This window comes from Clostridium sp. M62/1, assembly GCF_020736365.1.
In the GTDB taxonomy this organism is placed as follows: Bacteria; Bacillota; Clostridia; order Lachnospirales; family Lachnospiraceae; genus Otoolea; species Otoolea saccharolyticum_A.
In genome coordinates this window covers 343,187-399,844 of record NZ_CP085988.1, presented here as the reverse complement: position 1 = coordinate 399,844, position 56,658 = coordinate 343,187, and the positions used below count along the sequence as shown (strand labels likewise).

58 protein-coding genes, 1 tRNA gene, 4 pseudogenes and 1 riboswitch (2 of these 64 only partly in view) are annotated in these 56,658 nt (G+C 48.5%); of the genes and pseudogenes, 61 read left to right on the top strand and 2 right to left on the bottom strand.

All coding sequences use genetic code 11. The features are described 5' to 3' along the window. From LK436_RS02165 to rsmG, 6 genes are all read left to right on the top strand, one after another. Nucleotides 1-928 carry the 3' portion of a YidC/Oxa1 family membrane protein insertase gene (locus LK436_RS02165; protein WP_008397174.1) on the top strand. The gene continues 317 nt to the left of window position 1, outside the view, so 928 of the gene's 1,245 nt are visible here — the last part of the coding sequence; its start codon lies beyond the left edge, outside the window; its stop codon occupies nucleotides 926-928. A 12-nt stretch (nucleotides 929-940) separates the two neighbouring features. Continuing rightward, nucleotides 941-1,594 carry an RNA-binding cell elongation regulator Jag/EloR gene (gene jag, locus LK436_RS02160; protein ID WP_008397175.1) on the top strand — a complete coding sequence of 218 codons (654 nt, stop codon included), beginning with the start codon at nucleotides 941-943 and terminating at the stop codon, nucleotides 1,592-1,594. Nucleotides 1,595-2,088: 494 nt separating this feature from the next. Beyond that, complete coding sequence (gene mnmE / locus LK436_RS02155; protein WP_008397178.1) at nucleotides 2,089-3,465, top strand: tRNA uridine-5-carboxymethylaminomethyl(34) synthesis GTPase MnmE; 1,377 nt, start codon at nucleotides 2,089-2,091, stop codon at nucleotides 3,463-3,465. 971 nt (nucleotides 3,466-4,436) lie between these two features. After that, nucleotides 4,437-4,841, top strand: coding sequence for a hypothetical protein (locus LK436_RS02150; protein WP_008397181.1), 405 nt, complete (start codon nucleotides 4,437-4,439; stop codon nucleotides 4,839-4,841). Nucleotides 4,842-5,223: 382 nt separating this feature from the next. Beyond that, the gene (mnmG, locus tag LK436_RS02145; protein WP_008397183.1) at nucleotides 5,224-7,149 is read left to right on the top strand and encodes a tRNA uridine-5-carboxymethylaminomethyl(34) synthesis enzyme MnmG; all 1,926 of its coding nucleotides are present in this window, start codon (nucleotides 5,224-5,226) and stop codon (nucleotides 7,147-7,149) included. After that, nucleotides 7,146-7,874 (top strand): 16S rRNA (guanine(527)-N(7))-methyltransferase RsmG, encoded by a 729-nt coding sequence (rsmG, locus tag LK436_RS02140; RefSeq protein WP_008397184.1) that lies wholly within the window; start codon nucleotides 7,146-7,148, stop codon nucleotides 7,872-7,874. Before mnmG ends, rsmG begins: the two co-directional genes overlap by 4 nt. Before the next feature lie 337 nt (nucleotides 7,875-8,211). On the opposite strand, the gene LK436_RS02135 is transcribed toward rsmG, so the two are convergent. Continuing rightward, nucleotides 8,212-9,162: an alpha/beta fold hydrolase gene (locus LK436_RS02135; protein WP_008397187.1), complete on the bottom strand. Its 951-nt coding sequence runs from the start codon at nucleotides 9,160-9,162 to the stop codon at nucleotides 8,212-8,214. A gap of 335 nt (nucleotides 9,163-9,497) precedes the next feature. Here LK436_RS02135 and LK436_RS02130 point away from each other — a divergent pair, with 335 nt between their 5' ends. The 26 genes and pseudogenes from LK436_RS02130 (at nucleotide 9,498) to LK436_RS02005 (ending at nucleotide 30,270) form a co-directional block, all read left to right on the top strand. Then, nucleotides 9,498-10,265 carry a ParA family protein gene (locus LK436_RS02130; protein ID WP_008397188.1) on the top strand — a complete coding sequence of 256 codons (768 nt, stop codon included), beginning with the start codon at nucleotides 9,498-9,500 and terminating at the stop codon, nucleotides 10,263-10,265. Nucleotides 10,266-10,267: 2 nt separating this feature from the next. Further along, nucleotides 10,268-11,362, top strand: coding sequence for a ParB/RepB/Spo0J family partition protein (locus tag LK436_RS02125; protein WP_008397189.1), 1,095 nt, complete (start codon nucleotides 10,268-10,270; stop codon nucleotides 11,360-11,362). A 30-nt stretch (nucleotides 11,363-11,392) separates the two neighbouring features. Next, on the top strand, nucleotides 11,393-11,893 hold the full coding sequence (locus LK436_RS02120; protein ID WP_008397190.1) for a DUF4446 family protein: 501 nt from the start codon (nucleotides 11,393-11,395) through the stop codon (nucleotides 11,891-11,893). A gap of 71 nt (nucleotides 11,894-11,964) precedes the next feature. Further along, on the top strand, nucleotides 11,965-12,846 hold the full coding sequence (locus LK436_RS02115; protein ID WP_008397191.1) for a DUF3881 family protein: 882 nt from the start codon (nucleotides 11,965-11,967) through the stop codon (nucleotides 12,844-12,846). Between the two features lie 523 nt (nucleotides 12,847-13,369). Then, a tRNA-Arg gene (locus LK436_RS02110) sits at nucleotides 13,370-13,446 on the top strand. Nucleotides 13,447-13,856: 410 nt separating this feature from the next. Next, complete coding sequence (locus LK436_RS02105) at nucleotides 13,857-14,678, top strand: ParA family protein (protein WP_044931053.1); 822 nt, start codon at nucleotides 13,857-13,859, stop codon at nucleotides 14,676-14,678. Continuing rightward, on the top strand, nucleotides 14,635-15,570 hold the full coding sequence (locus LK436_RS02100; RefSeq protein ID WP_008397194.1) for a ParB/RepB/Spo0J family partition protein: 936 nt from the start codon (nucleotides 14,635-14,637) through the stop codon (nucleotides 15,568-15,570). The genes LK436_RS02105 and LK436_RS02100 overlap by 44 nt, the downstream gene beginning before the upstream one ends. Nucleotides 15,571-15,582: 12 nt before the next feature. Continuing rightward, nucleotides 15,583-15,858, top strand: coding sequence for a DUF5720 family protein (locus tag LK436_RS02095; RefSeq protein ID WP_044931056.1), 276 nt, complete (start codon nucleotides 15,583-15,585; stop codon nucleotides 15,856-15,858). Between the two features lie 33 nt (nucleotides 15,859-15,891). Beyond that, entirely contained in the window at nucleotides 15,892-16,080 is a 189-nt protein-coding gene (locus LK436_RS02090; RefSeq protein ID WP_044931059.1) for a hypothetical protein, read from the top strand. 69 nt (nucleotides 16,081-16,149) lie between these two features. Then, the gene (locus LK436_RS02085) at nucleotides 16,150-17,055 is read left to right on the top strand and encodes a DUF6017 domain-containing protein (protein WP_008397196.1); all 906 of its coding nucleotides are present in this window, start codon (nucleotides 16,150-16,152) and stop codon (nucleotides 17,053-17,055) included. Nucleotides 17,056-17,088: 33 nt separating this feature from the next. Next, a complete protein-coding gene (locus LK436_RS02080) occupies nucleotides 17,089-17,835 on the top strand; it encodes a BRO family protein (protein ID WP_008397197.1) in 747 nt (248 codons plus the stop codon). An 89-nt stretch (nucleotides 17,836-17,924) separates the two neighbouring features. Further along, the gene (locus LK436_RS02075) at nucleotides 17,925-18,425 is read left to right on the top strand and encodes a PcfB family protein (protein ID WP_008397198.1); all 501 of its coding nucleotides are present in this window, start codon (nucleotides 17,925-17,927) and stop codon (nucleotides 18,423-18,425) included. After that, on the top strand, nucleotides 18,422-20,299 hold the full coding sequence (locus LK436_RS02070; protein WP_008397199.1) for a VirD4-like conjugal transfer protein, CD1115 family: 1,878 nt from the start codon (nucleotides 18,422-18,424) through the stop codon (nucleotides 20,297-20,299). Before LK436_RS02075 ends, LK436_RS02070 begins: the two co-directional genes overlap by 4 nt. A gap of 212 nt (nucleotides 20,300-20,511) precedes the next feature. After that, nucleotides 20,512-20,640 (top strand): annotated as a pseudogene (locus LK436_RS02065) (Maff2 family mobile element protein); the annotation flags it as partial. Between the two features lie 175 nt (nucleotides 20,641-20,815). After that, nucleotides 20,816-20,959 carry a hypothetical protein gene (locus LK436_RS02060; protein ID WP_008397202.1) on the top strand — a complete coding sequence of 48 codons (144 nt, stop codon included), beginning with the start codon at nucleotides 20,816-20,818 and terminating at the stop codon, nucleotides 20,957-20,959. A gap of 277 nt (nucleotides 20,960-21,236) precedes the next feature. Beyond that, the gene (locus LK436_RS02055; RefSeq protein WP_002569239.1) at nucleotides 21,237-21,725 is read left to right on the top strand and encodes a hypothetical protein; all 489 of its coding nucleotides are present in this window, start codon (nucleotides 21,237-21,239) and stop codon (nucleotides 21,723-21,725) included. 627 nt (nucleotides 21,726-22,352) lie between these two features. After that, complete coding sequence (locus LK436_RS02050) at nucleotides 22,353-22,748, top strand: plasmid mobilization protein (protein ID WP_044931062.1); 396 nt, start codon at nucleotides 22,353-22,355, stop codon at nucleotides 22,746-22,748. Then, nucleotides 22,711-24,345 carry a relaxase/mobilization nuclease domain-containing protein gene (locus LK436_RS02045; RefSeq protein ID WP_227910155.1) on the top strand — a complete coding sequence of 545 codons (1,635 nt, stop codon included), beginning with the start codon at nucleotides 22,711-22,713 and terminating at the stop codon, nucleotides 24,343-24,345. The genes LK436_RS02050 and LK436_RS02045 overlap by 38 nt, the downstream gene beginning before the upstream one ends. Continuing rightward, nucleotides 24,335-24,721 carry a cysteine-rich VLP domain-containing protein gene (locus tag LK436_RS02040; RefSeq protein ID WP_002594234.1) on the top strand — a complete coding sequence of 129 codons (387 nt, stop codon included), beginning with the start codon at nucleotides 24,335-24,337 and terminating at the stop codon, nucleotides 24,719-24,721. The genes LK436_RS02045 and LK436_RS02040 overlap by 11 nt, the downstream gene beginning before the upstream one ends. 130 nt (nucleotides 24,722-24,851) lie before the next feature. Continuing rightward, the gene (locus LK436_RS02035) at nucleotides 24,852-25,592 is read left to right on the top strand and encodes a replication initiator protein A (protein ID WP_002594233.1); all 741 of its coding nucleotides are present in this window, start codon (nucleotides 24,852-24,854) and stop codon (nucleotides 25,590-25,592) included. Next, nucleotides 25,589-26,443, top strand: a complete 855-nt coding sequence (locus tag LK436_RS02030) for an ATP-binding protein (protein ID WP_002594232.1) — start codon at nucleotides 25,589-25,591, stop codon at nucleotides 26,441-26,443. The genes LK436_RS02035 and LK436_RS02030 overlap by 4 nt, the downstream gene beginning before the upstream one ends. Continuing rightward, nucleotides 26,440-26,634 (top strand): transposon-encoded TnpW family protein, encoded by a 195-nt coding sequence (locus LK436_RS02025; protein ID WP_002594231.1) that lies wholly within the window; start codon nucleotides 26,440-26,442, stop codon nucleotides 26,632-26,634. The genes LK436_RS02030 and LK436_RS02025 overlap by 4 nt, the downstream gene beginning before the upstream one ends. Nucleotides 26,635-26,761: 127 nt before the next feature. Next, nucleotides 26,762-28,387, top strand: a complete 1,626-nt coding sequence (locus LK436_RS02020; RefSeq protein WP_002594230.1) for a recombinase family protein — start codon at nucleotides 26,762-26,764, stop codon at nucleotides 28,385-28,387. A 281-nt stretch (nucleotides 28,388-28,668) separates the two neighbouring features. Next, nucleotides 28,669-28,941: a helix-turn-helix domain-containing protein gene (locus tag LK436_RS02015; RefSeq protein WP_002593556.1), complete on the top strand. Its 273-nt coding sequence runs from the start codon at nucleotides 28,669-28,671 to the stop codon at nucleotides 28,939-28,941. Continuing rightward, a complete protein-coding gene (locus LK436_RS02010; protein ID WP_005927690.1) occupies nucleotides 28,901-29,278 on the top strand; it encodes a TnpV protein in 378 nt (125 codons plus the stop codon). The genes LK436_RS02015 and LK436_RS02010 overlap by 41 nt, the downstream gene beginning before the upstream one ends. A gap of 29 nt (nucleotides 29,279-29,307) precedes the next feature. Next, entirely contained in the window at nucleotides 29,308-30,270 is a 963-nt protein-coding gene (locus LK436_RS02005) for a DUF3658 domain-containing protein (RefSeq protein ID WP_005927687.1), read from the top strand. Nucleotides 30,271-30,331: 61 nt separating this feature from the next. Here the strand turns inward: LK436_RS02005 and LK436_RS02000 are convergent, their stop codons facing one another. Further along, the gene (locus LK436_RS02000; RefSeq protein WP_005924756.1) at nucleotides 30,332-31,138 is read right to left on the bottom strand and encodes a helix-turn-helix domain-containing protein; all 807 of its coding nucleotides are present in this window, start codon (nucleotides 31,136-31,138) and stop codon (nucleotides 30,332-30,334) included. A gap of 484 nt (nucleotides 31,139-31,622) precedes the next feature. Between LK436_RS02000 and LK436_RS01995 the strand changes: the two genes are divergently transcribed. The 29 genes and pseudogenes from LK436_RS01995 to LK436_RS01855 all read left to right on the top strand — a co-directional run. Then, nucleotides 31,623-31,811: a hypothetical protein gene (locus LK436_RS01995; protein WP_005927683.1), complete on the top strand. Its 189-nt coding sequence runs from the start codon at nucleotides 31,623-31,625 to the stop codon at nucleotides 31,809-31,811. Beyond that, a complete protein-coding gene (locus LK436_RS01990) occupies nucleotides 31,808-32,149 on the top strand; it encodes a DeoR family transcriptional regulator (protein WP_005927681.1) in 342 nt (113 codons plus the stop codon). Before LK436_RS01995 ends, LK436_RS01990 begins: the two co-directional genes overlap by 4 nt. Beyond that, nucleotides 32,142-32,438 (top strand): DUF3847 domain-containing protein, encoded by a 297-nt coding sequence (locus tag LK436_RS01985; protein ID WP_005927679.1) that lies wholly within the window; start codon nucleotides 32,142-32,144, stop codon nucleotides 32,436-32,438. The genes LK436_RS01990 and LK436_RS01985 overlap by 8 nt, the downstream gene beginning before the upstream one ends. A 525-nt stretch (nucleotides 32,439-32,963) precedes the next feature. Then, nucleotides 32,964-33,239, top strand: coding sequence for a helix-turn-helix transcriptional regulator (locus tag LK436_RS01980; protein ID WP_044930431.1), 276 nt, complete (start codon nucleotides 32,964-32,966; stop codon nucleotides 33,237-33,239). A 109-nt stretch (nucleotides 33,240-33,348) separates the two neighbouring features. Next, nucleotides 33,349-33,463, top strand: a riboswitch (FMN riboswitch). 136 nt (nucleotides 33,464-33,599) lie between these two features. Next, nucleotides 33,600-34,700: a bifunctional diaminohydroxyphosphoribosylaminopyrimidine deaminase/5-amino-6-(5-phosphoribosylamino)uracil reductase RibD gene (gene ribD, locus LK436_RS01975; protein ID WP_008690020.1), complete on the top strand. Its 1,101-nt coding sequence runs from the start codon at nucleotides 33,600-33,602 to the stop codon at nucleotides 34,698-34,700. Beyond that, entirely contained in the window at nucleotides 34,685-35,320 is a 636-nt protein-coding gene (gene ribE / locus LK436_RS01970) for a riboflavin synthase (protein WP_008394622.1), read from the top strand. Before ribD ends, ribE (LK436_RS01970) begins: the two co-directional genes overlap by 16 nt. 19 nt (nucleotides 35,321-35,339) lie before the next feature. Then, nucleotides 35,340-36,545, top strand: coding sequence for a bifunctional 3,4-dihydroxy-2-butanone-4-phosphate synthase/GTP cyclohydrolase II (locus tag LK436_RS01965; protein ID WP_008394621.1), 1,206 nt, complete (start codon nucleotides 35,340-35,342; stop codon nucleotides 36,543-36,545). Continuing rightward, complete coding sequence (gene ribE, locus LK436_RS01960) at nucleotides 36,546-37,013, top strand: 6,7-dimethyl-8-ribityllumazine synthase (protein WP_008394619.1); 468 nt, start codon at nucleotides 36,546-36,548, stop codon at nucleotides 37,011-37,013. It abuts the gene before it with no gap. 408 nt (nucleotides 37,014-37,421) lie between these two features. Beyond that, entirely contained in the window at nucleotides 37,422-38,636 is a 1,215-nt protein-coding gene (locus LK436_RS01955; protein ID WP_008394618.1) for a replication initiation factor domain-containing protein, read from the top strand. Nucleotides 38,637-39,420: 784 nt separating this feature from the next. After that, on the top strand, nucleotides 39,421-39,630 hold the full coding sequence (locus LK436_RS01950; protein WP_008394616.1) for a hypothetical protein: 210 nt from the start codon (nucleotides 39,421-39,423) through the stop codon (nucleotides 39,628-39,630). 111 nt (nucleotides 39,631-39,741) lie between these two features. Then, a complete protein-coding gene (locus LK436_RS01945) occupies nucleotides 39,742-41,355 on the top strand; it encodes a recombinase family protein (RefSeq protein ID WP_008394611.1) in 1,614 nt (537 codons plus the stop codon). A 28-nt stretch (nucleotides 41,356-41,383) separates the two neighbouring features. Further along, a pseudogene (locus tag LK436_RS01940) lies at nucleotides 41,384-41,479 on the top strand (XRE family transcriptional regulator); the annotation flags it as partial. A 186-nt stretch (nucleotides 41,480-41,665) separates the two neighbouring features. Next, a complete protein-coding gene (gene mobQ / locus LK436_RS01935; RefSeq protein WP_008394607.1) occupies nucleotides 41,666-43,240 on the top strand; it encodes a MobQ family relaxase in 1,575 nt (524 codons plus the stop codon). Between the two features lie 66 nt (nucleotides 43,241-43,306). Then, the gene (locus tag LK436_RS01930; RefSeq protein ID WP_025544160.1) at nucleotides 43,307-43,951 is read left to right on the top strand and encodes a CHC2 zinc finger domain-containing protein; all 645 of its coding nucleotides are present in this window, start codon (nucleotides 43,307-43,309) and stop codon (nucleotides 43,949-43,951) included. Then, on the top strand, nucleotides 43,920-45,257 hold the full coding sequence (locus LK436_RS01925; protein ID WP_008394605.1) for a virulence-associated E family protein: 1,338 nt from the start codon (nucleotides 43,920-43,922) through the stop codon (nucleotides 45,255-45,257). The genes LK436_RS01930 and LK436_RS01925 overlap by 32 nt, the downstream gene beginning before the upstream one ends. A gap of 242 nt (nucleotides 45,258-45,499) precedes the next feature. Continuing rightward, nucleotides 45,500-45,697 (top strand): hypothetical protein, encoded by a 198-nt coding sequence (locus LK436_RS01920; protein ID WP_002595176.1) that lies wholly within the window; start codon nucleotides 45,500-45,502, stop codon nucleotides 45,695-45,697. Beyond that, a complete protein-coding gene (locus LK436_RS01915; protein WP_008394601.1) occupies nucleotides 45,698-47,368 on the top strand; it encodes a recombinase family protein in 1,671 nt (556 codons plus the stop codon). It begins immediately after the preceding gene. Between the two features lie 90 nt (nucleotides 47,369-47,458). After that, nucleotides 47,459-47,545, top strand: a pseudogene (locus tag LK436_RS01910) (Maff2 family mobile element protein); the annotation flags it as partial. Nucleotides 47,546-47,611: 66 nt separating this feature from the next. Then, nucleotides 47,612-48,481: a VirB6/TrbL-like conjugal transfer protein, CD1112 family gene (locus LK436_RS01905; RefSeq protein ID WP_008394598.1), complete on the top strand. Its 870-nt coding sequence runs from the start codon at nucleotides 47,612-47,614 to the stop codon at nucleotides 48,479-48,481. Nucleotides 48,482-48,491: 10 nt separating this feature from the next. Then, a complete protein-coding gene (locus tag LK436_RS01900) occupies nucleotides 48,492-49,028 on the top strand; it encodes an MT-A70 family methyltransferase (protein WP_008394596.1) in 537 nt (178 codons plus the stop codon). A gap of 14 nt (nucleotides 49,029-49,042) precedes the next feature. Then, a pseudogene (locus LK436_RS01895) lies at nucleotides 49,043-49,444 on the top strand (PrgI family protein); the annotation flags it as partial. Beyond that, the gene (locus LK436_RS01890; protein ID WP_416207812.1) at nucleotides 49,347-51,875 is read left to right on the top strand and encodes a VirB4-like conjugal transfer ATPase, CD1110 family; all 2,529 of its coding nucleotides are present in this window, start codon (nucleotides 49,347-49,349) and stop codon (nucleotides 51,873-51,875) included. The pseudogene LK436_RS01895 and the gene LK436_RS01890, both read left to right, overlap by 98 nt. Further along, nucleotides 51,856-52,224 carry a hypothetical protein gene (locus tag LK436_RS01885; RefSeq protein ID WP_008394591.1) on the top strand — a complete coding sequence of 123 codons (369 nt, stop codon included), beginning with the start codon at nucleotides 51,856-51,858 and terminating at the stop codon, nucleotides 52,222-52,224. Before LK436_RS01890 ends, LK436_RS01885 begins: the two co-directional genes overlap by 20 nt. Continuing rightward, nucleotides 52,217-53,926 carry a CD1108 family mobile element protein gene (locus tag LK436_RS01880; protein ID WP_008394590.1) on the top strand — a complete coding sequence of 570 codons (1,710 nt, stop codon included), beginning with the start codon at nucleotides 52,217-52,219 and terminating at the stop codon, nucleotides 53,924-53,926. Before LK436_RS01885 ends, LK436_RS01880 begins: the two co-directional genes overlap by 8 nt. Nucleotides 53,927-53,959: 33 nt before the next feature. Further along, entirely contained in the window at nucleotides 53,960-54,205 is a 246-nt protein-coding gene (locus LK436_RS01875; protein WP_008394589.1) for a DUF4315 family protein, read from the top strand. Beyond that, nucleotides 54,195-54,956: a DUF4366 domain-containing protein gene (locus LK436_RS01870; protein ID WP_008394588.1), complete on the top strand. Its 762-nt coding sequence runs from the start codon at nucleotides 54,195-54,197 to the stop codon at nucleotides 54,954-54,956. Before LK436_RS01875 ends, LK436_RS01870 begins: the two co-directional genes overlap by 11 nt. Then, nucleotides 54,953-55,147 (top strand): hypothetical protein, encoded by a 195-nt coding sequence (locus tag LK436_RS01865; RefSeq protein ID WP_008394587.1) that lies wholly within the window; start codon nucleotides 54,953-54,955, stop codon nucleotides 55,145-55,147. The genes LK436_RS01870 and LK436_RS01865 overlap by 4 nt, the downstream gene beginning before the upstream one ends. Next, a complete protein-coding gene (locus LK436_RS01860) occupies nucleotides 55,144-55,836 on the top strand; it encodes a hypothetical protein (RefSeq protein WP_044930270.1) in 693 nt (230 codons plus the stop codon). Before LK436_RS01865 ends, LK436_RS01860 begins: the two co-directional genes overlap by 4 nt. Continuing rightward, nucleotides 55,817-56,658, top strand: partial view of a type IA DNA topoisomerase gene (locus tag LK436_RS01855; RefSeq protein ID WP_044930428.1) — the start only. The gene runs 1,258 nt beyond the window's last position; 842 of the gene's 2,100 nt are visible here — the first part of the coding sequence; the start codon lies at nucleotides 55,817-55,819; the stop codon falls past the right edge of the window. Before LK436_RS01860 ends, LK436_RS01855 begins: the two co-directional genes overlap by 20 nt.

Sequence of the window (56,658 nt, the reverse complement as noted above, 5' to 3'; positions counted from 1 at the left end):
CTCCTCCCCGACAGCAGGATGCCTTCCTCTGTTAATCCAGTTCCCGATTATTTTGGCACTGTACCGCGTTATCTACAATATCCCGGCCTACGTTCCGTCTGTTAGAGTGTTCTTTGAGAATGTAGTGGAACCTCTCCAGAATCAGCCGGATTTTGCCTCCAAGCTGATTGAGGTAGGCGGAAAGATGAGCAACGGCTTTACGGCTGAGGCTCTGGCAAATCCAAACAAGGTCATCGATCTGCTCTATAAGTTTACACCTGATAACTGGAAGGGACTTGAAAATGCATTTCCTTCTATTGCAGACGTAATCGCACAGAATGCGGACAAGATAGAGCAGATGAACTCCTTCCTGGGAATTAATCTGGCAACAGCGCCGTTTACCGGTTTTTCAAATATAACAGTTGCATGGATTATCCCGATTCTGGCAGGTATTACCCAGTGGCTCTCCACAAAGCTGATGAGCACCAATCAGACCATGGATAAGGATGCTCCGGGTGCACAGATGATGAACAGCATGATGATCACCATGCCTCTCATGTCTGTATTCTTCTGCTTTACCCTGCCGGCAGGTATTGGTATCTACTGGGTTGTCCAGGGTATCATCCTCATTTTCCAGCAGATGTTCGTCAACTCCTACATGAAGAAAGTGGATATGGACGAGCTTATCAGGAAGAATGTTGAGAAGATGAACAAAAAACGTGCGAAGAAGGGGCTTCCGCCAGCAAAGATCAATCAGAATGCAGCCGTGAATCTCAAGAGCATTCAGGCAAAGCAGGAGGAGGAAGAGGCTGAGAAGAACCGCAGGCTGGAAAGGAATGCAAAGCAGGTGAAGGATTCAACCGAGTTCTACAACAGCGATCCGAAGCCGGGAAGCCTTGCAGCCAAGGCCAGAATGGTTCAGAAGTATAACGAAAAGCACAACAAGTAGGAGGGGTGCAGTATGGATATGATTACAGTTTCCGCAAAAACCGTGGATGAAGCTGTTACAAAGGCACTGATCGAGCTTGAAACTACCAGCGACAAGCTGGAGTACGAGGTCGTTGAGCGGGGAAGCGCCGGATTTTTGGGGATTGGCGCCAAGCCTGCCGTAATCAGAGCAAAGAGAAAGGAACGCGTTGAAGACAGAGCCATTCATTTTCTGAATCAGGTATTTGATTCCATGAACATGGAGGTTTCCATCACAGCCGTGTATAATGCAGAAGAGAAGGAAATGAACATTAACATGGAAGGAACCGACATGGGAATCCTGATCGGAAAAAGAGGGCAGACCTTAGACTCCCTTCAGTACCTGGTAAGTCTTGTGGTAAACAAGAAGAAGGACGACTATATCCGTGTAAAGCTGGATACGGAGAACTACCGGGAGAGAAGAAAGGAAACTCTGGAAACCCTGGCAAAGAACATTGCCTACAAGGTAAAGAGGACCAAGCGCGCCGTTTCCCTTGAGCCCATGAACCCTTACGAAAGACGGATTATCCATGCGGCACTTCAGAACGATAAGTACGTTGTGACAAGAAGCGACGGCGAAGAACCATTCAGACACGTGATTATTTCTCTGAAGAAGGAAGGAAAAAAAGACCGTTCAGAACGGGAATAACCCCCACCTGACCGGACGATAAATAATAAAAAATGTTCAGGCAGGACAAACCAAAACTACCGGTCACCAAGTCCCTGTTTGAACATTTTTTATTAGCAATGAGAAGGGCGAAAATGAATGGGCAGTCTCCAGGGGGGAGCTTGCTCACCGCCTGGAGACTGCCCATTCATTTTCATGCGGCGAATGCCGCAAAGCGAGAAAACCCCAAAAGGGTTTTCTCGCGTGAGCCCTTCGGGGCCGAAGGCCAAGAGAAGGCGCCCTGGGGCGGCCGCAGAGCCAGGAAATCCCTTTAGGGGGGCGAGCGTGAGCCCTTTGGGGCAGAGGAAAAAGCAATCCCCCATAAGGGCGGGATCCCGCAAAATATAAAAGCAGGCGGGGAGCCATAATATTACTGTCTGCCTTATGAGGAAAGCCATTCCGCAGGAGGGCTGGTTTTCCTGATGAAGCAGAGAATATCAGAGAGAATCTGAACCACAGAGAGGAAGGAAAAAGCTATGTTCAGGAATGATACAATCGCGGCCATTTCAACAGGAATGACAAATTCGGGAATCGGCGTTGTGAGGATCAGCGGAGAAGATGCAGTAAAGGTGGCTGATCGAATCTTCAGAAAGCCAAATGGCAGGAAGCTTTCAGAAGAAAAGACGTTTACCATACATTACGGTCATATATATGATGAAAATGAGCTGATAGACGAGGTTCTGGTCATGCTGATGCGGGGGCCGAGAAGCTATACGGCAGAGGACACGGTAGAGATCGACTGCCACGGCGGCGTCCTTGTCATGCGGAAGATTCTGGAAACAGTGGTAAAAAACGGGGCGAGGCTAGCCGAGCCGGGAGAGTTCACAAAGCGGGCATTTTTGAATGGCAGAATCGATCTGTCCCAGGCAGAGGCGGTTATCGATGTGATCAATGCAAAAAACGATTACGCACTGAAAAGCTCTGTAAATCAGCTGAACGGGGCAATGTCCAGAAAGGTGAAGGAGCTGAGAGAAAAACTCATCTATGAAATCGCTTTTATAGAATCAGCTCTGGACGATCCGGAGCACATTTCTCTGGAGGGTTACCCTGAGATTCTTCACGAAAGGCTCATTCCGATTAAGCAGGAGATAGAGAAACTCCTTGCCACGGCAGATAACGGAAGAGTGGTCAGGGAGGGCGTAAAGACGGTTATTTTGGGAAAGCCCAATGCAGGAAAATCCTCTCTTATGAATGTGCTGGTAGGAGAGGAGAGGGCGATTGTGACGGATGTGGCAGGTACCACGAGAGATACGCTGGAAGAGAATATAAGGCTTCACGGCATCAGCCTCAACATTATCGACACAGCGGGAATCAGGGACACGGACGATATTGTGGAAAAAATCGGCGTGGATAAGGCGAGACAGATTGCAGATGACGCGGACTTGATTATCTACGTGGTGGATGGTTCCAGGCCTCTGGATGAAAATGATCGGGAGATTATGGAGCTTATCAGGGGAAGAAAAGCCATCGTGCTGTTAAATAAAACGGATCTGGAGATGCTTGTGACAGAAAAAGAGCTTGAGGAGAGGACCGGCCAGACGGTGATTCCTGTTTCGGCAAAGGAACAAAAGGGAATCGACGTCCTGGAGGAGCGGATCAGAGAATTGTTTTTCTCGGGAAAAATTGATTTTAATGATGAAGTGATGATTACCAATGTCCGGCACAAAACAGCCCTCAGAGAGGCGTATGACAGCCTGCTTCTGGTAGAAAAGAGCATTGAAGATCAGATGCCTGAGGACTTTTTCTCTATTGATCTCATGAACGCCTACGAGGAACTGGGAACGATCGTGGGAGAGGCCCTGGAGGATGATCTGGTCAATGAGATTTTCAGCAAATTCTGCATGGGAAAATAGCTCTGTTTAACAGGTATAGGAAATCAGGTTAGCAGCTGAAGGCGGGCAGATGGATAGGACGTCCAGCCTCCGGCTGCGTTTTAAAAGGGAACAGTTTTTGAGAGAATGGAAAAACAAGGTGTTTCTGTGTATAGGACCATGGGAGGATGAAACCTGAATAGGAAATAGGAAGAACACAGAGGAGAATACACGGGGGAGAACAGAAGAGAACGCACAGAGGAGAACCGAGGGGAAGGCAGAAGGAAGACAGGAAGCAAACGTCGAAAATGAGCAGCCAGCCGCAGCAGTCAGAAAAGCTGATAAAAAATGAGAGAAGGAATAATAGAATAAAAACATATAATTGATAGTTATATATAAAAATAAGTTATACTATAAAAACTATTATATAACAAAAACTAATCTATAACCAACTGACAATTAGGCAATTACCAACTGCAGAATCGCTTTGCCTGAACGATTAAAACCTTCTCGATCATCTGACTAAGTGATGGTATAATAAGTAGGCAAACAGCCTAAAATCAAACAGAAATAAGGATGAAATAGAAAGAAAAAGAAGCCATAAAATTAAAATCAGCTTTATCTGTTTCAGCATTCACTGCTGAAAGCCGGGCGGTAAGTTCTGACGAAGGCTGCCATATACAAATGAAATGGTAAAATAATAAGGAAAGCATATGTCATGCTTCATGAGCGTGCATTTGACGAGCACTCCCGTCGGGACGTTAGTCGAGATGGGATAATAAAATTATGAGGCCGGCAGGTTTGATCTGTTTTTTTCATGAAAGTGTTTCGCGTTTACATGACAATGTTTCACGTGAAACAAGGAATTACAGCGAGAGAATGGATACCATATTTGTCTGCTTTTTCAGGAATTTAGAAGGTCAGCAGTACGCAGCACGGCAGAGATATTAGAACGTGCTGGAACTGCCCCAAGTAATGGATTTAAGTGAGATTTTGCAAGAAAAAGGACAGCAATGTACGAAACAAGAAAGGCACAGAAAGGAACTATGGCATGGCGAAAGCATTGGGGGAGGACATATCGTGCAAAGAAATTAGTTCTGGTTGTTCTTTGCTCAGTGCTGTTTGCCGGATGTGCAAAAAGGGAAGAAATTGTAAAAACATTCAGCCAATCAGAAGAAGACGGGATTTGTGCCACCTACTATGAGAGGAAGGATGGAACCTGGGAATGCGGCGGTACAGCCTACCAGCACAGACTGGAATTAAAGGGAAGACTGCCAAATGCCGAGTCGGACAGCTGCTTTGTGGTACTGACAGATAATGAAAACCTGACGTTTGAGGAAGTGGCTAAAAGCCTTTACGGCAGTCTGATTGAGGACAGCAGGGCTATGGAGGACTCTGTTATAGTGGAGATGCAGTAATCGAATCTGCAGGAAAGCCATTGAAACGAAAAAAGTAGAGTTTAAACAGATAAAACGGAATTTAAACAATCAATCAATTAATGTTTCACGTGAAACACAGAGAGTTTTACAGAAGGATTTTTAAGAGAATTTAAGAAAGAAAAGGCAGTTTTTGGAGCACCACTGTCTGGACAATATTTCAATTTGAAAGAATAAAAATATAGGATATAATGAGGGCAAGCGAGCCTGCGGGAGCTTGCTCATGCAAGATGAGCGGCGAATGACGATCACAGGCTGTGCCCGTGATATAATGGAAAGAGCGCAGAAAAGCAGCAGAAAAGCAGCGAAAGACAGAAAAAACAAAAAGATTCAACTGCGCCAGGCTTGAAGAGAGGAAGTTGAAATGCCATATTTAGAGGAAACGTATGATATTGCGGTAGTAGGGGCGGGACATGCCGGCTGTGAGGCAGCTCTGGCAGCAGCCAGACTGAGAATGGAAACAGTAGTGTTTACAGTGAGCGTAGACAGCATCGCCCTGATGCCGTGCAATCCAAATATTGGGGGAAGTTCGAAAGGCCATCTGGTAAGAGAGCTGGATGCCCTGGGAGGAGAGATGGGCAAAAATATCGATAAGACCTTCATTCAGTCAAAGATGCTGAATCAGTCTAAGGGGCCGGCAGTCCATTCCCTCCGTGCCCAGGCGGACAAGGAGATGTATACCCGTGAGATGAGGAGGGTGCTGGAAAATACAGAGCATCTCACCATTAAACAGGCAGAGGTGACAGAGATTCTGGCAGAAGAGGGCAGAGTGACGGGCATTCGAACACTGTCAGGAGCCGTCTATCACTGCAGAGCTGTGGTTTTGGCAACCGGCACCTACCTGCGGGCCAGGTGTATTTATGGCGATGTGAGCAATCCGACAGGTCCCAACGGGCTGCAGGCAGCCAACCACCTGACGGATTCTCTGAAAGCTCTCGGTATAGAAATGTATCGGTTTAAGACAGGGACGCCTGCCAGGGTGGACAGGAGGAGTATTGATTTTTCCAAGATGGAGGAGCAGTTCGGAGATGACAGGGTGGTCCCGTTTTCCTTTACCACAGATCCGGAATCGGTGCAGAAGGAGCAGGTTTCCTGCTGGCTGACCTATACAAATGAGAGAACCCATGAGATTATCAGAGAGAACCTTGACCGCTCACCTCTGTTTTCCGGCGCAATAGAAGGAACAGGACCGAGATATTGCCCGTCTATTGAGGACAAGGTTGTCAAATTCCCGGATAAGGAGCGCCATCAGGTGTTTGTGGAGCCAGAGGGACTCTATACAAACGAGATGTACCTTGGAGGCATGTCAAGCTCTCTTCCTGAAGATGTCCAGACTGCGATGTACAGGACAGTTCCGGGACTGGAGCATGTGAAGATAGTGAGAAATGCCTATGCCATTGAGTACGACTGCATTAATTCCAGGCAGCTCAGAGCAACTCTGGAATTTAAGGCCATAGAGGGGCTGTTCAGCGGAGGACAGTTTAACGGAAGCTCTGGATATGAGGAGGCAGCTGTTCAGGGCTTTATGGCGGGAGTGAATGCGGCCAGAAAGCTGCAGGGAAAGGAAGGAATCGTACTGGACCGTTCGCAGGCCTATATCGGGGTTCTGATCGATGATCTGGTGACAAAGGAAAGCCATGAACCCTACAGGATGATGACATCCAGGGCAGAGTACAGGCTTCTTTTGAGACAGGATAACGCGGATCTCAGGCTTTCAGGGATAGGGCATGAGATAGGGCTCATTGACGATGAGCGGTATGAGCGCGTTCTGAGAAAGGAGCAGCAGATCAGGGAAGAGGTGGAACGGCTGAACCGGACGCCTGTGGGGGCTACCCATGAGGTGCAGGAGTGCCTGAAAAGTTACGGAAGTACGGAACTGAAAACTGGTTCAACATTGGCAGAGCTGGTGAGGAGACCGGAGCTCAGCTATGAGGCGGTGAAAGAGATTGATCCAAAAAGGCCGGTTCTCGACTGGGATGTGGCGGAGCAGGTGAATATCAATATCAAGTATGAGGGATATATTAAAAGGCAGCTTCAGCAGGTGGCTCAGTTTAAGAAAATGGAGAGCCGAAAGCTGGATGAAAGCTTTGACTACTCGACGGTGAAGAGCTTGAGAAAGGAGGCTGTTCAGAAGCTGAACCTGTATAAGCCCAGAAATATCGGACAGGCCTCCAGAATATCAGGAGTTTCACCGGCGGATATTTCAGTACTGCTGGTTCATCTGGAACAGCTAAAGTACCAGAGGGAGAGAAATGAAGGTCAGAGACAAAATACCCAGGAGGAGTCATGAGAGAAGCGTTTGTAAAGCAGATGGAAGAGGAACTCTGTCATGTGGGAGTCACACTGACAGAGAAACAGATGGAGCAGTTTTTCAGATATTATGAGCTGTTAAACGAGTGGAATCAGGTAATGAATCTCACAGCTATCACCGAGATGAGTGAAGTGGTGACAAAGCATTTTGTGGACAGCCTTGCCCTGAAACGGGCAGTAGACGGGCTGGAGACGGAAGCATTTTCTGTGGCAGATGTGGGGACCGGGGCTGGTTTTCCGGGTATTCCGCTGAAAATTGCATTTCCGGGACTGAGAGTGACACTTCTGGATTCTCTGAATAAGAGAGTCAAATTTCTGAACACGGTAATTTCCGAGCTTGGACTTGAAGGAATTACGGCTGTCCATGGGAGGGCAGAGGATTTTGGAAGAAATCGTGTTTCACGTGAAACATTTGACATCTGCGTGTCCAGGGCGGTAGCGAATCTCTCTACACTGTCGGAATACTGCATGCCTCTGGTGAAGCCGGGCGGATATTTTGTGTCCTATAAATCAGGAAAACTGGATGAGGAACTGGTGAACGGCCAGGGAGCAATCAGCAAGCTGGGAGGAGAGATTGAGAAAATTGAGAGGTTCAGCCTTCCCAATTCCGACGAGCGGACGCTGGTGAAGGTAAAGAAGATAAAGGCCACCTCTTCCAGGTATCCGCGCAAGGCGGGAATGCCGTCAAAGGAGCCGCTCAGATAAAGAGAGCACAATAAGGCAGTTTGACTTTTGATTTAAAGACAGGGCATCTGCCACAGCCATATCAGATTTTGTGATGGGAAAGCACAGACATTTCCAGACAGGGGACATATTATTTCAGAGCGATTTTCCAGCCTCACGGGATTTTCTTATCCTTGGCGGGGCTGGAAAATGTTTATATAATTATAATCTTTCTATTCTGCCATGTCCGTTTCTTCTCTATTTTTCCTGTTAGAATAAAATGTAATAATGGAATGTTAAACAGAGTCAACGGTTCTTCTGGTGTGCCAGAAACATAAATTACCGCTTCCGGCCTTTCAACGATTCCACCTATGACCTCCTATGAAAAAAAGATGGTGAGCAGGTTCAGCACCTTTTCGGGCTGTTCGAGCTGAGGAAGATGCTTTGTTTTAGGAATCAGCGCATATTCAACAGCAGGATTTACATGACGGTACTCATCTATGGTGTCTGCGATGGAAGGTTCCTCAGCTCCTCCGATAATGAAAATGCTGTTATCAATTTTTTTGAGGGCATTGGAGATATTGCATTTCGTGTAGCCGCATTCCATACTGGAAAAAATGGCCTTCGGGCAGCCTCCCAGATGGGAAGCCTCATAGTAGCGGTCTATATAAGCTGGCTTTGCGGAATAAGGATTGTAGAAAAACCGTTCCCTGAATGCTTCCTCCAGCAGTCTGCGGCTGGATGCTATGTGATAGAACAGAGTTCCGGCAATGGGAAGATCCAGAATCAATTTGTACAGTCTGGCATTTTTTCCGTAAACCTGTCCGCAGAGGGAAAGAGGATCCGGATTAATCAGCGCAATCTGATCAAAAAGCTCGGGATTGGCATTGCAGGCCATTACCGTCAGGGCCACTGAGCCGCCAGTGGCGATAACATTGGTGCGGTGGCCGATCTCAGATTTGATAAAATCGGAGATGAGCTGGACGTACAGATAGTTTGTGTAAGTCAGGTTTGGTTTTTCGGAACGGCCGAACCCCAGCAGATCGATCGTATAGACGGTGTAACGTTTTTTTAGTTCCCCAATAATCTGGCTCCACTCGCAGCCGCTGGACGCGAAGTGGAAATCGTGGATCAGGAGCAGGGGCTTTCCTGAACCTGTTTTTGTAAAATAAATATTTCCAAAACGCCATTTAAAGCAGAGAGGGTGAAGCTCTGTCAAAAGTTTTTTGGAAACGGCTGAAAAGCGGATATATCGGTTGATCAGGGAAGTGGCCGCTGCGGCGCCGGAAGTCAGCGCAAGCAGGGACATAACTCTGTTGTCTATCTTCATATGGTTTTGCCTCCTTGGACTGTTTCATACTGAGTTTTGTAGGAACCGGTAAACTCAGGTGAAGTTCAGATAAATTATATCACAGACAGCGGGAATGAGAAACTGTTTATTAAAGGATGAAAACAGAGGCAGTTCGGTTAAGACAGACGAAAAATCTGAAATATGAATCAAGGAATCGTTTCAGGGCGAGAGAGACGTGGAACTGCATTTTGGATAGCTATCAACGTTTCACGTGAAACATTTATGGGAAATTGGGGAGATTTCCTGTAGGAAAAGAATGAAAGATGTGCTATACTATGGAATGAACTTTTGAATGACGCAGAAAAGGAGAGAGCATGGGACGTGTGATTGCGATTGCCAACCAAAAGGGCGGCGTGGGAAAAACAACGACAGCGATCAATTTATCGGCCTGCCTGGCTGAAGCCGGACAGAAGGTTTTAGCTATTGACTTCGATCCACAAGGAAATGCCACTACCGGTCTCGGACTGGAAAAGGAATATATGGAAGAAACGGTTTATGAGATGATGCTGGGAGAATGTTCACTGGATGACTGTCTTCACGAGCAGGTTCAGGAAAATCTGGATGTACTGCCTTCTGACTCAAATCTGGCCGGAGCTGAAATTGAACTGCTGGATATGGAACAAAAAGAATTTATCCTGAGAGACCACCTGGAGGAGGTTAGAGATAACTATGACTTTATTATTATCGATTGTCCGCCTTCTCTGAGCCTTCTCACCATCAATGCTCTGACGGCGGCTGACACGGTTTTGGTTCCTATCCAGTGCGAGTATTATGCGCTGGAGGGACTGAGCCAGGTGCTCAGGACTATCGGCCTTGTAAAAAAGACGATGAATCCGGGGCTTGAGCTGGAAGGTGTGGTGTTTACTATGTACGACGCCAGAACAAATCTGTCCCTGGAAGTAGTTGAAAATGTTAAAAGTAATCTGAATGAAACGATTTACAAGACGATTATTCCGAGAAATGTACGGCTTGCGGAGGCGCCGAGCCATGGAATGCCAATCAATCTGTACGACAGCAAATCGACGGGAGCGGAGAGCTACCGCCTGCTGGCAGCGGAAGTAATCAGCAGAGGGGAAGAATAGAGATGGCGAGAAGAGGACTTGGAAAGGGACTGAGAGCTTATTTCCCTGATTTAAAGGAGGAAAATTCCCAACCTGAGAATAGCCACCAGATTGCAGAGCAGGGAGAGGAAGCGAAGACACCGGAGCATGCGGTAGACAGGAAGGCGAAGCTGGAGGAACTGGATATGGTTCTTCCGGGAGGAGCAAGAAAGGGAAAGGCAGCTCCGTCAGATACAAAAAAGAACAGAAAGACAGAAAAGGCCGGCAATAAGGAGACTGTGCGGGCAGAAGGGAAAGCAGAAAAGACAGAAAGGCAGGGAAACGGCCGCGAGCAGCTGGTAAGCATTGCCCAGATAGAACCGAACCAGGAGCAGCCGCGCAAATATTTTAATGAGGATCAGCTCAATGAGCTGGCGGAATCAGTGAAAAATTTTGGAATTCTTCAGCCGCTTCTGGTGCAGAGAAAGGGAGAGTTTTACGAGATCATTGCCGGCGAGCGGCGCTGGCGCGCCGCTAAACTGGCGGGGCTTAAGGAAGTTCCGGTGCTGATCCGTGACTACACGAAGCAGCAGACACTGGAGATCGCTCTGATAGAAAATGTCCAGCGGGCAGATTTGAACCCCATCGAGGAGGCAAAAGCTTATCAGATGCTGGTACAGGAATTTGGACTCAAGCAGGAGGAGGTGGCGGAACGGGTTTCCAAAAACCGGGCCACGATCACAAACAGCATGAGGCTTTTAAAGCTGGACGAGAGAGTTCAGCAGATGCTGGTAGAAAACCTTATTTCAGGAGGACATGCGAGAGCCTTGCTGGGTCTGGAGGACAAAGAGCAGCAGTATGAACTTGCCAAAAAGGTGAGAGAAAATCAGCTCAGCGTCCGCCAGGTGGAGAAGCTGGTCAAAATGATGACAGCTCCTAAAAAGGAAAAGAAGGCAGATACAGAGGAGAGAGATTTGAGCTTTATCTACAGGGACATCGAGGAAAAACTCAAGTCTGTCATGGGAACCAAAGTTACCATCAATAAAAAGGATAAAAATAAGGGAAGAATAGAGATTGAATACTACTCCCCTGCGGAACTCGAGAGAATTGTGGAGCTGCTTCAGTCTATAAACGGTTAACGAAGAGAAAGTCAGGAGTGATAACAGAGAATGGAAAATAGTTTGTTGAATAATCTTGCCTTTGATCCGGCTTTCCTGATCATCGGCCTTGCGGTTCTGACGCTGGTGTGTATGATTATCACTCTGGTCTGCTTTACCCAGTACAGGAAGCTGTACCGGAGATACGACATATTTATGAGAGGGAAGGATGCAGAAACCCTGGAAGATACAATTCTGGATCTCCTGGATGAAACAGCCGTTCTGCAGACGTCTGACAGGGAGAGCAGGGATCAGCTCAAATCGCTGACCAGACAGGTGAGAGCCAGCTATCAGAAGATTGGAATTGTAAAATACAACGCCTTCAAGGGAATGGGAGGAAATCTGAGCTTTGTGATTGCCCTCCTGGATGACAATAATTCCGGCTTCATCTTAAATTCTGTCCACAGCCGGGAAGGCTGCTATCTCTATATGAAGGATGTGGAGAAGGGAAGCACAGATGTGCTTCTGGGAGCTGAGGAGAAGGAGGCGCTGGAGATGGCGCTGGGCTATTAGGAGATTTTTCTGGCTGTACAGCGGAAAAATGAGGATTTGACGTTTGCTTTTATAAAGAGGAGAAAGAGAGGATGCATAAATATTTGCGCGCGGTTGGGTTCAGCATGTACCAGAAAAACCGCGATATACGGGCACTGCTCAAATGTCTGTCCAAGGATGCCAGGGCATCCCGGTGTATTCAGATTGACAGGGATACAGATTTCTGCGAGGTCAGGGCAGAGGTAGCAGAGGGAATGGGAATTGCCATGTTCGGAGAGATGGATGAAAATGACGAGCTGGATATTGAGTATTACTATCCATATCTGGACAGCGACACTGTCACATCTACAGCAGAGTGCTCGATTCAGCGGCACACGGAGAAGGAAACCTACGCAGGGCTCTTAGATGAGTACAAGGTGGGAATTTCCCTGATTTTTTATCTGACGAATGCCCTGGAATACAGGGAGAGAAGCCAGAAGCGCAGGAAAAGCACAGAGGTGGTTTCAGCCAGACTGTCAGCTCTTTCCGTACACGGAAAAATTCTTCTTCCAGTGAAAAAAACTGCCAGGCAGATCGAGAAAGCCAAGGTGGCTTCAAGAAACAGAAATAATCTTCTGGAAGCAGCCAAAAACGGCGATCCGGAGGCAATGGAGTCGCTGACTATTGAGGATATTGATCTGTACTCACAGGCTTCCAGGCGGGCCATGAAGGAGGATCTGTATACCATCGTTGACACCTGTTTTATGCCCAGCGGGATTGAGTGCGATCAATACTCGGTAATCGGAGAGATTGAAGAGATCTGTCTGAAGAAAAACAGGATCACAGATGAAGAGATCTATGATATGAAGCTGGAATGCAATGATCTGCACTTCAGAGTATGTATCAATAAACAGGATCTTCTGGGAGAACCGAAGGTGGGACGCCGCTTTAAGGGAAAAGTCTGGATGCAGGGAATAGCCGATTTTAAGGGATAAATTCAGGCCAAAGCAGACAGAGACCGTACAGAGAAGAGAAAAATACTGACTTTTAGTAAGCATAGCAGAGATGGGATGTTTCACGTGGAACAAAAGTGGGAGACATCCCATTTTTGATAGGATATTTGCCGGAAAATGTTTGAAAAAACAGGCAAAATCAAAATTGTGCTTGACTTTTATGGGACGGATCATTTATAATAAGTAAGCTGGTTTAATTAATCAGCATAAATAATAAGTTTCTGTAGCTCAGCAGGATAGAGCGTTCGCCTCCTAAGAGAACCTAAAGTGTTCCCTTTTTGGCAGGCACCATCCGAAAAATTTTATATACGTCTGCGTAGCTCAGCAGGATAGAGCGACCGCCTCCTAAGCGGTAGATGGTTCGAGTCTAAATTAGGAATACAAGTTCATATTTATTCAAATGTCTCAGTAGCTCAGCAGGATAGAGCACACGCCTCCTAAGGTGGCGTTATAACAATCAACTCGATACAAAAGGTGTTAGTCAAAAAGTAAATACTATATAGATGTCTCTGTAGCTCAGCAGGATAGAGCGTTCGCCTCCTAAGCGAAAGGCCGGCAGTTCGAATCTGCCCAGGGACGCCAGCTAACAACGCCCGAAACCCTTGTAAATCAAGGCTTTCGGGCTTTTCTTATACCCAAAAGAAATTGAACTTTGAGCCAAAACCCGATTAGCAAATTGTGAACTTGCTAATCAAATCAGCGCAAATAGAGCAGTTGAACTCAAACCAGTTGCCCAAATTAGCCAGCTAATTCTTAGCAGAAAAAAGAGAGATTTTGCTAAGAAAATGGGGCATCTTGCTAATTGGGGTCAAAATCGGGCTAGTTTTCCTGCTAATTGAAAAGGTGGCTGTTCTCAGTTCAAGCGTTCTAAAGAAAAATAAATATAGTACATATTCAGCCGTTTAGAATTTTTCTAAGCGGCTTTTTTCATGCCCGTACATAGCTGTTCATTACATGATGAGCAGCTATTTTTTATGGAAGGAGGATTCCAGTTGAAAACAGAAATCATCGCCATCGCCAACCAGAAAGGCGGCGTTGGCAAGACAACCACCTGCGCCAACCTGGGGATTGGGCTGGCGCGGGCCGGACGAAAGGTGCTGCTGATTGATGGGGACCCGCAGGGCAGCCTGACCATCAGCCTGGGCCACCCCCAGCCGGACAAGCTGCCCTTTACCCTGTCCGACGCCATGGGCCGTATCCTGATGGATGAGCCGATGCGCCCCGGTGAGGGTATCCTGCACCACCCGGAAGGCGTTGACCTGATGCCTGCTGACATCCAGCTCTCCGGCATGGAGGTCTCCCTGGTGAACGCCATGAGCCGAGAGACCATCCTGCGGCAGTATCTGGACACCGTAAAGGGGCAGTATTCCCATATCCTCATTGACTGTCAGCCCTCCCTGGGTATGCTCACGGTCAACGCCCTGGCCGCCGCCAACAGGGTCATAATCCCCGTCCAGGCGGAGTATCTGCCCGCCAAGGGTCTGGAACAGCTGCTCCAGACGGTCCATAAGGTAAAGCGGCAGATCAACCCCAAGCTCCAGATCGACGGCATATTACTGACGATGGTGGATAACCGCACCAACTTTGCCAAGGAGATCGCTACCCTGCTGCGGGACACCTACGGCAGTAAAATCAAAGTTTTCGGCACCGAGATTCCCCCGTCTGTCAAGGCAAAGGAAGCCAGTGCCGAGGGCAAGAGCATTTTTGCCCATGATCCCAAAGGCAAGGTGGCCGAGGGGTACAAAAATCTGACCCAGGAGGTGATGAAACTTGAAAAGCAGCGCGAAAAAAGTAGAGCTGGCCTCAGTAGATGATCTGTTCTCCACCGAAGAAAGCCGCGCCGATGCCCAGCGGGAAAAGGTGCTGGAAATTCCGCTGTCTGAGCTGCACCCGTTTAAGGACCACCCCTTTAAAGTCAAGGATGACGAGGCCATGATGGAGACCGTTGACAGTGTGCGGCAGTACGGTGTATTGGTCCCTGCGATTGCCCGCCCGGACCTCAACGGAGGTTATGAGCTGGTCGCTGGACACCGGCGGCACCGGGCCAGTGAACTGGCCGGAAAAGAAACCATGCCGGTTATTGTCCGCGACCTGGACGATGATGCCGCCACCATCATCATGGTGGACAGTAACCTCCAGCGGGAAAGCCTGCTCCCCAGCGAGAGGGCCTTTGCCTACAAGATGAAGCTGGAAGCCATGAAGCACCAGGGGGAACGGTCCGATTTAACTTGTGCCCAAGTTGGGCACAAGTCAGATGGAAAGAAGTCGCGGGATATTTTGGCCGAGCAAGTTGGTCAGAGCCGAAATCAAATTCAACGCTATATCCGTCTGACGGAGCTTATTCCCAAACTGCTGGATATGGTGGATGAAAAGAAAATCGCCTTCAATCCGGCTTATGAGCTGTCTTTCCTCAAAAAAGAGGAACAGGTGCAGCTCCTGGACGCGATGGACAGTGAGCAGGCCACTCCCTCTCTCTCCCAGGCCCAGCGGCTCAAGAAATACAGCCAGGAGGGGCATCTGACCCTCGATATGATGCGTGTCATCATGGGCGAGGAAAAGAAAAGCGATCTCGACAAAGTGACCCTTTCTGCCGACATCCTGCGGAAGTATTTCCCCAAGAGCTACACGCCCCAGCGGATGCAGGAGACCATCATCAAGCTGCTGGAGGGGTGGCAGAAAAAGCGCCAGAAAGACCAGGAACGATGAAAGGAGCCGCCTATGAGGGATATTTCAGCCCGTGAGCTGAAAGGACACAACATTCTGGACGTGGAGCGTTTTCAGGATAACACTCGCTGGATGATCGAGTTTTCCGTTCTGCGTTCCTGTGCCTGCGGCAGCCCCGGCGATGAAATGCGGCTGTTTCTCACGGAGGCCGGGTATCAGGCCGCCCTTCTCAGCCAGCAGCGCCGGGAAATCAAAATCAAGCGGTATGCCCGTGTGATCGAGGGCCATGTCCTCGACTTCAAGCCGGACAAGCGCCGCCGCCACCCGTAAACCTGCCACTACCACGAAAGGAAAGGAATGAATATGTGTACTGTTAAGGAAATCCGGGAAGCCATCCGAGAGGATTACAGTTCCCAGCATGATATGGAATCCGCGGAGATTGACCGCGTGTTGCAGACCCTCCCATTTTCTCAGGATTCGGAACCATTTTTCAAACCGAGGCCGCAAAGACCAGGGTTTTGGTTTCACGCAAGAAAACACGAAAAAAAGTAACTGCCACAATTCTTTTTACAGGATTGTGGCTTTTTTCATACCCTGAGAAATTTGGAAGGAGTGAAGTCAATGGCTGTTTTTCGCGTAGAACGGACGCAGGGATATACCATTATGAGCAACTATCACCTGCGGGATAAATCCCTGAGCCTGAAAGCTAAGGGCCTGTTGTCCCAGATGCTGTCTCTGCCAGAGGATTGGGATTATACTCTGACCGGTCTGGCTGTCATCAACCGGGAGAGCAAGGACGCAATCCGGTCCGCAGTCAATGAGTTAGAGAAGGCCGGATACATCAACCGCCACCAGACCACCGATGCAGGCGGTAAATTTGGAGCCAATGAATATGTGATCCATGAGCGTCCGGTTACTGCGGAGGAAAAGGAAGGGCCTTCTCCCTCAAAACCGTTGTTGGAAAAACCGTTGTCGGGAAGTCCGACGACGGATCATCCGTCAGCGGAAAAACCGTCGCCGGAAAATCCAATGCAAATAAATATAGATCAAGTAATTACAGACCAATCAATTACAGACGTATCAAGTACCGATTCCATTCCCTTCCGGGAGAAAACGGCGGCAGCACCGCCGGAACGGAAAGGAAGAGATGCGATGTCTGTCTCCGAGATAGAGAGTTATCGGGAATTGATTCTGGAGAACATTGAGTACGACTATCTCAAACAGCGGGCCGGACTTTATCAGGATGAGCTGGACGAGATTGTGGAGCTGATGGTAGAGACCGTCTGCGCCAAGCGCAAAACCACAAGGATTGCCGGGGCCGACTTCCCCCATGAGGTGGTGCGTTCCCGATTTTTGAAGCTGGACAGCTCGCACATTGAGTTTGTCATGGACTGCCTGCACAAGAACACCACCGAGGTGCGGAATATCAAGCAATATCTGCTGACGGTGCTGTTTAACGCGCCATCGACCATGAGCAACAGCTATACTGCACAGGTAAATCACGACATGAACGCTGGCGGCTGGTAAGGCCGCCTTTTCTTATGCCAAAGGAGGCACAACATGAACCAGATGGAAATTTTCAAGAACCCGGAGTTTGGAAGCATCCGTGTCATCGAAGAAAACGGCAAGTACCTGTTCTGTGGTTTGGATATTGCAACGGCTTTGGGATATGCAAAACCCAGAAATGCCGTCAACAGCCATTGCCGGTACGCCCTAAAACGGGGCGTACCTCATCCTCAGAACCCTGAGTGCAGCATAGATATGACTTTTATCCCCGAAGGTGATGTGTATCGCCTTATCACACACAGCAAGCTGCCCTCTGCGGAACGGTTTGAACGCTGGGTGTTTGACGAGGTGCTGCCCACCATCCGCAAGCACGGGGCCTACATCACCAGGGAAAAGCTGTGGGAGGTTGCTACTTCCCCGGAGGCCATGATAAAGCTCTGCTCTGACCTGCTGGCCGAGCGTGAGAAAAATGCGGCGCTGCGGGAGGAAAACGCCATGCTGGAGGGCAAGGCCGCCTTTTACGACCTGTTCATCGACCTCAAGCACAGCACCAACCTCCGCACCACCGCCAAGGAGCTGGTTGTACCGGAGCGCCGGTTCATCCGCTTCCTGCTGGAACAGCGGTTTGTATACCGCGCCCCGTCCGGGAATGTGCTGCCCTATGCGAAACCCGCCAATGACGGCCTGTTCTGCGTCAAGGACTACTGCAATCATGGGCATCTGGGGTCCTATACTCTGGTGACGCCCAAAGGCAAGCTGTTCTTTGCAGGACTGCGGGACAGCATCCTGCTGATGATATGATGACCCGGTATCTTCTGCGGCGGCTGGTGGTCCCGCCTTAGCAAAACGCACCACCCCTGCAAATTTTCGCAGAAAGGAGGCGTTATCCCATGCAGGAGGAAGTGGAAAACAGGACTTTGACCCTGATTGTCAGCGGCACAAAGTTCACCGGGCGGCTGTTTAAGGCCGCCATTACCAAGTACATGGCCCATCGGAAAGCAAAGAAGCTGGAGAAACAGCGGAGGCGGGACGCGCCTGTGAAGCCCCAGGGCAAGCAGACCGTGAAGCAGCTGGTAGGCCAGAACCAGGGCGTATCCAACATCGAGATCACCGACCCCTCCATCAGGGAGTTTGAGAAGATCGCCCGGAAATACGGCGTGGACTATGCGGTGAAAAAGGACCGCAGCAGTTCTCCGCCCAAGTACCTGATCTTTTTCAAAGGCCGGGATGCGGACGCGCTGACTGCCGCGTTCACCGAGTACACCGGAAAAAAGGTGAAAAAAGCAGAGAAAACAGAGCGTCCGTCTGTGCTGGCGAAACTCAGCCGGTTCAAAGAACTGGTGAAGAACACCGTTGTAAAGCACCGCCAGAAAGAGGGGCCGGAACGATGAAAAAGCCATTGGACATCAAAAAGCTCCTGATTTTGAACCTGCCCTATATCCTGATGGGCTTGTTTGCCACCAACTTCGGGGAGGCATGGCGCATGGCACAGGGCGCGGACGCTTCAGCAAAAATGCTCTCGTTCTTCTCCACGCTGCCGGTGGCGCTGGCAAGCTGGTGGCCCAGCCTGCACCTGTTGGACCTGCTGGTGGGTATCTGCTGCGGCGCGGCCCTGCGGCTGGCGGTCTATGTAAAAGGCAAAAACGCCAAGAAGTACCGCAAAAATGTGGAGTACGGTTCGGCCCGCTGGGGAACCCATGACGACATCGCCCCCTACATGGACCCGGTGTTCCAGAACAATATCATCCTGACCCAAACGGAACGGCTCACCATGAACAGCCGCCCCGGGGACCCCAAGACCGCCCGCAATAAAAATGTGCTGATCGTGGGCGGCTCCGGTTCCGGTAAGACCCGGTTCTGGTTGAAGCCGAATTTGATGCAGATGCACAGCTCCTATGTGGTCACGGACCCGAAAGGCACGATCCTGGTGGAGTGCGGCAAGATGCTCCAGCGCGGCACACCGAAAATGCGCCCCAAGCTGGGCAAGGACCATCAGCCAATAAAGGACCGACACGGCAATCCGGTCTATGAGACCGTAAAGGACAAAAATGGCAAAGTGGTCTATGAGCCGTATCGCATTAAGGTTCTCAATACCATCAACTTCAAGAAGTCCATGCACTATAACCCTTTTGCGTACATTCACTCTGAAAAAGACATTTTGAAGCTGGTTACAACTTTAATAGCGAATACCAAGGGCGAGGGCAAAGCCGGGGACGATTTCTGGGTCAAGGCCGAAACGCTTTTGTACTGCGCCCTCATCGGGTATATCCACTATGAAGCCCCGGTGGAGGAACAGAACTTTGCCACTCTCATTGAGTTCATTAACGCCATGGAGATTCGGGAGGACGATGAAGAATTTAAGAACCCGGTGGACCTGATGTTTGACGCACTGGAAGCGGAAAAGCCAAACCATTTCGCAGTCCGCCAGTATAAAAAATACAAGCTGGCGGCTGGCAAAACAGCCAAGTCCATCCTGATTTCCTGCGGCGCGCGCCTTGCTGTGTTCGATATTGCCGAGCTGCGGGAGGTCACTTCCTACGATGAGCTGGAACTGGACACCCTGGGAGACCGGAAAACCGCCCTGTTCCTCATTATGAGCGACACGGACGATTCCTTTAACTTCCTCATCTCCATGTGCTATACCCAGCTGTTCAACCTTTTGTGCGAAAAGGCGGACGATGTGTACGGCGGACGTCTGCCGGTTCATGTGCGCTGTCTCATTGACGAGGCGGCCAATATCGGCCAGATCCCCCGGCTGGAAAAGCTGGTTGCCACCATCCGTTCCAGAGAGATCTCCGCCTGTCTGGTCTTGCAGGCACAATCTCAGCTCAAAGCCATTTACAAGGACAACGCCGATACCATCATCGGCAACATGGACTGCTCCATTTTCCTGGGCGGCAAGGAGCCGACTACGCTCAAGGAGCTGGAAGCCGTACTTGGGAAAGAGACCATCGACACCTACAACACCGGCGAGAGCCGTGGGCGGGAGACCTCCCACTCGCTCAACTATCAAAAATTGGGGAAAAGTCTGATGAGCCAGGACGAGCTTGCCGTTATGGACGGCGGCAAGTGCATCCTCCAGCTGCGCGGTGTGCGGCCTTTCCTTTCGGATAAGTACGACATCACCAAGCACCCCAATTTCAAATACACAGCCGACGCAAGCGACAAGAACGCTTTTGACATTGAAGCGTTCCTGTCCACCCGGCTGAAACTCAAGCCCAATGAGGTCTGCGACGTGTACGAAGTAGATACTCAGGGCGCTTAAATCTGTTCCGCTGAGAAGGGAGTGATTTTATCTATTCGCCGCAACTGCCCTTTTGGGGCCATTGGCGTACAAGGCGGACAGTCACCAAAAAATAATGAAAAAAGGAGGACAGCCGGAATCAGCCCCCGGAAACCGGGCGGCGGATTGTCCGGCTTTTGTATGCCTATGAATGACTGAAACTTTATCAAAACGATTCCGGCTAACAATTATTTATGGAATTTTTCAATCAGGCAATCACCGTTTTGCAGACCCTCGTTATTGCCCTGGGTGCCGGTCTCGGCGTGTGGGGAGTTATTAACCTGCTGGAAGGTTACGGAAATGATAACCCTGGTGCAAATGCTCATGTGCGGTAAAGTAATAAAAAGATTTAGGTAGCCGCCTTAACTATTCCTAAATAAGATAATATGCACAGTATTTTCTCGTAAATAGAAAATAAATTATTGCATTTTACCAATTATTATGTTAAAATGACAATGTAACAAAGAGCTATGTATTTTTAAGGAAAGGGAGGAACTTATGAATTTAAGAAAATCTATTTTAGCACTTTCAGTAGTAGCTGGAATTGTAGCTGCTCCAATGACTGTATTTGCCGCTCATACTCATAGTTGGGGTTCTCCCCAGTACTATGGATATGAAGATGAAATGCCTGGTATATTATGATGACTGGGATAAATGTGCGACACGTCATGTATATAATTACAAACAATGTTTAATTTGTGGAGAAGTAAGCATTTATGAAGTTGAGACGATTGAAATGTCTCACAAATGGGTGAATGGTGCATGTGTATATTGCAACAAAGGTTACGCGAAAGAGATAAATTAACATAGTATCATTACCGGCAAGTTTATAATCAAAAAATAGAAAGCATTGAGAATATTTCAAAATTTCTTGAAAGTACTCTCAGTGCTTTCTTTGATAATATGAAAGGAGAAATAAATGCAAAAAAAACAACTTTCTGTATTAGTACTAATTATTTTATGCTTTTTATTAGGATGTAACAGAGAAACACCAAAAGATGAATCTCAACAAAATTATGAAGATGAATCTAATATTTCTAAAACAAATGGAGAAGAACTTGTAAATATAAACAGTGAATTGTTAGGTTCGACTCCTTTTGATATCCAAATCGATAAAACAGCATTGCAGACTAGAAAAGAAACAGAAACAGAAGTTACAATAAAGACAAATTTAACAGACTGGGGTTATACTGTTTCTTCTGAAAAAGGGAAAATATCTGATATAAATAAAAATTCATTCATATATATAGCACCTAAAGATGAGAGGGATGATACTATAAAAATACAATTATCGGACTATGAAAATGGCATATCATATGAATATACAATTCCACTTATTTTTGCGGGAAACAATGAACATTCTTTAGATAAATTCAAGGAAAATCTTTCAAGATTACCTAATAGTTAGTAAAGAGTCGATAGACTAAAGTACCACCATCCTCTTTTATTTCAACTGAATATCCATCCCGCCGCACCGCAGCGGCACATGAAGCAGTAAATCCGAAAAAGATTTGCTGCTTTTTTTGCGTCCATTTTTGGCAAATTTCCAAAAGTTCCGTATTAGACAGTGAAACCAAAAAAGGCTGCCATTTTTTTCAGACAGCGGGCAAAACGCAGCTTCCGAAACGCCTTATTGTCGGGAAAGACCGAGCCGCCGGAAAAGTTCTTGCCGGAAAGTCCGTCCATTCTGCTCTTTTGTGGTTTGTAGGGAGTAAGGGAAAAACGCCAGCCCGCAGCCTTTTATAAAAAAAGCTGGTTATAGATTTTCTGAAAAAGTGGCAGTAGCAAGTGAACGGCAGGCCGGCAGTTTCTTAGAGCAAGATTCTACCGAGGTGCCAAAATTCGCTTATCGCTCATTTTGCCCCTGCGGGAATCTTGTTGGGGAGTGCCTTCCCCAAACCCTGCTTATGCGGCTTGCGCCGCTGAAAAACCCCTCAAAATATTTTTCGGATTTTTCAAAAACAGTTCCGCTTCACACCCTGTTTTTCTCCTATTAGTGAGAGGACACCACGCACAGAAAGGAGGTCAACCACCTATGAAACGATACAACACGCCGCACCGCAGCCGGGTAGTCAAAACACGCATGACCGAGGAAGAATACGCCGAGTTTGCCCAGCGGCTTTCTGCTTACCACATGAGCCAAGCCGAGTTTATCCGGCAAGCCATAACCGGGGCAGCCATACGCCCCATCATAACCGTTTCCCCCATCAATGACGAGCTGCTTGCCGCTGTCGGGAAGCTGACCGCCGAATACGGGAGGATCGGCGGCAACTTAAACCAGATAGCCCGGACGCTGAACGAGTGGCACAGTCCCTATCCGCAGCTTGCCGGGGAGGTACGGGCGGCGGTTTCCGACCTTGCTGCCCTAAAGTTTGAAGTCTTGCAGAAAGTGGGTGACGCTGTTTGCAACATTCAAACATATCAGCTCTAAAAACGCCGACTATGGCGCAGCGGAAGCCTATCTCACATTTGAGCATGACGAGTTTACCATGAAAGCCACCCTTGATGAAAACGGGCGGCTGATACCGAGGGAGGATTACCGCATTTCTTCCCTCAACTGCGGGGGCGAGGATTTCGCTGTTGCCTGTATGCGAGCCAATCTCCGCTATGAGAAAAACCAAAAACGGGAAGATGTGAAAAGCCACCACTATATCATCAGCTTTGACCCACGGGACGGGACAGACAACGGCTTGACCGTAGACCGGGCGCAGGAGCTGGGCGAGCAGTTCTGCAAGGAGCATTTCCCCGGACACCAAGCCCTAATCTGCACCCACCCGGACGGGCATAACCACAGCGGGAATATCCATGTGCATATCGTCATCAACTCCCTGCGGATTTACGAAGTCCCGCTTCTGCCCTACATGGACAGACCAGCCGACACGCTGGAGGGCTGCAAGCACCGCTGCACCAACGCCGCTATGGAATATTTCAAGAGCGAAGTCATGGAAATGTGCCACCGGGAGGGGCTTTACCAAATCGACCTCTTGAACGGCAGCAAGGAACGGATAACCGAACGGGAATACTGGGCGGCAAAGAAAGGGCAGCTTGCCCTTGACAAAGAGAACGCCGCCAGAGAAGCCGCCGGACAGCCGACCAAGCCCACCAAGTTTGAAACGGACAAGGCGAAGCTGCGCCGGACGATACGGCAGGCACTTTCCCAAGCTGGCAGCTTTGACGAGTTTTCTTCCCTTTTGCTGCGGGAGGGTGTGACCGTCAAGGAGAGCCGGGGGCGGCTTTCCTACCTCACGCCGGACAGGACAAAGCCTATCACAGCCCGAAAGCTGGGGGACGATTTTGACAAGGCTGCTGTCCTTGCCCTGCTCACGCAGAACGCCCACAGAGCTGCCGAACAGACCAAAGCCATACCCGAATACCCTGCCGCAGTTAAAAAGCCGTTACAAGGGGAAAAAGCTGCAAAAACCACCCCGGCAGACAACACCTTGCAGCGCATGGTTGACCGGGAAGCCAAGCGAGCCGAGGGCAAGGGCGTGGGCTATGACCGCTGGGCGGCAAAGCACAACCTAAAGCAAATGGCAGCTACCGTTACCGCCTATCAGCAGTACGGCTTTTCCTCCCCGGAGGAACTGGACGAAGCCTGTTCTGCCGCCTATGCCGCCATGCAGGAAAGCCTTGCGTGGTTGAAGCAGGTGGAAAAGACGCTGAACGGGAAAAAGGAGCTGCAACGGCAGGTGCTTGCCTATTCCAAGACCCGCCCTGTCCGGGACGGGCTGAAACAGCAGAAAAACGCCAAAGCAAAAGCAGCCTACCGTCAGAAGCATGAAAGTGACTTTATCATAGCAGACGCAGCCGCCCGCTATTTCAGGGAGAACGGCATTTCCAAGCTGCCGAGCTATAAATCCCTGCAAGCAGAGATTGAAAGCCTTATCAAAGAGAAAAACAGCGGCTACAACGATTACCGGGCAAAACGGGAGGAGTACCGCCGCTTGCAGACTGTCAAGGGCAATATCGACCAGATTTTACGCCGGAGCGAGCCGCAGCGCAGAAAGGAGCAGAGCCATGAACGGTAATATCCCCCGCATGGACTACCGCCAGTACCGGGCAGCCCGCCGCCTTGTGCATGAGTGCTGCAACTATGACAGCGGGAACTGCCTGCTGTTGGAGGACGGCGAGCCTTGCGTGTGTGTACAGAGTATCAGCTATTCGCTGCTCTGCCGCTGGTTTACCGCCGCTGTCCTGCCCCTTGATGAAGCACTGGAAGCCGCCCTCTTGCGCCGGGGAAGCCGGAAACGCTGCGCTGTCTGCGGGGCGTTCTTCTTCCCAAAATCCAACCGGGGGAAATACTGCCCGGACTGCGCCGGACGCATGAAGCGGATAAACGCCGCCAAACGGAAGCGGAAACAAAGGGAGAAATGTCACGCTTTAGGGCATTTCAAACCCGCATAAATCAAGGCTTTTTTGGAGGGTGTCAAAGGGTGCGTGATACATTTATCCTTTTCCCTTAAAAACGCCCCCTAAAAGCGTAACAGAACCCACAGACAGACACCACAAGGAGGTGAACCCTATCGCTGATTATATGACCGCAGGAACGGAGCTGCCCGCTTACCTGCCTTACCCCCGTTTCCTGCTGGAAACAGACCTATCCCACACCGCAAGAGAGTTATATGCGCTGCTGTTAGACCGTTCCACCCTTTCGCAGAAGAACGGCTGGCAGGACAGCGAGGGACGGACATACATTGTCTACCCCATAGCAGAGATAGCGGAAATGCTGGATAAAGGCTGCACCACCATAAAGGGCGCACTGAACGAACTGGACGCTGCCGGGCTGCTGGAACGCAGACGGACGGGCTTTTCTGCCGCCAACCGTCTGTATGTGAAAGTGCCGCCTATCCCAGTGGTACAGTTTTCCGACCAACTGACGGACGGAAAACCGCCCCTCATAAGGGCGGGAAACCGACCAACTGACAGCCGGAAAACTGACCTTATGACGGTCGGAAAACCGTCCCCTAACCAAACTAATATAAACAACCTAATAGAGAGCCAAACAAAAGGAGCGAGTGAGGGGCAGCCCCCCGCCGCTTATGGCAGATATAAAAATGTATTTCTTTCTGACACAGAACTTTTGGAGCTGGAACAGGACTTCCCCGGCAAGTGGGAGTATTACCTTGACCGCCTTTCCTGCCACATCGCTTCCACCGGGAAGCAGTACCAGAGCCATGCAGCCACCATTTACAAGTGGGCGCAGGAGGACGCTGCCAAAGAGAAGCCAAAGAAAGGCATACCGGACTATTCATTCAAGGAGGGAGAAAGCCTATGACCGATACAATCCACAACACCATACTGCCTATGACCGACACCACAGCCGAGCCGGAGGATTACACCGGGGAGGACGGGCTTTTATACTGCGGCAAATGCCGGAAACCCAAAGAAGCCTATTTCCCGGAGGGCAAGACCTTTTTCGGGCGTGACCGCCACCCGTCAGAGTGCGACTGCCAGCGGGCAGCCCGTAAGGAACGGGAAGCCGCCGAGAAGCGGCGCAGCCACCTTGAAACGGTGGAACGGCTGAAACGGCAGGGCTTTACAGACAAGACCATGCAGGACTGGACATTTGCCAACGATAACGGCAGCTGCCCGCAGATGAAGAACGCCGCCGGATATGTGGCACGCTGGGAACAGATAAAGGACGGGAACTACGGGCTGCTCTTGTGGGGCAGGGTAGGCACTGGGAAAAGCTATTTTGCCGGGTGTATTGCAAACGCCCTCATGGAGCAGGAAGTCCCGGTGTGCATGACAAACTTTGCAGCAATATTAAACGACCTTGCCGCCAGCTTTGCGGGCAGGAACGAATATATTTCCCGCCTTTGCAGCTTCCCCCTGCTCATCATTGACGATTTTGGAATGGAGCGTGGCACAGAATACGGTCTGGAACAGGTCTACAATGTGATTGACAGCCGCTACCGGAGCAGGAAGCCGCTGATTGTGACGACCAACCTCACGCTGGAGGAATTGCAGCACCCGGAGGACACCGCCCACGCCCGGATTTATGACCGCCTGCTTGAAATGTGTTCCCCTCTCTGCTTTACCGGGGAGAATTTGAGGAAAGCCGCCGCACAGGGAAAAATGGAACAGCTGAAACGGCTGCTTGCCGGAAAGGAGATTTGCCTATGACCGACACCCAGAGAAACAAACGCCCTGCCCGCCGCCCGGACTGCGTGACCGAAACGAGGATAGGCAACACAATCCTTGTGGTGTCTGGCTTTTTCAAGGAGGGGGCGACCGACACCGCCGCTGACAAGATGATGAAAGTGCTGGAAGCAGAAGCCGCCGCCGGATATTTGACCTGTGATAAGCCTGATTGAAAAACCGTCATTTTTACCGACCGTAAAGAAGCAGATTTGACGCTTTTGCCGCTATACAGACAGCCGCCCCATGTGGTACAATCAAGGTACGGAATAGTGGGGCTGGCTGTCGGAAACGGAGGAATTTATGTTAAGACAGACCACCCAGCAACTCATTACCGCCCTTTACCCAAGACTGTCCCATGAGGACGAGCTGCAAGGCGAGAGCAATTCCATTTCCAACCAAAAGAGGATTTTGGAAACCTATGCCAAACAGAATGGATTTTCTAATCTGCGCTGGTACACCGACGACGGTTATTCCGGTGCGAACTTTCAAAGACCCGGATTTCAAGCCATGCTTGCAGACATTGAAGCAGGGAAAGTCGGGACAGTTATCGTCAAGGATATGTCGAGGTTAGGGCGAAACTACTTACAGGTGGGAATGTACACAGAAATGATTTTCCCACAGAAAGGTGTCCGCTTCATCGCTATCAATGACGGAGTGGACAGCGCACAGGGGGAAAATGATTTTGCCCCGCTGCGGAACATTTTTAACGAATGGCTGGTGAGAGATACGAGCAAGAAAATCAAGGCAGTAAAACGCTCTAAGGGCATGAGCGGAAAGCCCATCACAAGCAAGCCCGTCTATGGCTACCTCATGGACGAGGACGAAAACTTTATCATTGACGAGGAAGCCGCCCCGGTGGTACGGCAGATTTACAGCCTTTGCCTTGCCGGGAACGGTCCGACCAAGATAGCCCGTATGCTGACCGAGCAGCAAATCCCCACGCCGGGGACGCTGGAATACCGCAGGACGGGCAGCACCCGCCGCTACCACCCCGGCTATGAGTGCAAGTGGGCGACCAATACCGTGGTTCATCTGCTGGAAAACCGGGAATATACGGGCTGTCTGGTAAACTTTAAGACCGAGAAGCCGTCCTACAAGCTGAAACACAGCATAGAAAATCCCCCGGAAAAGCAGGCGGTTTTTGAGAACCACCATGAGCCTATCATTGACCGGGAAACGTGGGAACGGGTGCAGGAGTTACGCAAGCAGCGCAAACGCCCCAACCGTTATGACGAAGTGGGCTTGTTCTCCGGCATACTCTTTTGTGCCGACTGCGGCAGCGTCATGTACCAGCAGCGATACCAGACGGACAAGCGCAAGCAGGACTGTTATATCTGCGGAAGCTACAAGAAACGCACCGCCGACTGCACAGCGCACTTTATCCGCACTGACCTCTTGACCGCTGGCGTACTCTCCAATCTGCGGAAAGTTACCAGCTATGCGGCAAAGCATGAAGCCCGGTTTATGAAGCTTTTAATCGAGCAGAATGAGGACGGGGACAGACGCAGGAACGCCGCCAAGAAAAAGGAGCTGGAAGCCGCCGAGAAACGCATAGCCGAGTTATCTGCTATCTTCAAGCGGCTGTATGAGGACAGCGTAACCGGGCGCATATCGGACGAGCGTTTCACAGAGCTGTCGGCAGACTATGAAGCCGAGCAGAAAGAACTGAAAGAACGTGCCGCCAGACTGCGGGAAGAACTTTCCAAAGCGCAGGAAGCCACCGCAAACGCTGAAAAGTTTATGAATGTGGTACGCAGGCACACTACCATTGAAGAACTTACCCCTACTCTGCTGCGGGAGTTTGTGGAGAAAATCGTTGTCCATGAAAGCGTTGCCCTTGACGGGAAACGCCGGGGCAAGTTACGCAGACAGGAAATCGAAATCTATTATTCTTTTGTCGGCAAGGTAGAACTGCCCGACACCTAACCGCCCGACCTATCCGACATACCTCATGTGCCGGATAGGAACGGCAAAATTTTTTACACTTCTATTACTTCTTTATCACACATAAGCAAAATCACAAGGTATGAAACAGTTCATGGCTAATTAGTTGGAACAAAAAACGAAAGGAAAAGCACAATCCAGACGGTATCAGCGGCAGGCTACAAGAATAAATTGTGATTTCACAAGATTGGTGCTATAATAAGAGAAAAGTTCCTGCCGGGGCAGCCGCCCCGGTGGTATAGATAGAAAGGCAGGAAAACAATATGCACATCAGCTATAAGCCACTCTGGCACACACTGTTAGAGCGTGATATGAGAAAAGAGGATTTAAGGCTTGCCGCTGGTATGACAACAAATATGATTGCCAACATGAGCAAAGAGGGAAAGCACATCAGCATGGATACATTAGCCCGTATCTGCGAAACGCTGAATTGTGAGATTACCGATGTGATTGAGTTAGTACCAGACGAGCCTGCTTCCACAGGAGGTAAGGAACATGAGCGAATTGAAACCAAGAATAACGGAAAACGGAATTGATTATATCCTTGTCGGAGATTATTACATCCCGGACTTGAAACTGCCGGAGGAACACCGCCCTATCGGAAAGTACGGACGGATGCACCGGGAATATTTAAGGGAAGTCCACCCAGCCAGATTGAATACATTGATACTGACCGGGGAATTGTGGACATATCTTGCAGACCTGAACGAACAGGCACAGGAACGGTTAGACACCATCATGGAGCAGATGAAAACTGCCGAGGGCGTAACCGAGGAATTGAAGCGTACCCACCAAATGGAATGGGTGCAGCGTTGCAATAACATTCATAACCGGGCAGAAGAAATTGTTTTGCATGAGATGATTTATTCATAACGGGAGCAATTAAATCGGAGGTATATAAGATGATTGAAATTGTATTTGGTGAAAGTGCCTGTGGAAGTTTGAAAATTGCCCAAACTTACGGCAAGGGAAAGTATAGAGGAAGTGCTGTTTCAATATTTATGAGGCATGAAGACGGGAGTGTTCCATCTTCAGATGAAATGAAAAAAGCACAGCTTCAAGCACAGGAACAAGAACGCATTGCTTGGGAGAATGCTATTCCATTGGGAGGCAAGAGCTGTGATGTTTATTGTTTTGATATGGCTCTTAGTGTGGGAGATATTTCTGATAATGGAATTGGCGAACAGCGGAAAAATGTTTTCAAGAAAATGCTGTCTGTCTGCTTTGTAGAGGATTTAGATTATCAGGTTGAAGAAAAAATACAGAAAATTAAAACTACATTGACCTCAGTGATTGAACGATATGTAGCTGGGGAAGAAATTCGCATTTGGTATAGCTATAATCCAGATGAGCTTTGTGGTATGTATTGGCTTATGAAACAACTTCAACCCTTAAACTGCCAGACAACAATTTATTTGGTTAAGTTACCTACATGGGAATATGGAAAAGAAAATACTATGACATCCAAAATAGCATGGGGCGAGGTCTCTCCTGGCGAATGGGGAAACTATATAACTCTACAAGAGAAAGCTAATCCTGTATTTCTTTCAGCTTGTGCTATGAAATGGAATCAACTTCAAAATGAAAATGCACCTTTGCGTGCAATGTTAAATGGTAAATTGCAAAGCGTTTCAGAAGATATATATGATAGTTTCATTCTTCGTGAAATTGCGGAACAGCCAGAGCAATTCAAAATGGCTATTGTCATAGGTAATGTTTTAGGAAAATATCAACTTGGAATTAGTGATGTATGGATTTCCAATCGCATTGATAAAATGCTTGAAGATGGTGTGTTGGAAATTATACAGGACGCACCAAAGGGAGAAACAAATTATCGCCGAATATTAAGAAAACGAATGAAGTAATAACCACAGCACAAACCGCTGCTACATGGAATCCAACAAACCATGCAACAGCGGTTTTCCTTTACCGTTTTTTCCTCTGGTTGATAGGCGTTCCCGTTTTCTTTGATTTTTGGAGAATCCGAATAAGCCAGCGAAATTCTTCATCTGACAGATTTTTATAGTTGATACCGAGCTGCTTGCAGTAAAGCACTGCCAGTTTTTCCAAACGGCTGCCCTTGAAATTTTCGACCGCTTCCAGATTTTCTTTCAGTTCATTGGCAACAGTGGTCTGGGGCGCACTCTCACTATCCTTTTTATGGGTTTCCCGAATATCCCGGATAATCAGGTTTAGGTCATCCAGAACCATGTGGCTGAAATATTCATCATCACTGATATGGGCGGCTTGCAGCACTTTCAAATGTGGGTCATCTTCGCCAGGGCGATACCGTTCTATGATTTCATGTCGGACAGTATCGACAAGGGTGTTGAGGTTTTGAATCTGCATGGTGGCAATCCCATCCACATAAATCTCAATGTCCGCAAGAAACTTGATAAAGTCCTTATGGGTGGCAAGTTCGCAGAGCAGACGGTTGTTGATCCGACCGCTTTTCAGAAGTGCAACCATTTCATCGTTCAAATGCAGCTCCGTCAGTGGCGTGTTGATCTGCTCCCTGTTCTCTGTCCGGCACAGCAGATAATCGACGGAAACCCCATAGAAGTCTGCCAGCGTGATAAGGTTGCCATGATTGATTTCCTTAAAATCTTCTTTTTCATAACTGCCAAGGGCTGATTTAGAAATACCCGTTAGTTTTGATAGTTCTTCCAGATTTAAGCCTTTGTCCTTGCGGAGTTCCCAAAGGCGTTCCTGTATGCTTGTTGCTCCTTTCATGGGCACACGCTCCTTTCCAACGGTTTCATTGCTGCCGCTTATCTGGATTATATCACACTTTCCGTAATCGTGGAAATTTCTGATTTTTACCCTTAATTCCTACTTTGTGGACATACGGCACAGGGCACAAAAATGTTCTATGATACAGGTAGTTCATCGATGGATTATTCCAATCGAATGACCAGCCTGTGTGGGATATGCTTCCCCGGCGATGTAGCGCCATGAATTTTGGCAGGGATATGGAGGAACCCTGACCGAAACGAGCGTACCAAAGGGAGCGATACGCCGCTGTGAGATTCAGGGGAGGAACGACACCGGGGAGAACTGGCGAACTGACACCGAAATGATACCGAAACACGACAATCTGATAGGGGGATAGTCTACCCTATCGCTGATACTTCGGGAGATTTTAAGCGGCTCTATGGCTGTAATTTTGCCGAAAATCGCCCCCGAAACCATACACTAAAACGGGAGGAAACACAATATGCCGAGAATGAGCAAAAAGAGGAAGTATGAGCTTTCCTTTTACCTCAATGACCGGGGGCGTGTCACTTACAACGAATTATGCCGGAAATGCCAGCATGGGTGCAAGCAGAGCTTCCGGGCGGTTGTGATTGACTGCCCCTGTTATTTATCCAAACGAGCAAAGAAAAAGGAGGAACACACAGAATGAATTTTGAATTTATGACGATAGACACACCATTGCCGCCCTGTATGCCTTTTCCCAGAGCGTTGACAGGATTTCCAGTCAGCAGCACCGCAAAGGTCATGTACTGCCGGATGCTGGACGCTATGCTCTCCAAAGGGCAGGAGGACGAGAACGGAATCCTCTTTGTCTGCTTCCCTGTCACAGCCATTGCCGCAGTCCTGTCCCGCAGCTCCATGACGGTCAAGCGTTCTCTGAATGAACTGGAAACTGCCGGACTTATCATGCGGGTGCGTCAGGGCATTGGAGAACCAAACAGGATTTATGTGCTGATACCGGGAAAGGAGGACGCTGCCCTTGCCTGATACATCAAAGCTGGAAAAACTCAATCGGGAGTTGGAAAAAAGCGAAAAGAAACTGCGGAAAGCCATCAATGATGAAAAGGCATTGCAGCATCAGCTGAAGCAGCTTACCCGAAAAGAACGAACGCACCGGCTCTGTACACGTGGCGGTATGCTGGAAAGTTTTCTGCAAGAACCGGAACGCCTGACAGATGATGATGTCATGCTGTTGTTGAAACTCATTTTTCACAGACAGGACACGCAGGAACTATTGAAAAAACTGCTGGAACGGGAGATGCCGGAACCCCCTTAGTTTACTAAGGGCGCAATTATACACCACCCAAAGGTTGGTGCATTGCGTTCTCCGAAGGCTCCTCGCCGGAGGGCTGTGATTTTCCGCAGTCATGGTCTGCTCCAAATCATACAGGGGACGCTACGCTTCCCCTGCGCTGGCTGTCGCCAGCTACCCTTTTGTGGACTTGCCGCCCGGAAACACCTTGCGCTGCAAGCTGTTCCCGTCCAGCAAGTTTTATCAGTCGAGCTATCCTTATCTACGGTAATTTAGTATAATAAGGTCAAAAAACAGAACGCTATCATTGTGCAACCGATATGCAACTGATAATTGCTTGATAGTTGGTGGTAGCAACACGGTAATTCAGATAGAATAAAGCCAACAAAGAAAGGAGGTCATCCAAATGTTAGTAAACATCATTATGATTGTAGTCGGAATAGTTTTCTCATGTATCTTTGTCGGCTTGCTTATCCTTGTTATTCGTGCATTGCTTAAATATATCCGTACAGAGAAATGAAGCCAACAGCAACATTAGGAGGTGGTCAAATGAAAGTAACCGTATTTATGATAATCGTTGGAATAATTTTCTTATGTATCTTTGTTGGTTTGCTTACCCTTATTGTTCGTGCATTACTCAAATATATCCATTCAAAAGATGTACGGCAGGAAAAATCCGTAGTGAGGAAATCGTTGGGTGAAGCACTCAAAGTACACAGAACACAGTGCAAAATGACGCAGGAATTTGTTGCTGAAACGATTGGTGTTAGCAGGCAGGCTGTTTCAAAATGGGAAAATGGAGTTTCCCAAACAAAAGGATATTAAGAAATAACCTGTGTTTACCTGCTTGCAAATTATTGTATTTGGATAAACGAGAAAAAAACTTTTTATTGACAGATATAATATCAGATATTATAATTGTCCGTAATTGAATAACTATCTTCAGGGCAGGGTGTAATTCCCTACCGGTGGTATAGCCCACGAGCCGAAAGGCATGATTTGGTGAAATTCCAAAGCCGACAGTATAGTCTGGATGAAAGAAGATGAAAGTAAGTTTATGCTTTTTTTGCGTGCTCTGGAATGATTTTATATTGTTTCAGAGCATTTTCTTTAATCGCATAAATCCTCTTTTGCATGTCTTGGATAGATTTTATTCAAGGCATGTATTTTTTTGGAGGTGTAAAAATGAGCGATACAGAATACATGAAATTAGCAATAAAACTGGCAAAAAAAGGTGCTGGCTATGTCAATCCTAATCCTATGGTTGGGGCAGTAATTGTAAAAGATAATCGAATTATAGGACAGGGATACCATGAAATCTTTGGTGGATTGCATGCAGAGAGAAATGCATTAAAAAATTGTAGGGAGTCACCTGTAGGAGCAACACTTTATGTAACACTTGAACCATGCTGTCACTATGGTAAGACACCACCTTGCACAGAAGCAATTATTAAAAGTGGCATTACAAGAGTAGTCGTCGGAACTTTAGACTGTAATCCTATTGTGTCTGGAAAAGGTGTAAAGGTACTTGAGGAAAACAACATTCAAGTTGTGATAGGAATTTTAGAAATGGAGTGTCAACAGTTAATCAAAGTTTTTAGAAAATATGTTACAAGGCATATTCCTTATGTTTTTATGAAATATGCAATGACAATGGACGGGAAAATAGCAACTTATACAAATCAATCAAAATGGATAAGTGGCGAAAAAGCGAGAAAACAAGTACATCAATTCAGGCATAAGGTTACTGCGATCATGGTAGGAGTGAATACCGTTATTCAAGATGACCCTTTACTGACATGCCGATTAGAAAACGGGGAAAATCCTATTCGTATCGTATGTGATACAGATTTAAGAACACCCATTACATCAAAAATTATCAAAACAGCGAATGACATTAAAACATATATCGCTACTTCTTCTATTGATGAAAGTAAGATTGCTCTTTACAGAAAATGTGGTTGTGAAATTATTTATACGAAGAAAAAAGGTAATCATATTGACTTAATGAATTTAATGCAATGTTTAGGAAATATGCAGATAGACAGTCTACTTTTAGAGGGTGGAAGTGCAATGAATTGGAGTGCTCTTGAGCAACAGATTGTTGATGAGGTGCAAATTTATATAGCACCTAAAATATTTGGTGGGAGTGCAAAAAGCCCTGTAAGTGGTCAAGGTGTTGCTTTTCCTAATGACGCCATTATGCTTAAACCATATGCTTTTTCTCAAGTGGGAAATGATTATTTCATAGAAAGCGAAGTGATTTATCCATGTTTACAGGAATAATAGAAGAAATCGGTAAAGTAGAAAGAATACAGAAAGATACTTGTAACTGTAAACTATCCATTAAAGCTTCAAAAATATTAGAGGATATACATTTAGGCGACAGCATAGCAGTCAATGGTATCTGCCTTACAGTTACTTGTTTCACTCGACAATCTTTTACAGTTGATGTGATGAATGAAACATGGAACAGAACGGCTCTTAGCCTGTTAAGACATGGAAGCCTTGTGAATTTAGAAAGAGCTATGCCTATGAATGGCAGGTTGGGCGGTCACATTGTTACGGGGCATATTGATGGGACAGGCAGAATATCGTCTGTGCGTAGAGACAAAAATGCGGTGTGGTATCAAATCAATACGCAAAGAGAAATCTTAAATCTAATTGTTGAAAAAGGTTCGATTGCTATTGACGGTATTAGTCTTACTGTCGCAAAAGTATCGAAAGCAGATTTTTCGGTATCCGTTATCCCTCATACTTTGGAGCAAACAATTCTCAAGAATAAACAAGTCGGGGATATGGTAAACCTTGAAAATGATATATTAGGGAAATATGTGCAGAAACTCATAGACAACAGCAATGAAACAGAGTTGTCGAAAGAGTTGTTATGCCGATACGGATTTTAGCAGAAAGGATAAAGGAATTATGAAATATCAAAAAATAAAAGAGGCATTGCAGGCGTTACAAGAGGGAAAACTTGTTTTGGTTATGGACGATAAAGAGAGAGAAAATGAGGGGGATTTAATTTGTTCGGCACAATTTGCGACAACAGAAAATGTTAATTTTATGGCGACTTATGCAAAAGGCTTAATCTGTATGCCTATGAGTGAAAGTCTGGCTAACAGGCTCATGCTTTCCCCTATGGTTGAAGATAATACAGATAACCATGAAACTGCCTTTACAGTTTCTATTGATTATAAGGATACTACAACAGGTATTTCTGCCGAAGAAAGAGGATTAACGGCTCGTATGTGTGTGACTGAGAATGTAAATCCCTTTGACTTTCGTAGACCGGGGCACATGTTTCCTCTGATTGCAAAGAACGGAGGTGCTTTGGAAAGAAATGGACATACAGAAGCAACGGTTGACCTATTGAGGTTGGCTGGCTTAAAAGAATGTGGCTTATGTTGCGAAATTATGAATGAAAACGGGAAAATGATGAGAACACCTGATTTAATTCAGTTTTCTCAAACACACCATATACCTACCCTCACAATTAAAGAATTACAGGAATACAGAAAAGTATATGATTTGCTTGTAGAATGTGTTTCGGTTGTAGAAATGCCTACAAAATATGGGAATTTCAAAGCACATTGTTATATCAATAAATTGAATGGAGAACATCATGTTGCATTGGTTATGGGAGATTTGAATAATGGAAACGATGTGCTATGTCGTGTCCACTCAGAGTGCTTAACAGGAGATGCCTTTGGCTCTTTACGCTGTGATTGTGGACAGCAGTTAGATAAAGCAATGAAAATGATTGCAGAAAATGGTTCTGGTGTATTGCTTTATATGCGACAAGAGGGACGAGGTATCGGGCTTGTCAATAAACTAAAAGCCTATCATTTACAGGATAACGGTATGGATACACTTGACGCCAACCTTGCATTAGGATTTCAAGGCGATTTAAGAGAATATTATATCGGTGCACAGATTTTAAGAGATTTGGGAATAAAATCATTGCATTTACTTACAAATAATCCTGATAAAGTTTATCAGTTAGAAGATTATGGAATGAAAATTTCAAGCAGAGTACCGATTGAAATAGAAGCAAATCCTTATGATAGTTTTTATCTAAAGACAAAGAAAGACCGAATGGGACACATTTTGAATATGGAGGAAAAATAAATGAACACTTTTGAAGGAAATTTAGTAGCAGAAAATATAAAAATCGGTATTGTTGTAGCAAGATTTAATGAGTTTATAACTTCTAAGCTATTAGCAGGTGCATTAGATAATTTGAAAAGAGAAAATGTTGGTGAAAAGGACATAGAGGTAGCTTGGGTTCCGGGAGCATTTGAAATACCTTTGATAGCGTCTAAAATGGCAAAAAGTAAAAAATATGATGCGATTATTTGTTTGGGAGCAGTTATTCGAGGTAGTACAAGCCATTATGATTATGTGTGTAGTGAGGTATCAAAAGGAATTGCTCAAATCAGTTTAAATACCGAAACACCAGTTATGTTTGGTGTTCTTACGACAGATACGATTGAACAGGCGATAGAACGAGCTGGTAGCAAAGCAGGAAATAAAGGCTCTGAATGTGCACAGGGAGCTATTGAAATGGTAAATCTAATTCGTGCATTAGAGGTATAATATGATTGGGGATTAAAAGGTAAAGCGAAAAAGCATAATAGGCGGAGTGATCCAGACACGGCGGTGGGAAAATCTCTTAGATTTTTCCACCGTTTTTAGTGGCTGGTTCACTCCGGCAGTTGAGCGAGCTTGCGAGCGAACAGTAAGCCCCCGTTATCTAACAAGGGGGGCACAAAAAACAAGAAACAATATACACTACTAAGCGGAAAACGCTGTATTTACAAGGTAAAATCGCTTTTAATAGGGTGTTAACTAAAAAGCACTCATTTAATACATAAAAATTGAATAAGACATAGGAAAGACAGTTGATTTCAAACGAGAAATTGATTGTCTTTTCTTTTGCGGAAATTTAAGTATAGGCAATTATCAAATATGGTAGTTGCCTTTTTTGATTGGAGGAATTGAAGAATGAATGATAAAAACTTTATAGAAGAATTAAGACAAAAGCGTGAAGAATATGGAGTAACACAAAGAAAACTTGCTGTTGCCTGTGGTATCAGTCGTACATATTTTAACCAGATAGAGAATGGGACTGTTGTTCCCTCTGCTGAACTAAAACAAACGATAGAAAAACAGATTGAGCGTTTCAATCCGCAAGAACCACTATTTCTGTTGATTGATTACTTCCGTGTCCGCTTTCCTACGACAGACGCATTAAAGATTATTCGTGAAGTATTACAACTAAAAGCCGATTATATGCTTTATGAAGATTTTGGAAAATACGGATATGAAAGCAAATATGTTTTAGGCGACATCAACATCATGTGTTCCATGCAAGAGCATTTAGGTGTTTTATTAGAACTAAAAGGCAGAGGGTGTCGGCAAATGGAAAGTTATCTATTGGCACAGGAACGCTCATGGTATGACTTTATGCTGGATTGTTTAACGGCAGGTGGTAAGATGAAACGACTTGACTTGGCAATCAATGATAAAGCAGGAATATTAGATATTCCAAAGTTAAAGGAAAAATACAAGGCTGGCGAATGTATCTCCTACTTTCGTATGCAGAAAGATTACAGCGGTACGGAAAAATGTGGTAGCGATTTACCAAAGAATACAGGAGAAACCTTATATCTCGGTTCAACCAGTAGTGAGTTATATATGTGTGCCTATCAGAAAAATTACGAGCAGTATGTCAAAAATGGCATAGAAGTTGAAGATACAGAAATCAAGAACCGTTTTGAAATACGCATGAAGAATGAACGAGCCTATTATGCGGTTGTAGATTTACTGACCTATCGGGACGCTGAACGCACCGCTTTTTCTATCATCAATCATTATGTCCGCTTTGTTGATAGAGAAGATGATAAACCGAAAAGTCAATGGAAAACAAATGATGATTGGGCATGGTTTATAGGGGAAAATAGAGAGCCGATACGATTAACGACTAAACCAGAACCTTATACTTTACAAAAGGCATTACATTGGTTACAAAGACAGGTTGCACCAACCATAAAAATGGTACAAGCATTAGACAGAGAAAATCATACAACGATACTGAAAGATATGATTGAGCAGGCAGAACTCAAAGATAAGCATAAACACTTATTACAATTAGAAAAATCAACCATAGAAGAACGCATAGATACCGCTGTCCCACAAGAGAATGACGGTATTTTTTAATTTCTTCAAAATATCTGCAACAAAACATCAACTTGTGTACAGATATGGTACGAGAAAAGGAAATCTAACTTTTTTTGAAAATAGGTCATCAAATCAAGGTTTCCATTCCCTATATGGAGTGAAAGAAGAAAAGTTTTGAAAAAATGTCGGAAATTCAAGATGAGTGGACAGTGTTATGTGAAAGAAGACAAAGTATCTTCAATTTGTATTCAAACAGGTATTAGCAGTTGAGTGTTGATGTGAAAAGAAGAAAATATTTTCATTCTCAACTTAACATTTGGTAGTTGTCGTTCCCTATATGGAGCAAACAAAATCTTTCATTTCATAGTTGGCAGTAACGGTATTGCATAGGTAGTTAGGGTGTGAAAAGAAATCTTTTCATCATCAACTTAGCAGAATGACAATTTCTTTCCCTATATGGTACAAGAAAAGAAAAAAGTTTTGAATATTGGTTACGCTTTTACTCTTTTCCAACGCGATATATAGGAAAGATGATTTTCTTCTTTCAATCGCTCTTTGACAACTGAATAAAGCAATTCAATACCTTTGACAGACAGCGAGCCGTTGAAACAGATACGCCATGACCTTTCTCCTGCAAAAGTGAGCGACAACCTATCTGTGTTCTTGTAAAAGATTTGTCCTCTTTTATCGCCATGACCTGTGCTGTCAGATAATGATACTCCCGTACAGCCACAGCTTGAGCGTTAAAAGCGTCGCACGCAATGGGTACGGCTACATAAGAACTATGCAGAGGTGGAAGTCCTGTGGGCTATGACAAAAGCCGTTGAATTGCTTAGAAAGATTTTACAGAAAGGGGGTATGTGTTATTGATAATGCTGTAAAAACAATTCAAAAGAAAAATAACAAGTGTGGCATTGGCAACAGAGGAAAGACAAAGATTGTTGTAAAAGAGCATTTCTCCGAAAAGGGAAAGACAATGGAAGAACTTCTAACTGATGTCATGTTGGAAAAAGCAAAGCAGACAATCGCATAAAATCGGTGCAGTTGTAAGAAATAGATTGAATGACAAAAAGTACCCGTGTTATACTTTACTTGCAAGCAGGTATTGTAAACACGGGTTAGTTATAAAGGAGGATAACTGACAATGAAACAACAGATTTACAATACTGCACTTTATCTTAGGTTAAGCCGAGATGATGAATTACAGGGCGAAAGTTCCAGCATTACCACACAAAGAAGTATGTTGCGTCTATATGCAAAAGAACATCATTTGAATGTGATTGATGAATATATTGATGACGGCTGGTCGGGAACAAATTTTGACAGACCGAGTTTTCAAAGAATGATTGAGGATATAGAGGCAGGAAAAATCAACTGTGTTGTAACAAAAGACTTATCACGACTTGGTAGAAATTATATTATGACAGGACAATATACAGAATTGTATTTTCCCAGCCATAATGTCCGTTACATAGCGATTGACGACGGTGTGGACAGCGAAAAAGGCGAAAGTGAGATTGCACCATTTAAGAACATCATCAATGAATGGGTGGCAAGAGATACGAGCCGTAAAGTGAAATCAGCCTTTAAGACGAAATTTGCAGAGGGTGCGTATTATGGGGCTTATGCTCCGTTAGGATATAAGAAACACCCCGACATCAAAGGGAAACTGTTGGTTGATGAGGAAACAAAATGGATTGTTGAAAAAATCTTCTCTCTAGCCTATCAAGGTTACGGTAGTGCCAAAATCACAAAAATACTGCGAGAAGAAAAAGTCCCGACAGCGTCTTGGTTGAATTTTACAAGGTACGGTACTTTTGCTCATATCTTTGAGGGAAAGCCCGAAAGCAAGCGTTATGAGTGGACGATTGCTCATGTAAAGGCGATATTGAAAAGTGAAGTCTATATCGGAAACAGCGTTCATAATCGACAATCAACCGTTTCTTTCAAAAGCAAGAAGAAAGTACGAAAGCCCGAAAGCGAATGGTTTCGAGTAGAAAACACGCACGAACCGATTATTGACAAGGAAGTGTTCTATCGTGTGCAGGAGCAGATAAAATCAAGGCGTAGACAGACAAAGGAAAAGGCAACGCCGATATTTGCAGGGCTTGTCAAGTGTGCGGATTGTGGCTGGTCTATGAGGTTTGCGACAAATAAGGCAAATAAAACACCGTATAGTTATTATTCTTGTAGTTTCTACGGACAGTTTGGCAAAGGTTATTGTTCTATGCACTATATCCGCTATGATGTGCTGTATCAAGCTGTATTGGAACGATTGCAGTATTGGGCTAAGGCAGTACAGCAGGACGAAGAAAAGGTATTGAACAAAATACAGAAAGTCGGCAATGCAGAGCGAATACGGGAAAAGAAGAAAAAGGCAAGTGCCTTGAAGAAAGCCGAGAACCGACAAAATGAGATTGACCGTTTATTTGCAAAAATGTATGAAGATAGAGCCTGTGAGAAGATAACGGAACGAAACTTCATCATGCTGTCGGGGAAATATCAAAAAGAGCAGATAGAACTTGAACAGCAGATAACCAACCTAAGAGAAGAATTAAGTAAAATGGAACAGGATATGATAGGTGCTGAAAAGTGGATTGAGTTAATCAAGGAGTATTCCGTACCAAAGGAACTGACAGCACCGTTATTAAATGCAATGATAGAAAAAATCCTTATTCACGAAGCAACAACGAATGAGGAGAACGAAAGAATACAGGAAATAGAGATATACTACCGATTTATTGGAAAAGTAGACTGATAAAGAGGGTTCATATCTTTAACTAAGGGAAACTGGAACATCCGACCCTTCCACATCAAATCTTTTTGCACTTGCAAAACTTTACGGTATTTCTGTTGAAGAATTACTAAAAGAAGTTGAATAATCTTCATGCAGATATTTTATTTCATCATCGGGCCACCCTGACCCGAACTTTCAAAACTGAATACCAGCCGCCCACCGGCGGCACCACCGAGCAGGAAATCTGAAAAGGTCTCCTGCTTTTTTTCTGCCCCAAATGAGGTGGTAAAACGCCACCCCATCCACCAATTACCGAAAGGAGGGACACGAAATGCCCTGTCCACACAACGAAATCTCGATTGTGCAGCGAAGCCAACAGCAGTCTGCGGTTGCCGCCGCTGCCTACCAGAGCGGCGAAAAGCTGTTCTGTGGATACGATCAGGAAGTGAAGCACTACCCGGAAAAGCGTGGTATCGTCCACAATGAAATCTTGCTTCCGGCAAATGCCCCACGGTCGTATGCAGACCGCAATACTTTATGGAACGCCGCCGAAGCGGTGGAGAAGCAATGGAATTCCCAGCTTGCAAGGCGGTGGGTGCTTACCATCCCCAGAGAGATACCGCCCGACCAGTACGCCGCCCTTGTCCGGGATTTCTGCAATCAGCAGTTTGTTTCCAAAGGAATGTGCGTGGATTTTGCCATCCATGACAAAGGGGACGGAAACCCTCACGCTCATGTCATGCTGACTATGCGGGCAATGGATGAACATGGGAAATGGCTTCCCAAGAGCCGCAAGGTTTATGACCTTGACGAGAACGGGGAACGGATAAAACTTCCGTCCGGCAGATGGAAAAGTCACAAGGAAGATACGGTTGACTGGAACGACCGCAAGTATTGTGAAATCTGGCGGCATGAATGGGAGATCATCCAGAACCGCTATCTGGAAGCCAACAACCGCCCGGAGCGGGTGGATCTCCGTTCTTATGAAAGACAGGGGCTTGATATTATCCCTACCGTCCATGAGGGTGCTGCTGTCCGGCAGATGGAAAAGCGAGGGATTCAGACCAACATCGGAAATCTGAACCGGGAAATCAAAGCCGCCAACAGCCTGATGAAGTCTATCCGGCAGCTTATTAAAAATCTCAAAGGCTGGATTATCGAGCTTAGTGAAAAACGAAAAGAACTGCTTGCGGAAAAAGCTGCGGAGGAAGCGGTATTTCTTCCCAATCTGTTGATGAAGTACATGGAGGTACGAAAGGCAGAACGGAGCGACTGGACACGGGCGGGACAAAACCGTGGAACTTCCAAAGACTTAAAGGCAGTCAGCGAAGCCCTGTCCTATCTTCAGAGAAAGGGACTTTCCACCGTGGAGGATTTGGAAAACTTTATAGAAACGTCCGGGAAATCTGCCGCCGACTACCGAAAGCAGATGAAGCCAAAGGAAACCCGCAGCAACGTGATTGACGCTATCCTTGCCGCCCGGACGGACTGTAAGGAATGTAAGCCCGTTTATGAGAAATACCAGAAGATATTTTTCAAGAAAACTAAGGAAAAATTCAAGCTGGAACACCCGGAGGTTGCCCGGTTTGAGAAAGCCAGTGCCTACCTTGCCAAGCACCCGGATGATAAGGACAGCACGAAAAAGGAGCTTTTGCAGGAACAGGCGAAGCTTGTGGGCGAAATCGCAGACTTGAAAGTACCGTTGACCGAGGTGCAGGAAGATTTGAAGAAGCTGCGGGACATCCGCTACTGGGTACGGAAAGCCACACCCGGCACAGAGGAAAGCAAAGAGCCGCCCAAGAAGCAGCCCCTCAAAGAAGTCTTGCAGGATAAGGCTGACGAGAAGAAAGCACAGAAAAACGCCCCGGCGCAGACGAAACACAAACAACAGGATATGGAACTTTAACAGGCACTTGCCATTTTCAGATTGAGAATGATAAGTGCCTTTTCTTTTTTACAAGGAGGAATTGATTTGAATGTATTTGAAGCTGTGAAGCAGTCCGTTACGACAAGACAGGCTGCGGAGCATTACGGAATCCGGGTAAACAGAAACGGGATGGCTTGCTGCCCGTTCCACAACGATAAGACCCCCAGCATGAAGCTGGACAAGCGTTTCCACTGCTTCGGATGTGGTGCAGATGGGGATGTGATTGATTTTGTAGCTGCCCTGTACGGGCTGGGGAAAAAGGAAGCCGCCGCACAGTTGGCGAGTGACTTCGGGCTTGCCTATGAGGACTGGAAGCCACCGGGCAGGGCAAGGAAGCCCAAGCCCCGGCAGAAATCCCCGGAAGAACAGTTCCGGGAAGCAAAGGCACATTGCTTCCGTGTCCTTGCCGATTATCTACACCTCTTACGGGTATGGAAAACCGACTATGCCCCGCACTCCCCGGAGGAAGCGTTTCATCCCCGGTTCGTGGAAGCCTTGCAGAAGCAAGCCCATGTGGAATATCTGCTGGATGTGCTGCTGTTCGGGGAGACAGAGGAAAAAGCGGTTTTGATTATGGACTACGGAAAGGATGTGATACAGCTTGAACAGCGAATGGCAGAGCTTGCAGCCGCAGACGCAGCAAGAACTAAAAAACACCATGAACGCCATGCAGCCGCCCCAGAGCGTTGAGGAAGTAAAGGCAACTCTGGAAACCACCGAGAAAGGCGGCGTCCGCCAGAGCATACGGAACTGCCTGACCGTATTCCAGCGTGACCCTGTGCTTGCCGGGGCAATCGCCTACAACATCCTGACCGACCGCAAGGACATCATAAAGCCCATCGGTTTTCACAGAGAAAGCACAGCCCTGACCGATACGGACATGAAGTATCTGCTTCTCTATCTGGAGGAAACCTACGGGCTTACCAGTGAGAAAAAGATTGAAACCGCCATCGGGATTGTGGCGAATGAGAATAAGTACCACCCCATCCGGGATTTTCTGAACAGCCTTGCATGGGACGGGACTGAGCGCATCCGCTTCTGTCTGCGGCACTTTCTGGGAGCTGATGTGGACGATTACACCTATGAAGCCTTGAAGCTGTTCATGCTGGGGGCGATTACAAGGGCATTTAAGCCCGGAAGCAAGTTTGAAATCATGCTGTGTCTGGTAGGCGGTCAGGGGGCTGGCAAATCCACCTTCTTCCGGCTGCTGGCAGTCCGGGACGAGTGGTTTTCCGATGATTTGCGGAAGCTGGACGATGATAACGTGTACCGCAAGCTGCAAGGTCACTGGATAATTGAAATGTCGGAAATGATGGCAACCGCCAATGCCAAGAGCATTGAGGAAATCAAGTCCTTTCTAAGCCGCCAGAAAGAGGTTTACAAAATTCCCTATGAAACTCACCCGGCAGACCGCCCCCGTCAATGCGTGTTCGGCGGCACTTCCAACGCCCTTGACTTTCTCCCCCTTGACCGTTCCGGCAACCGCCGATTTATCCCGGTCATGGTGTACCCGGAGCAAGCCGAGGTTCACATTTTGGAGGACGAAGCCGCTTCCAGAGCCTATATCAGCCAGATGTGGGCGGAAGCAATGGAGATTTACCGAAGCGGCATGTTCAAGCTGTCATTCAGCCCAGCCATGCAGCGGTATCTCAAAGAACACCAGCGGGATTTTATGCCGGAGGACACCAAAGCCGGGATGATACAGGCTTACCTTGATAAGTACACCGGGGAAACGGTCTGCTCCAAGCAGCTCTACAAGGAAGCCTTAAACCACACCTTTGATGAGCCGAAGCAATGGGAAATCCGGGAAATCAACGAGATAATGAACCAGTGCATTACCGGGTGGAACTACTTTTCCAATCCGAGGATGTTTGCGGAATACGGCAGACAAAAGGGCTGGGAGCGTGAAATCCCGGCAACGGACACCGACAACCCGCCCGAAAAATCTATGGACGGTTTTGTGGAGGTCACAGAGCAGATGGAGCTTCCATTCTGAAAATGACAGCCCGTTGCCGACTTCGTTGCTATCCCGTTGCCGAGCCGGTTGCCGGGGAAAATCCCTTATTTCCGGGCTTTTTCCCTCTCTGACAACCAAAACAACAGAAAAATAAAAGAAAAGTATAAATAGTAATCAACGCCAGATTGAGATTGTTTGCAAGGTCTTTTGAAGCCCGTTGCCGGACTTCGTTGCCGACCGTTCTCTGTCTGGCTATTTTCATGTATGGAGGATAACTGCCTATGGCGAAAAATAAGACCAAGATTGAAGTGACAACCGTATTTGACGGGGAACTGGACGCCACCGATGTGTTCGTCAGCCTGATTTCCCAGAAATACGGCAAAACAAATACAAAAGAATATCTTGCTAAAAAGAAAGATTTGAAGTATAATGAAGATGAGGTTCAACAGAGCCAGATACCGTCTGGATTGTGTGGGTAAATGGCTATGATGAACGAAATGGAATACAGAACAATCGGTTCAGCACTTGCCGGGGGCTATCGTGCGGCGGTCTATTGCAGGCTGTCAAAGGACGATGACCTGCAAGGCGAAAGTGCCAGTATCGCAAACCAGCGTGATATGCTGGAAAAATACTGCGAAAAGCAGGGATGGGAGGTTGTGGCAGTCTATCAGGACGATGGCTTCACAGGTCTTAATATGGAGCGTCCTGATTTACAGAGAATGTTGAGAGCCATTGAGCGCAGGCAAATCAACCTTGTCATCACGAAAGACCTCAGCCGACTGGGGCGTAACTATTTGCAAACAGGGCATTTGATTGAGGACTTTTTCCCAAGAAACGGTGTCCGCTATATCGCCATGAATGACGGTATCGACACCCTGCGGGATAACAACGACATCGCCCCGTTCAAGAATATCCTGAACGAGATGTACAGCAAGGATATTTCCAAGAAAGTCCATTCCTCTTATCTTCTGAAAGCGCAGAAAGGACAGTTTACCGGGTGTCTTGCCCCGTTTGGGTATCGGAAAGACCCGGAGGACAAAAACCATCTGCTCATTGACGAGGAAACCGCCCCGATTGTGCGGCTGATTTTCGGATATGCCCTAAACGGTCATGGTCCGAACTATATCCGCAGACGGCTGGAGGAAGAAAAAATCCCCTGCCCCACATGGTGGAACCGGGAACGGGGGCTTCGCAATACCCGCACCAAATGGGAAAAGAAAGACCCGGAAAACGGGCGGTATATGTGGGACTTTTCCGTTATCAAAGACCTTTTGATGAATCCCGTTTACACTGGGGCGATTGCTTCCCAGAAAAAGGACTACCGTTTCAAAATCGGCACGATTGGGGAAAAGAAGCCGGAGGACTGGATTGTAGTGGAAGGACAGCATGAACCGCTGATTGACCGCATGAGCTTTGACATTGTGCAGAACAAGCTGAAATCCCGCCAGCGTCCGGGGCAGACCAATGAAATCAGCCTGTTTGCCGGACTGATAAAATGCGGCGAGTGTGGGAAGTCTCTGACGGTACGCTACACAAACGCAAAACATCCCCAGCAGATTTACTCCTGCAAGACCTACAATGCCTTTGGAAAGAACCACTGCACCCAGCACCGGATTGATTATGACACCCTTTACAGTCATGTGCTGCGGAAAATCCGGGAATGTGCCAGAGCTGCCCTGATGGACGGGAAAGCGGTTGCTGACCGCCTGACCAATACCTGTGAAGCCGAGCAGCGGGAACAGCGGGAAGCAATGGAACGCTCCCTTACAAGGGACGAGGAACGGATTGAGGTTCTGGACAAAATGGTAATGCGGCTTTATGAAGATATGATTGCAGGGCGTATCAGTGAGCAGAACTTCAACACCATGCTGGAAAAGACACAGACCGAGCAGACGGAACTTAAAACAAAAGTGTCCGAGGGCAGAAAGCGGCTGTCCGATGAAGTCCAGCTTGCCAATGACGCAAAACAATGGGTGGAAGCCATTCAGGAATATGCCAACATCACAGAGTTGGACGCAGCCACCCTCAACCGCTTAATCAAAGAAATCGTCGTGCATGAGCGCATTGACGAAGATAAAACAAGACACATTTCTATCGAAATTCATTTTAATCTCAAACCCATCCCGGAGGTGGAACAGGTCACTGCCTGACCTGTCCCGCCGGGACGGTTCTCTTAAAAACACCATATAGATTTTTTGTACGCCGCCGCCCGCCATCGAGCAGAGTTTTACACCTAATTGGGGATAAAACAGCTGATGGCGGGCGCTGGCGTTGCTATCGTGGGCATGGTCCTTGTACCGCTGCTCTCCGGGCTGTTCAGCGTCTAACCGTCCACCGGAAATCCCTGCCCCTCCCGTTTCCATGCGGGAGGGGCGGAAAGGAGGTAAAACTGCATGGATTTCTTACTGGACGCCCTGACCAACTGGCTCAAGGAAATGCTGGTGGGCGGCATTATGGGCAACCTGTCCGGGATGTTCGATTCGGTCAACCGGCAGGTGGCGGATGTGTCGGTACAGATCGGGCAGACGCCCCAGGGCTGGAACCCGGATGTGTTCAACATGATCCAGACTCTTTCGGAAAACATCATGGTCCCCATTGCGGGGGTGCTTCTGGCGGCGGTGATGACCATTGAACTGATCCAGATGATTGCCGACAAGAATAACCTGCATGATGTGGACACCTGGATGATCTTCAAATGGGTGTTCAAAAGCGCCGCCGCCATCCTCATTGTCACCAATACCTGGAATATCGTCATGGGCGTGTTCGACATGACCCAGAGCGTGGTAGCCCAGGCGTCCGGCATTATCGGTTCGGACGCTTCCATTGATATTTCCGCCATCATGGGCGATATGGAATCCCGGCTGATGGAGATGGACCTGGGACCGCTGATCGGCCTGTGGGTGCAGAGTATGTTTATCGGCGTGACCATGTGGGCCATGTATATCTGTATTTTTATCGTCATTTATGGCCGTATGATCGAGATTTACCTTGTGACCTCCGTAGCCCCCATCCCCATGGCCGCCATGATGGGCAAGGAATGGGGCGGCATGGGCCAGAACTACCTGCGCTCCCTGTTCGCCCTAGGCTTTCAGGCGTTTCTCATCATCGTCTGTGTGGCGATTTATGCCGTACTGGTGCAGAATATCGCCACCGAAGAAGATGTGATCATGGCCATCTGGACCTGCGTGGGCTACACGGTGCTGCTGTGCTTCACCCTCTTTAAGACCGGAAGCCTCGCCAAGTCAATTTTTCAGGCTCATTAAGGAGGACGGCATGAAAAAATATCAGATTGTTTATGCCGATCCTCCGTGGGCTTACCGCAGCGGAAAGGTGCAGGGCGCGGCGCAGAATCATTACCCGACCATGCCGGACGAAGAACTGTACCGCCTGCCGGTATCCGAACTGGCGGACAAAAACTGCGCACTGTTCCTCTGGTGTACCTTCCCGAAGCTGCCGGAGGCGTTAAAACTCATAGACGCATGGGGATTTACCTACAAGACCGTGGCGTTTGTCTGGGTCAAGCAGAATAAGTCCGGCAAAGGGTTCTTTTTCGGGCTGGGCTGGTGGACCAGAAGCAATGCGGAAATCTGCCTGCTGGCGGTAAAAGGAAAACCGAAACGGCAAAACGCAGGCATTCATCAACTGATTTTTTCTCCTGTGGAGCAGCACAGCAAGAAACCGGATATTGTCCGGGATAAAATCGTCGCGCTGGCAGGAGACGTACCCCGTATCGAGCTGTTTGCCAGACAGGCCACCCCCGGCTGGGATGTCTGGGGCAACGAGGTGGACAGCTCCGTTTCATTCCCGTAAAGGAGGTCGTTACATTGGCTTATGTACCCGTACCCAAAGACTTAACCAAAGTCAAAACCAAGGTCGCATTCAACCTGACCAAAAGGCAGCTGGTCTGCTTCGGCTGCGGTGCGCTTGTGGGTGTGCCGCTGTTCTTTTTGCTCAAAGGACCGGCAGGGACCAGCACGGCGGTCATGTGCATGATGTTTGTCATGCTGCCCTTCTTCCTGCTGGCCATGTACGAAAAGCACGGACAGCCGCTGGAAAAGGTTCTGGGCAATATCATCCGGGTGACGGTGATCCGCCCGAAAGAACGCCCCTACCGCACCAATAACTTCTATGCCGTTCTGGAACGGCAGGCAAATCTCGACGAGGAGGTGTCACACATTGTTTACGGCAATCAAAAACTGGCTGCACCGGCTGTTCGGAAAAAACGGTGAAAAAGCGGCGCAGCCGGTCCAAACCAGAAAAAAGCTGTCCCGCGCCGACAGGAAGCAGATTAAAGCCGCCATTGCCCGCGCCAGTCGCACAGACAAAAAGGAAAAATCGGCTCAGGACAGCATCCCCTATGAACGGATGTGGCCGGACGGTATCTGCCGGGTGGCAGACGGCCACTACACCAAGACCATCCAGTTTCAGGACATTAACTACCAGCTCTCGCAAAATGAAGATAAAACGGCGATTTTTGAGGGCTGGTGCGATTTCCTCAACTACTTTGACAGCTCGATCAAATTTGAGCTGTCTTTTTTGAACCTGGCCGCGTCGGAGGAAACCTTTGCCCGCGCTGTCTCCATCCCTCTCCAGAGGGACGATTTTGACAGCATCCGCATGGAGTACACCACCATGCTGCAAAACCAGCTGGCAAGGGGCAACAACGGCCTCATTAAGACCAAGTACCTCACCTTCGGCATTGACGCGGACAGCATCAAGGCGGCCAAGCCCCGTCTGGAGCGCATCGAGACCGACATTCTCAACAACTTTAAGCGGCTGGGCGTGGCGGCGGAGACCCTGGACGGCAAAGCGCGGCTTGCCCAGCTGCATGGCATCTTCCACATGGACGAGCAGCTGCCGTTCCGTTTCGAGTGGGGCTGGCTCCCCTCCAGCGGCCTGTCCACCAAGGACTTTATCGCCCCCAGCTCCTTTGAGTTCCGCACCGGCAGACAGTTCCGTATGGCTAAGAAATACGGGGCTGTTTCTTTTTTGCAGATTTTGGCCCCCGAACTCAATGACCGGATGCTGGCGGACTTTCTGGATATGGAAAGCTCCCTCATTGTCAGCCTGCATATCCAGTCGGTGGATCAGGTGAAAGCCATCAAGACGGTCAAGAGGAAAATCACCGATTTAGACCGCAGCAAGATCGAGGAACAGAAAAAGGCGGTCCGAGCAGGGTACGATATGGATTTGATTCCCAGTGACCTTGCCACCTACGGTAGCGAAGCGAAAAAACTCTTGCAGGATTTGCAGAGCCGCAACGAGCGTATGTTCCTTGTGACCTTCCTGGTGCTGAACACGGCGGACAACCCCCGCCAGCTAGACAACAATGTGTTCCAGGCCGGTTCCATCGCCCAGAAATATAACTGCCAGCTGACCCGACTGGACTTCCAGCAGGAAGAAGGGCTGATGAGCTGCCTGCCGCTGGGTCTTAACCAGGTGGAGATTCAGCGGGGGCTGACCACCAGTTCCACGGCTATCTTTGTGCCGTTTACCACCCAGGAATTATTCCAGAACGGCAAGGAGGCGCTGTACTACGGCATCAACGCCCTGTCCAGTAACCTTATCATGGTGGATCGCAAGCTGCTGAAGAACCCCAACGGCCTGATTCTCGGTACGCCCGGTTCCGGCAAGTCCTTCAGCGCCAAGCGCGAGATCGCCAACTGCTTCCTGCTCACCTCCGATGAGATCGAGATTCTGGACCCGGAGGCGGAGTACGCGCCCCTGGTGGAGCGCCTGCATGGGCAGGTCATTAAGATTTCGCCCACCTCCACCAACTACATTAACCCTATGGACCTGAACCTGGACTATTCGGACGAGGACAGCCCGCTGTCCCTCAAGTCCGACTTCATCCTGTCCCTGTGCGAGCTGATCGTGGGCGGCAAGGAGGGCTTGCAGCCGGTGCAGAAAACCATCATTGACCGCTGTGTGCGGCTGGTCTATCAGGACTATCTCAATGACCCCCGCCCGGAGAATATGCCCATTCTGGAGGACCTTTACAATCTCCTGCGGGGTCAGGACGAAAAGGAAGCCCAGTACATCGCAACGGCGCTGGAAATCTATGTGACCGGCTCCCTCAATGTGTTCAACCACCGGACCAATGTGGACATCAACAACCGCATTGTCTGCTACGACATTAAGGAGCTGGGAAAACAGCTGAAGAAAATCGGGATGCTGGTGGTGCAGGACCAGGTGTGGAACCGCGTCACCATCAACCGCGCTGCCCACAAGTCCACCCGCTATTACATCGACGAGATGCACCTTTTATTAAAGGAAGAACAGACCGCCGCCTATACGGTGGAGATCTGGAAGCGGTTCCGTAAATGGGGCGGCATCCCGACAGGGATCACCCAGAATGTAAAGGACCTGCTTTCTTCCCGCGAGGTGGAGAACATTTTTGAGAACTCCGACTTCGTGTATATGCTCAACCAGGCGGGCGGAGACCGGCAGATTCTCGCCAAACAGCTGGGCATTTCCCCGCACCAGCTTTCCTATGTGACCCACTCCGGCGAGGGTGAAGGGCTGCTGTTTTACGGCTCCACCATCCTGCCTTTCGTGGACCACTTCCCGAAAAACACGGAACTCTATGCCATAATGACCACCAAACCGTTGGATTTGCAAAAGGAGGATGAACAGCATGACAAAGAAAGAAATTGAAAAAGGCGCTGGCCTGCTTCTGGCCGCTGTCAATGGATGTGAGCAGATGGTGGAACGGCTTCGCGCCGCCGTTTATTACTGCTATGACCAGGAAACGGCAGCAAAAAATCTCACGCCCAGGGGCTATGCCGGATTTACCCGGATTCACCACATCTGGACGGAGGGCATACCGGACGCGCCGCCCATGTTCGGCAGGGGTGCCATCCCGGACCGCGATATGGCAAAAAGCACTTTGATGGCGCTTTTCCTGTCCATAACGGTCTTTCCGGCAGAAACCATTCAGATTCCGGTATATGCGGAAACCTGTGTGCTGCTGGATGACCTGATGGCGGGTGGCTGGTATGAATAAGGAACCGCGCCTGCGCTTTACGGACGAGGAACGCTCTGACCCGGCGCTGGAAAAGCCCATCCGCAAGGCAGACCGGGCCGCCGTAAAAGCAGACAGGGCGCAGGCGAAAATCCCCAAAAAACAGGTGCGGCGAACCTCCGTTGACCCCAGGACCGGCAAAGTAACCACCAAACTGGTGCTGGAGGATAGGAAGAAACCGCCCTCCAAGCTGTCCCATGCAGTGCGGGACGCTCCCGGAGACGCGGTGCTGGGAAAGATACACAGGGAAATCCGGGAGACCGAACAGGACAATGTGGGCGTGGAGAGCGCCCACAAGTCCGAGGAAGCTGCCGAGACCGGCGCTCGTCTGGTTCGGGAGGGCTACCGCAGCCATAAGCTGAAGCCATACCGCAAGGCGGCACAGGCGGAGCAAAAGCTGAAAAAGGCCAATGTGAACGCCCTGTACCAGAAGTCTTTGCAGGAAAATCCCCAGCTTTCCAGCAACCCGTTTTCCCGCTGGCAGCAGAAACAGGCCATCAAAAAGGAATATGCCGCCGCCAAGCGCGCCGGTCAGACGGCAGGAGAAACCGCAAAGACTGCCAGTAAGACCGGCAAGGCCGCGAAAACCGTCAAAGAAAAGGCGCAGCAGGCCGGGGCGTTTGTCATGCGCCACAAGAAAGGGTTCGGCATCGTACTGGCCCTCTTTCTGGTGGTCTGTCTTTTGATGAACACGATTTCGTCCTGCTCCATGCTGGGACAGGGCATCGGCTCCGTGGTGACGGGCAGCACCTACCCCTCTGATGACCCGGAACTTCTGGCGGTGGAGGCCGATTACGCTGCCAAAGAAGCAGCACTGCAAGCCGAGATTGACAACATCGAGAGCAGCCATCCGGGATATGATGAGTACCGCTATGACCTGGACATGATCGGCCATGACCCCCATGAGCTGGCGGCCTATCTTTCTGCCGTGTTGCAGGGCTACACCCGTCAGAGCGCACAAGCAGAACTGGAGCGAGTATTCAACGCACAGTATCAGCTGACGCTCACCGAGGAAGTGGAGATTCGCACCTACACAGACGAAGATGGGGATGAGCATGAATATGAATACCTGATTCTTCATGTGACCTTGGAAAGCCGCCCAATCTCCGCACTGGCCTCAGAATTGCTCACAGAGGACCAGTTGGAAATCTATCAGGTGTACCGGGCCACCCTGGGCAACAAGCCCCTGATTTTTGGCGGCGGTTCCCCGGATATGGGGAATTCCGAGGACCTGACCGGCGTGGAGTTTGTAAACGGAACCCGCCCCGGCAGCCCGGAGCTGGTGGAACTGGCGAAACGGCAGGTGGGCAATGTGGGCGGATACCCTTATTGGAGCTGGTACGGCTTCGACTCCCGTGTGGAATGGTGCGCCTGCTTCGTGTCCTGGTGCTATGGGCAGATGGGATTATCCGAGCCGCGCTTTGCGGGCTGTCAGTCCCAGGGGGTTCCCTGGTTCCAGTCCCGTGGACAATGGGGCGCACGGGGGTATGATAACCTGGCTCCCGGCGATTCCATCTTCTTTGATTGGGACTTGGATGGTTCTGCGGATCATGTGGGCATCGTCATCGGCACGGATGGCAGCCGGGTTTACACCGTGGAGGGAAACAGCGGCGACGCCTGTAAAATCAAGAGTTACGATTTGAACTATGAGTGCATCAAGGGCTACGGCCTGATGAACTGGTAACTACATTTATCTATAAAGAAGGGAGTTTTTATCATGGCTACTAATAAAATTGAACGCATTGACCGGGAGATTACGAAAACCCGTGAGAAAATCGCGGAGTATCAGGAAAAGCTGAAAAATCTGGAAGCGCAGAAAACCGAAGCGGAAAATCTGGAGATCGTCCAGATGGTGCGCGCCCTGCGTATGACCCCGGAGCAGTTAAGTGCCATGCTGTCAGGCGGCACGCGCCCCGGCATGGCTGCCCATGCAGAACAGGAGGACATTACCCATGAAGAATAAGAGAATTTGGAGAACTTTTTCCGCCCTCTGCGCCGCGCTGGTGCTGATGGGTGTTTTTTCTGTCACCGCTTTTGCCCAGGGAACGGAGCAGCCCCCGGCAGAGGACACCACCAACGATGAAAATGTGGTGGTGGAGGAAACCGAGGACAGTTCTGCCCTGACCCCGGAGGGCAACGCTGCTCTGGTGGATGACTTCGGCGGCAACAAGCAGCTTATCACCGTCACCACCAAGGCGGGCAACTACTTCTACATTCTCATTGACCGGGCCAATGAAGATAAGGAAACCGCCGTTCACTTCTTGAATCAGGTGGATGAAGCTGACCTGATGGCGCTGATGGAGGATGGGCAGTCCGCCGAGAAACCGCCCGCTGTCTGCAACTGCACAGAAAAATGCGAAGCCGGTGAAGTCAACACCAAATGCGAGGTGTGCAGTACGGATATGACCGGCTGTACCGGCAAGGAGCCGGAACCGCCAAAGAAACCCACAGAGCCGGAGAAAAAAGAACTCGCAGGGCTAAACCCGGCTGTCCTGCTGCTGGTGCTGGCTGTGATGGGCGGCGCTGCCTTTGCCTACTTCAAATTCATTAAGGGTAAAGCCAACCACAAAAACAGCAGCAATCCAGACGATTATGACTATGAGGACGGCGAGGAACTGCCGGACGAGGAAGAAATCGAACTGGAGGACGAGGAATCGGGCGAACTGGACGCTGACAGGGGCGGCGGTGAAGAAAGTGAGGATGAGACCCCATGACCCGGTTTACCGACAGCCCCTATGAACGCATGATGACACGCAGACCGGAGGGCGGGAAGGACACTTCCCGTCCTCTCTCTTTACCCAAAAGCCACCCCTGCTATGGCTGTGGGAATTATGGGCAGCCCTGCGTGGGAGTCTGCCACCGTGAAATGAAACGATGGCTCAAAGAAAGGAAACGAAAAAAATGAGTATTCTGATTACATTTATCAAGCTGCTTGCGGTTTTTGACCTGCTGGTGATTGCTGTGTATTTTGGCAGCGACATTCTCTCAACCGTGTGGAGCAAATTTCGGAAAAAGCCCACACGGGAAGAACCCTTTGATTTCTCCCTGGATGCCGCAGCGGTTCCCTTGTCCATAGATTCCATCCGTCAGCTTTATTCAGGAGACGCGGCGGATTTTGTGGAAGAAACGCTCCTGCCGGACGCCGCGCAGACAATGGCGGTTTTGACAGACCGGGAACAGACAGCCGCCCGCCTGCTCTTATCCGCATTGGTAGGCTTTCTGGCAGAAGAAGCCCCGATGGATGAACGGAGCTTCCCTATGGTGATGGAACTTCTGAACTGCATGGAGGGTGAAAAAGAGAACGGCTGCCAGGACCCGGTGGATATTTTGTTTAAGGAAACCGTCCGCCGTACCCGCCACCATGAGGAATATTACAGCAATTATCAACGCTACCGGCTGATGCAGGTGGATAAAACCCGTGTCATTCTGGCCTGCCGTATCCTTATCAACGATCTGCTGGGGAAACTGTACCGCTATGACTACCGGTTCGGTTATGACCTGCTGCTGACAGAGGAAAACAGCATTGAGAAAAAACTGCACACGCCTGTGCGGGAAGAATGGGAGGATGAAGATGATGAAACTTGTAATCGCTGAAAAACCGTCCGTTGCCCAAAGTCTGGCCGCCGTGATTGGGGCCACCACCCGCAAGGACGGCTATCTGGAGGGCAACGGCTGGCGGGTCAGCTGGTGTGTGGGCCATCTGGCTGGTCTGGCCGACGCCGATGCCTATAACCCCGACTACGCCAAGTGGCGTTATGACGATCTGCCCATTCTGCCGGAACCCTGGCAGATGGTGGTGAGCAAAGACAAGAAAAAGCAGTTTAACATTCTGAAACAGCTGATGAACGCCCCGGATGTGACCGAGGTGGTGAACGCCTGCGACGCCGGACGCGAGGGCGAGCTGATCTTCCGCAGTGTGTATGAGCTGGCAGGATGCCAAAAAACCATGAAACGGCTGTGGATTTCCAGCATGGAGGACTCCGCCATCCGGGAGGGCTTTGCGAACCTGCGCCCCGGTGCCGATTATAATGGTCTGCGGGATGCGGCTCTCTGCCGCGCCAAGGCGGACTGGCTGGTAGGTATCAATGCCACCCGGCTTTTTTCGGTGCTGTACCACCGGACCCTCAGCATTGGGCGTGTCATGTCCCCGACGCTGGCCCTCATCGTCCAGAGAGAGGCCGAGATCGACACCTTCAAGCCGGTGCCGTTTTACACGGTAGTCCTGGAGCTGCCCGGTTTTTCTGTTTCCGGGGAACGCATGAAGGACAAAGGCGCTGCCGAGCAGCTGAAAACTGTCTGCCAGGGTGCGGCTGTGACAGTGAAAAAGGTGGAGCGCAAGGAAAAGTCCGAGAAAGCGCCCGACCTCTATGACCTGACTACCCTCCAGCGTGACGCCAACCGGCTGCTGGGGTTTAC

What these genes read in the sequence shown, in the direction of transcription:
- LK436_RS02020 (WP_002594230.1), top strand. Translation starts at nt 26,762, where the DNA reads ATGTTAAGACAGACCACCCAGCAACTCATTACCGCCCTTTACCCAAGA.
- ribE (WP_008394622.1), top strand. Translation starts at nt 34,685, where the DNA reads ATGTTTACAGGAATAATAGAAGAAATCGGTAAAGTAGAAAGAATACAG.
- LK436_RS02025 (WP_002594231.1), top strand. Translation starts at nt 26,440, where the DNA reads ATGACCGACACCCAGAGAAACAAACGCCCTGCCCGCCGCCCGGACTGC.
- LK436_RS02005 (WP_005927687.1), top strand. Translation starts at nt 29,308, where the DNA reads ATGATTGAAATTGTATTTGGTGAAAGTGCCTGTGGAAGTTTGAAAATT.
- LK436_RS01925 (WP_008394605.1), top strand. Translation starts at nt 43,920, where the DNA reads ATGAACGCCATGCAGCCGCCCCAGAGCGTTGAGGAAGTAAAGGCAACT.
- mnmE (WP_008397178.1), top strand. Translation starts at nt 2,089, where the DNA reads ATGTTCAGGAATGATACAATCGCGGCCATTTCAACAGGAATGACAAAT.
- LK436_RS02095 (WP_044931056.1), top strand. Translation starts at nt 15,583, where the DNA reads ATGAGGGATATTTCAGCCCGTGAGCTGAAAGGACACAACATTCTGGAC.
- LK436_RS02135 (WP_008397187.1), bottom strand. Translation starts at nt 9,162, where the DNA reads ATGAAGATAGACAACAGAGTTATGTCCCTGCTTGCGCTGACTTCCGGC.
- LK436_RS02120 (WP_008397190.1), top strand. Translation starts at nt 11,393, where the DNA reads ATGGAAAATAGTTTGTTGAATAATCTTGCCTTTGATCCGGCTTTCCTG.
- LK436_RS01865 (WP_008394587.1), top strand. Translation starts at nt 54,953, where the DNA reads ATGACCCGGTTTACCGACAGCCCCTATGAACGCATGATGACACGCAGA.
- LK436_RS01875 (WP_008394589.1), top strand. Translation starts at nt 53,960, where the DNA reads ATGGCTACTAATAAAATTGAACGCATTGACCGGGAGATTACGAAAACC.
- LK436_RS01880 (WP_008394590.1), top strand. Translation starts at nt 52,217, where the DNA reads ATGAATAAGGAACCGCGCCTGCGCTTTACGGACGAGGAACGCTCTGAC.
- LK436_RS02010 (WP_005927690.1), top strand. Translation starts at nt 28,901, where the DNA reads ATGAGCGAATTGAAACCAAGAATAACGGAAAACGGAATTGATTATATC.
- LK436_RS02150 (WP_008397181.1), top strand. Translation starts at nt 4,437, where the DNA reads ATGTACGAAACAAGAAAGGCACAGAAAGGAACTATGGCATGGCGAAAG.
- LK436_RS01890 (WP_416207812.1), top strand. Translation starts at nt 49,347, where the DNA reads ATGCCGTTCTGGAACGGCAGGCAAATCTCGACGAGGAGGTGTCACACA.
- LK436_RS01955 (WP_008394618.1), top strand. Translation starts at nt 37,422, where the DNA reads ATGAATGATAAAAACTTTATAGAAGAATTAAGACAAAAGCGTGAAGAA.
- ribE (WP_008394619.1), top strand. Translation starts at nt 36,546, where the DNA reads ATGAACACTTTTGAAGGAAATTTAGTAGCAGAAAATATAAAAATCGGT.
- LK436_RS01945 (WP_008394611.1), top strand. Translation starts at nt 39,742, where the DNA reads ATGAAACAACAGATTTACAATACTGCACTTTATCTTAGGTTAAGCCGA.
- LK436_RS02015 (WP_002593556.1), top strand. Translation starts at nt 28,669, where the DNA reads ATGCACATCAGCTATAAGCCACTCTGGCACACACTGTTAGAGCGTGAT.
- LK436_RS01915 (WP_008394601.1), top strand. Translation starts at nt 45,698, where the DNA reads ATGGCTATGATGAACGAAATGGAATACAGAACAATCGGTTCAGCACTT.
- ribD (WP_008690020.1), top strand. Translation starts at nt 33,600, where the DNA reads ATGAGCGATACAGAATACATGAAATTAGCAATAAAACTGGCAAAAAAA.
- LK436_RS01980 (WP_044930431.1), top strand. Translation starts at nt 32,964, where the DNA reads ATGAAAGTAACCGTATTTATGATAATCGTTGGAATAATTTTCTTATGT.
- LK436_RS02080 (WP_008397197.1), top strand. Translation starts at nt 17,089, where the DNA reads ATGAACCAGATGGAAATTTTCAAGAACCCGGAGTTTGGAAGCATCCGT.
- LK436_RS01900 (WP_008394596.1), top strand. Translation starts at nt 48,492, where the DNA reads ATGAAAAAATATCAGATTGTTTATGCCGATCCTCCGTGGGCTTACCGC.
- LK436_RS02115 (WP_008397191.1), top strand. Translation starts at nt 11,965, where the DNA reads ATGCATAAATATTTGCGCGCGGTTGGGTTCAGCATGTACCAGAAAAAC.
- LK436_RS02130 (WP_008397188.1), top strand. Translation starts at nt 9,498, where the DNA reads ATGGGACGTGTGATTGCGATTGCCAACCAAAAGGGCGGCGTGGGAAAA.
- jag (WP_008397175.1), top strand. Translation starts at nt 941, where the DNA reads ATGGATATGATTACAGTTTCCGCAAAAACCGTGGATGAAGCTGTTACA.
- LK436_RS02075 (WP_008397198.1), top strand. Translation starts at nt 17,925, where the DNA reads ATGCAGGAGGAAGTGGAAAACAGGACTTTGACCCTGATTGTCAGCGGC.
- LK436_RS02085 (WP_008397196.1), top strand. Translation starts at nt 16,150, where the DNA reads ATGGCTGTTTTTCGCGTAGAACGGACGCAGGGATATACCATTATGAGC.
- LK436_RS02035 (WP_002594233.1), top strand. Translation starts at nt 24,852, where the DNA reads ATGACCGCAGGAACGGAGCTGCCCGCTTACCTGCCTTACCCCCGTTTC.
- LK436_RS01860 (WP_044930270.1), top strand. Translation starts at nt 55,144, where the DNA reads ATGAGTATTCTGATTACATTTATCAAGCTGCTTGCGGTTTTTGACCTG.
- LK436_RS01995 (WP_005927683.1), top strand. Translation starts at nt 31,623, where the DNA reads ATGCCGAGAATGAGCAAAAAGAGGAAGTATGAGCTTTCCTTTTACCTC.
- LK436_RS02090 (WP_044931059.1), top strand. Translation starts at nt 15,892, where the DNA reads ATGTGTACTGTTAAGGAAATCCGGGAAGCCATCCGAGAGGATTACAGT.
- LK436_RS02070 (WP_008397199.1), top strand. Translation starts at nt 18,422, where the DNA reads ATGAAAAAGCCATTGGACATCAAAAAGCTCCTGATTTTGAACCTGCCC.
- LK436_RS02055 (WP_002569239.1), top strand. Translation starts at nt 21,237, where the DNA reads ATGCAAAAAAAACAACTTTCTGTATTAGTACTAATTATTTTATGCTTT.
- LK436_RS02050 (WP_044931062.1), top strand. Translation starts at nt 22,353, where the DNA reads ATGAAACGATACAACACGCCGCACCGCAGCCGGGTAGTCAAAACACGC.
- rsmG (WP_008397184.1), top strand. Translation starts at nt 7,146, where the DNA reads ATGAGAGAAGCGTTTGTAAAGCAGATGGAAGAGGAACTCTGTCATGTG.
- LK436_RS01965 (WP_008394621.1), top strand. Translation starts at nt 35,340, where the DNA reads ATGAAATATCAAAAAATAAAAGAGGCATTGCAGGCGTTACAAGAGGGA.
- LK436_RS01885 (WP_008394591.1), top strand. Translation starts at nt 51,856, where the DNA reads ATGACAAAGAAAGAAATTGAAAAAGGCGCTGGCCTGCTTCTGGCCGCT.
- LK436_RS01905 (WP_008394598.1), top strand. Translation starts at nt 47,612, where the DNA reads ATGGATTTCTTACTGGACGCCCTGACCAACTGGCTCAAGGAAATGCTG.
- LK436_RS02060 (WP_008397202.1), top strand. Translation starts at nt 20,816, where the DNA reads ATGAATTTAAGAAAATCTATTTTAGCACTTTCAGTAGTAGCTGGAATT.
- LK436_RS01870 (WP_008394588.1), top strand. Translation starts at nt 54,195, where the DNA reads ATGAAGAATAAGAGAATTTGGAGAACTTTTTCCGCCCTCTGCGCCGCG.
- mobQ (WP_008394607.1), top strand. Translation starts at nt 41,666, where the DNA reads ATGCCCTGTCCACACAACGAAATCTCGATTGTGCAGCGAAGCCAACAG.
- LK436_RS01920 (WP_002595176.1), top strand. Translation starts at nt 45,500, where the DNA reads ATGGCGAAAAATAAGACCAAGATTGAAGTGACAACCGTATTTGACGGG.
- LK436_RS02030 (WP_002594232.1), top strand. Translation starts at nt 25,589, where the DNA reads ATGACCGATACAATCCACAACACCATACTGCCTATGACCGACACCACA.
- LK436_RS02040 (WP_002594234.1), top strand. Translation starts at nt 24,335, where the DNA reads ATGAACGGTAATATCCCCCGCATGGACTACCGCCAGTACCGGGCAGCC.
- LK436_RS02125 (WP_008397189.1), top strand. Translation starts at nt 10,268, where the DNA reads ATGGCGAGAAGAGGACTTGGAAAGGGACTGAGAGCTTATTTCCCTGAT.
- mnmG (WP_008397183.1), top strand. Translation starts at nt 5,224, where the DNA reads ATGCCATATTTAGAGGAAACGTATGATATTGCGGTAGTAGGGGCGGGA.
- LK436_RS01990 (WP_005927681.1), top strand. Translation starts at nt 31,808, where the DNA reads ATGAATTTTGAATTTATGACGATAGACACACCATTGCCGCCCTGTATG.
- LK436_RS02000 (WP_005924756.1), bottom strand. Translation starts at nt 31,138, where the DNA reads ATGAAAGGAGCAACAAGCATACAGGAACGCCTTTGGGAACTCCGCAAG.